Annotated in this window: 53 protein-coding genes and 1 pseudogene (2 of these 54 running past the window's edge); 31 read left to right on the top strand and 23 right to left on the bottom strand. The window is 70.2% G+C overall.

What is annotated here, in order from left to right:
• Positions 1-291, bottom strand: the 5' end (the start) of a protein-coding gene (locus HDA45_RS10765) for an amidase family protein (RefSeq protein ID WP_184894263.1). The gene continues 1,026 nt to the left of window position 1, outside the view; 291 of the gene's 1,317 nt are visible here — the first part of the coding sequence; it begins with the start codon at positions 289-291; its stop codon lies beyond the left edge, outside the window.
• A gap of 164 nt (positions 292-455) precedes the next feature.
• Between HDA45_RS10765 and HDA45_RS10760 the strand changes: the two genes are divergently transcribed.
• Genes HDA45_RS10760 through HDA45_RS10720 form a run of 9 tightly spaced genes read left to right on the top strand, consistent with a single transcriptional unit; the run spans position 456 to position 9,980 of the window.
• Positions 456-2,078: an ABC transporter substrate-binding protein gene (locus HDA45_RS10760; protein ID WP_221471073.1), complete on the top strand. Its 1,623-nt coding sequence runs from the start codon at positions 456-458 to the stop codon at positions 2,076-2,078.
• Positions 2,075-3,061, top strand: a complete 987-nt coding sequence (locus HDA45_RS10755) for an ABC transporter permease subunit (protein ID WP_221471072.1) — start codon at positions 2,075-2,077, stop codon at positions 3,059-3,061. The genes HDA45_RS10760 and HDA45_RS10755 overlap by 4 nt, the downstream gene beginning before the upstream one ends.
• Positions 3,054-3,860 carry an ABC transporter permease gene (locus HDA45_RS10750; protein ID WP_184894260.1) on the top strand — a complete coding sequence of 269 codons (807 nt, stop codon included), beginning with the start codon at positions 3,054-3,056 and terminating at the stop codon, positions 3,858-3,860. Before HDA45_RS10755 ends, HDA45_RS10750 begins: the two co-directional genes overlap by 8 nt.
• Entirely contained in the window at positions 3,857-4,600 is a 744-nt protein-coding gene (locus tag HDA45_RS10745) for an ATP-binding cassette domain-containing protein (RefSeq protein ID WP_184894259.1), read from the top strand. Before HDA45_RS10750 ends, HDA45_RS10745 begins: the two co-directional genes overlap by 4 nt.
• 2 nt (positions 4,601-4,602) lie before the next feature.
• Positions 4,603-5,232 (top strand): ABC transporter ATP-binding protein, encoded by a 630-nt coding sequence (locus HDA45_RS10740; protein WP_184894257.1) that lies wholly within the window; start codon positions 4,603-4,605, stop codon positions 5,230-5,232.
• Positions 5,229-6,206: an ornithine cyclodeaminase gene (locus HDA45_RS10735; protein ID WP_184894248.1), complete on the top strand. Its 978-nt coding sequence runs from the start codon at positions 5,229-5,231 to the stop codon at positions 6,204-6,206. Before HDA45_RS10740 ends, HDA45_RS10735 begins: the two co-directional genes overlap by 4 nt.
• The gene (locus HDA45_RS10730; protein ID WP_184894246.1) at positions 6,197-7,543 is read left to right on the top strand and encodes a type III PLP-dependent enzyme domain-containing protein; all 1,347 of its coding nucleotides are present in this window, start codon (positions 6,197-6,199) and stop codon (positions 7,541-7,543) included. The genes HDA45_RS10735 and HDA45_RS10730 overlap by 10 nt, the downstream gene beginning before the upstream one ends.
• The gene (locus tag HDA45_RS10725; protein WP_184894245.1) at positions 7,540-8,592 is read left to right on the top strand and encodes a PLP-dependent cysteine synthase family protein; all 1,053 of its coding nucleotides are present in this window, start codon (positions 7,540-7,542) and stop codon (positions 8,590-8,592) included. Before HDA45_RS10730 ends, HDA45_RS10725 begins: the two co-directional genes overlap by 4 nt.
• Complete coding sequence (locus HDA45_RS10720) at positions 8,589-9,980, top strand: MATE family efflux transporter (RefSeq protein WP_184894243.1); 1,392 nt, start codon at positions 8,589-8,591, stop codon at positions 9,978-9,980. Before HDA45_RS10725 ends, HDA45_RS10720 begins: the two co-directional genes overlap by 4 nt.
• Here the strand turns inward: HDA45_RS10720 and HDA45_RS10715 are convergent.
• Complete coding sequence (locus tag HDA45_RS10715; protein ID WP_184894241.1) at positions 9,956-10,918, bottom strand: NsdA family TPR-like regulatory protein; 963 nt, start codon at positions 10,916-10,918, stop codon at positions 9,956-9,958. The two genes, HDA45_RS10720 and HDA45_RS10715, sit on opposite strands and share 25 nt — an antisense overlap.
• A gap of 183 nt (positions 10,919-11,101) precedes the next feature.
• On the opposite strand from HDA45_RS10715, the gene HDA45_RS10710 reads away from it, so the two are divergent.
• Positions 11,102-11,527: a Fur family transcriptional regulator gene (locus HDA45_RS10710; protein ID WP_184894239.1), complete on the top strand. Its 426-nt coding sequence runs from the start codon at positions 11,102-11,104 to the stop codon at positions 11,525-11,527.
• A 23-nt stretch (positions 11,528-11,550) separates the two neighbouring features.
• Positions 11,551-13,785, top strand: coding sequence for a catalase/peroxidase HPI (katG, locus tag HDA45_RS10705; RefSeq protein ID WP_184894237.1), 2,235 nt, complete (start codon positions 11,551-11,553; stop codon positions 13,783-13,785).
• 53 nt (positions 13,786-13,838) lie between these two features.
• Here the strand turns inward: katG and HDA45_RS10700 are convergent, their stop codons facing one another.
• Together HDA45_RS10700 and HDA45_RS10695 are read right to left on the bottom strand one after the other, a co-directional pair.
• Positions 13,839-14,621, bottom strand: coding sequence for a GAF and ANTAR domain-containing protein (locus HDA45_RS10700; protein WP_184894235.1), 783 nt, complete (start codon positions 14,619-14,621; stop codon positions 13,839-13,841).
• A gap of 64 nt (positions 14,622-14,685) precedes the next feature.
• Positions 14,686-15,063 carry a VOC family protein gene (locus tag HDA45_RS10695; protein ID WP_184894233.1) on the bottom strand — a complete coding sequence of 126 codons (378 nt, stop codon included), beginning with the start codon at positions 15,061-15,063 and terminating at the stop codon, positions 14,686-14,688.
• Between the two features lie 97 nt (positions 15,064-15,160).
• On the opposite strand from HDA45_RS10695, the gene HDA45_RS10690 reads away from it, so the two are divergent.
• Positions 15,161-15,502, top strand: coding sequence for an STAS domain-containing protein (locus HDA45_RS10690; protein ID WP_184894231.1), 342 nt, complete (start codon positions 15,161-15,163; stop codon positions 15,500-15,502).
• A 12-nt stretch (positions 15,503-15,514) separates the two neighbouring features.
• On the opposite strand, the gene HDA45_RS10685 is transcribed toward HDA45_RS10690, so the two are convergent.
• A complete protein-coding gene (locus HDA45_RS10685; protein ID WP_184894229.1) occupies positions 15,515-15,736 on the bottom strand; it encodes a DUF6480 family protein in 222 nt (73 codons plus the stop codon).
• A 133-nt stretch (positions 15,737-15,869) separates the two neighbouring features.
• Between HDA45_RS10685 and HDA45_RS10680 the strand changes: the two genes are divergently transcribed.
• Positions 15,870-16,712 (top strand): SigB/SigF/SigG family RNA polymerase sigma factor, encoded by an 843-nt coding sequence (locus tag HDA45_RS10680; protein WP_184894227.1) that lies wholly within the window; start codon positions 15,870-15,872, stop codon positions 16,710-16,712.
• Here the strand turns inward: HDA45_RS10680 and HDA45_RS43025 are convergent.
• The 5 genes and pseudogenes from HDA45_RS43025 to HDA45_RS10665 all read right to left on the bottom strand — a co-directional run bounded on the left by HDA45_RS43025 (position 16,709) and on the right by HDA45_RS10665 (position 18,888).
• Positions 16,709-16,942 carry an aspartate racemase/maleate isomerase family protein gene (locus HDA45_RS43025; protein ID WP_343072045.1) on the bottom strand — a complete coding sequence of 78 codons (234 nt, stop codon included), beginning with the start codon at positions 16,940-16,942 and terminating at the stop codon, positions 16,709-16,711. The two genes, HDA45_RS10680 and HDA45_RS43025, sit on opposite strands and share 4 nt — an antisense overlap.
• Before the next feature lie 83 nt (positions 16,943-17,025).
• Positions 17,026-17,178 (bottom strand): annotated as a pseudogene (locus tag HDA45_RS43020) (maleate cis-trans isomerase family protein); the annotation flags it as partial.
• Positions 17,179-17,434: 256 nt separating this feature from the next.
• Positions 17,435-17,560 carry a hypothetical protein gene (locus HDA45_RS42780; protein WP_281400714.1) on the bottom strand — a complete coding sequence of 42 codons (126 nt, stop codon included), beginning with the start codon at positions 17,558-17,560 and terminating at the stop codon, positions 17,435-17,437.
• Positions 17,561-17,642: 82 nt separating this feature from the next.
• Positions 17,643-18,074 carry a pyridoxamine 5'-phosphate oxidase family protein gene (locus HDA45_RS10670; protein ID WP_184894225.1) on the bottom strand — a complete coding sequence of 144 codons (432 nt, stop codon included), beginning with the start codon at positions 18,072-18,074 and terminating at the stop codon, positions 17,643-17,645.
• Positions 18,075-18,138: 64 nt separating this feature from the next.
• Entirely contained in the window at positions 18,139-18,888 is a 750-nt protein-coding gene (locus HDA45_RS10665; protein WP_184894223.1) for a nucleotidyltransferase domain-containing protein, read from the bottom strand.
• Positions 18,889-18,966: 78 nt separating this feature from the next.
• Between HDA45_RS10665 and HDA45_RS10660 the strand changes: the two genes are divergently transcribed.
• The gene (locus HDA45_RS10660; RefSeq protein ID WP_184894221.1) at positions 18,967-19,443 is read left to right on the top strand and encodes a TspO/MBR family protein; all 477 of its coding nucleotides are present in this window, start codon (positions 18,967-18,969) and stop codon (positions 19,441-19,443) included.
• On the opposite strand, the gene HDA45_RS10655 is transcribed toward HDA45_RS10660, so the two are convergent.
• Complete coding sequence (locus tag HDA45_RS10655; protein ID WP_246480666.1) at positions 19,436-20,743, bottom strand: type VII secretion protein EccE; 1,308 nt, start codon at positions 20,741-20,743, stop codon at positions 19,436-19,438. The genes HDA45_RS10660 and HDA45_RS10655 overlap by 8 nt on opposite strands.
• A 128-nt stretch (positions 20,744-20,871) precedes the next feature.
• Between HDA45_RS10655 and HDA45_RS10650 the strand changes: the two genes are divergently transcribed.
• From HDA45_RS10650 to HDA45_RS10635, 4 genes are read left to right on the top strand one after another with little or no spacing between them, the layout of a single operon-like run.
• Complete coding sequence (locus tag HDA45_RS10650; protein WP_184894219.1) at positions 20,872-23,016, top strand: fibronectin type III domain-containing protein; 2,145 nt, start codon at positions 20,872-20,874, stop codon at positions 23,014-23,016.
• Positions 23,013-23,966 (top strand): AAA family ATPase, encoded by a 954-nt coding sequence (locus HDA45_RS10645; RefSeq protein WP_184894217.1) that lies wholly within the window; start codon positions 23,013-23,015, stop codon positions 23,964-23,966. The genes HDA45_RS10650 and HDA45_RS10645 overlap by 4 nt, the downstream gene beginning before the upstream one ends.
• 2 nt (positions 23,967-23,968) lie before the next feature.
• Positions 23,969-25,096, top strand: coding sequence for a DUF58 domain-containing protein (locus tag HDA45_RS10640; RefSeq protein ID WP_184894215.1), 1,128 nt, complete (start codon positions 23,969-23,971; stop codon positions 25,094-25,096).
• The gene (locus tag HDA45_RS10635; protein ID WP_184894213.1) at positions 25,093-27,258 is read left to right on the top strand and encodes a transglutaminase TgpA family protein; all 2,166 of its coding nucleotides are present in this window, start codon (positions 25,093-25,095) and stop codon (positions 27,256-27,258) included. Before HDA45_RS10640 ends, HDA45_RS10635 begins: the two co-directional genes overlap by 4 nt.
• Positions 27,259-27,558: 300 nt before the next feature.
• Here the strand turns inward: HDA45_RS10635 and HDA45_RS10630 are convergent, their stop codons facing one another.
• Entirely contained in the window at positions 27,559-28,965 is a 1,407-nt protein-coding gene (locus HDA45_RS10630) for a serine/threonine protein kinase (RefSeq protein WP_184894211.1), read from the bottom strand.
• A gap of 102 nt (positions 28,966-29,067) precedes the next feature.
• Between HDA45_RS10630 and eccD the strand changes: the two genes are divergently transcribed.
• Positions 29,068-30,450 (top strand): type VII secretion integral membrane protein EccD, encoded by a 1,383-nt coding sequence (gene eccD, locus HDA45_RS10625; protein WP_184894209.1) that lies wholly within the window; start codon positions 29,068-29,070, stop codon positions 30,448-30,450.
• Between the two features lie 4 nt (positions 30,451-30,454).
• On the top strand, positions 30,455-31,888 hold the full coding sequence (gene eccB, locus HDA45_RS10620; RefSeq protein ID WP_184894207.1) for a type VII secretion protein EccB: 1,434 nt from the start codon (positions 30,455-30,457) through the stop codon (positions 31,886-31,888).
• Positions 31,889-31,999: 111 nt separating this feature from the next.
• Here the strand turns inward: eccB and HDA45_RS10615 are convergent, their stop codons facing one another.
• From HDA45_RS10615 to eccCa, 5 genes are read right to left on the bottom strand one after another with little or no spacing between them, the layout of a single operon-like run.
• Complete coding sequence (locus HDA45_RS10615; protein WP_184894205.1) at positions 32,000-33,136, bottom strand: hypothetical protein; 1,137 nt, start codon at positions 33,134-33,136, stop codon at positions 32,000-32,002.
• A gap of 10 nt (positions 33,137-33,146) precedes the next feature.
• Positions 33,147-33,563: a hypothetical protein gene (locus HDA45_RS10610; RefSeq protein WP_184894203.1), complete on the bottom strand. Its 417-nt coding sequence runs from the start codon at positions 33,561-33,563 to the stop codon at positions 33,147-33,149.
• 10 nt (positions 33,564-33,573) lie between these two features.
• Positions 33,574-34,920: a hypothetical protein gene (locus tag HDA45_RS10605; RefSeq protein ID WP_184894201.1), complete on the bottom strand. Its 1,347-nt coding sequence runs from the start codon at positions 34,918-34,920 to the stop codon at positions 33,574-33,576.
• Between the two features lie 9 nt (positions 34,921-34,929).
• Positions 34,930-35,310, bottom strand: a complete 381-nt coding sequence (locus HDA45_RS10600; protein ID WP_184894199.1) for a hypothetical protein — start codon at positions 35,308-35,310, stop codon at positions 34,930-34,932.
• Between the two features lie 33 nt (positions 35,311-35,343).
• Positions 35,344-39,303, bottom strand: a complete 3,960-nt coding sequence (gene eccCa / locus HDA45_RS10595; protein WP_184894197.1) for a type VII secretion protein EccCa — start codon at positions 39,301-39,303, stop codon at positions 35,344-35,346.
• A gap of 134 nt (positions 39,304-39,437) precedes the next feature.
• On the opposite strand from eccCa, the gene HDA45_RS10590 reads away from it, so the two are divergent.
• Both HDA45_RS10590 and HDA45_RS10585 read left to right on the top strand, forming a co-directional pair.
• Positions 39,438-39,740 (top strand): WXG100 family type VII secretion target, encoded by a 303-nt coding sequence (locus tag HDA45_RS10590; protein ID WP_184894195.1) that lies wholly within the window; start codon positions 39,438-39,440, stop codon positions 39,738-39,740.
• A 25-nt stretch (positions 39,741-39,765) separates the two neighbouring features.
• Positions 39,766-40,059 carry a hypothetical protein gene (locus HDA45_RS10585; protein WP_184894193.1) on the top strand — a complete coding sequence of 98 codons (294 nt, stop codon included), beginning with the start codon at positions 39,766-39,768 and terminating at the stop codon, positions 40,057-40,059.
• Positions 40,060-40,258: 199 nt separating this feature from the next.
• Here HDA45_RS10585 and mycP read toward each other — a convergent pair whose 3' ends face one another.
• The 3 genes from mycP to HDA45_RS10570 are packed head-to-tail and all read right to left on the bottom strand — an operon-like array spanning position 40,259 to position 42,850.
• A complete protein-coding gene (mycP, locus tag HDA45_RS10580; protein WP_184905484.1) occupies positions 40,259-41,518 on the bottom strand; it encodes a type VII secretion-associated serine protease mycosin in 1,260 nt (419 codons plus the stop codon).
• Positions 41,519-41,546: 28 nt separating this feature from the next.
• Positions 41,547-42,521, bottom strand: a complete 975-nt coding sequence (locus HDA45_RS10575) for a DUF6177 family protein (RefSeq protein WP_184894191.1) — start codon at positions 42,519-42,521, stop codon at positions 41,547-41,549.
• On the bottom strand, positions 42,506-42,850 hold the full coding sequence (locus tag HDA45_RS10570) for a hypothetical protein (RefSeq protein WP_184894189.1): 345 nt from the start codon (positions 42,848-42,850) through the stop codon (positions 42,506-42,508). Before HDA45_RS10570 ends, HDA45_RS10575 begins: the two co-directional genes overlap by 16 nt.
• A gap of 116 nt (positions 42,851-42,966) precedes the next feature.
• On the opposite strand from HDA45_RS10570, the gene HDA45_RS10565 reads away from it, so the two are divergent.
• From HDA45_RS10565 to HDA45_RS10550, 4 genes are read left to right on the top strand one after another with little or no spacing between them, the layout of a single operon-like run.
• Positions 42,967-43,332, top strand: a complete 366-nt coding sequence (locus HDA45_RS10565; RefSeq protein WP_184894188.1) for a YbaB/EbfC family nucleoid-associated protein — start codon at positions 42,967-42,969, stop codon at positions 43,330-43,332.
• A complete protein-coding gene (locus HDA45_RS10560) occupies positions 43,329-43,631 on the top strand; it encodes a WXG100 family type VII secretion target (RefSeq protein ID WP_343072043.1) in 303 nt (100 codons plus the stop codon). Before HDA45_RS10565 ends, HDA45_RS10560 begins: the two co-directional genes overlap by 4 nt.
• Before the next feature lie 13 nt (positions 43,632-43,644).
• Entirely contained in the window at positions 43,645-48,051 is a 4,407-nt protein-coding gene (locus HDA45_RS10555) for a WXG100-like domain-containing protein (RefSeq protein ID WP_184894186.1), read from the top strand.
• Positions 48,008-48,937 carry a hypothetical protein gene (locus tag HDA45_RS10550; RefSeq protein WP_184894184.1) on the top strand — a complete coding sequence of 310 codons (930 nt, stop codon included), beginning with the start codon at positions 48,008-48,010 and terminating at the stop codon, positions 48,935-48,937. The genes HDA45_RS10555 and HDA45_RS10550 overlap by 44 nt, the downstream gene beginning before the upstream one ends.
• Before the next feature lie 20 nt (positions 48,938-48,957).
• On the opposite strand, the gene HDA45_RS10545 is transcribed toward HDA45_RS10550, so the two are convergent.
• Together HDA45_RS10545 and HDA45_RS10540 are read right to left on the bottom strand one after the other, a co-directional pair.
• Positions 48,958-50,211 carry an ATP-binding protein gene (locus HDA45_RS10545; RefSeq protein ID WP_184894182.1) on the bottom strand — a complete coding sequence of 418 codons (1,254 nt, stop codon included), beginning with the start codon at positions 50,209-50,211 and terminating at the stop codon, positions 48,958-48,960.
• Positions 50,208-50,873 (bottom strand): response regulator transcription factor, encoded by a 666-nt coding sequence (locus HDA45_RS10540; RefSeq protein WP_184894180.1) that lies wholly within the window; start codon positions 50,871-50,873, stop codon positions 50,208-50,210. The genes HDA45_RS10545 and HDA45_RS10540 overlap by 4 nt, the downstream gene beginning before the upstream one ends.
• A gap of 158 nt (positions 50,874-51,031) precedes the next feature.
• On the opposite strand from HDA45_RS10540, the gene HDA45_RS10535 reads away from it, so the two are divergent.
• The 4 genes from HDA45_RS10535 to HDA45_RS10520 all read left to right on the top strand — a co-directional run bounded on the left by HDA45_RS10535 (position 51,032) and on the right by HDA45_RS10520 (position 54,765).
• Positions 51,032-51,685 carry a helix-turn-helix transcriptional regulator gene (locus tag HDA45_RS10535; protein ID WP_184894178.1) on the top strand — a complete coding sequence of 218 codons (654 nt, stop codon included), beginning with the start codon at positions 51,032-51,034 and terminating at the stop codon, positions 51,683-51,685.
• Positions 51,685-53,334, top strand: coding sequence for a right-handed parallel beta-helix repeat-containing protein (locus HDA45_RS10530; RefSeq protein ID WP_184894176.1), 1,650 nt, complete (start codon positions 51,685-51,687; stop codon positions 53,332-53,334). The genes HDA45_RS10535 and HDA45_RS10530 overlap by 1 nt, the downstream gene beginning before the upstream one ends.
• 9 nt (positions 53,335-53,343) lie before the next feature.
• Entirely contained in the window at positions 53,344-54,006 is a 663-nt protein-coding gene (locus tag HDA45_RS10525) for a winged helix-turn-helix domain-containing protein (protein ID WP_184894174.1), read from the top strand.
• Positions 54,007-54,372: 366 nt separating this feature from the next.
• Positions 54,373-54,765, top strand: a complete 393-nt coding sequence (locus HDA45_RS10520) for a hypothetical protein (protein WP_184894172.1) — start codon at positions 54,373-54,375, stop codon at positions 54,763-54,765.
• A gap of 70 nt (positions 54,766-54,835) precedes the next feature.
• Here the strand turns inward: HDA45_RS10520 and HDA45_RS10515 are convergent, their stop codons facing one another.
• On the bottom strand, positions 54,836-55,537 hold the full coding sequence (locus HDA45_RS10515; RefSeq protein ID WP_005158149.1) for an IclR family transcriptional regulator: 702 nt from the start codon (positions 55,535-55,537) through the stop codon (positions 54,836-54,838).
• Between the two features lie 79 nt (positions 55,538-55,616).
• Here HDA45_RS10515 and leuC point away from each other — a divergent pair, with 79 nt between their 5' ends.
• Positions 55,617-56,440, top strand: partial view of a 3-isopropylmalate dehydratase large subunit gene (gene leuC, locus HDA45_RS10510; protein WP_184894170.1) — the 5' portion only. Its footprint extends 595 nt past the window's final position; 824 of the gene's 1,419 nt are visible here — the first part of the coding sequence; it begins with the start codon at positions 55,617-55,619; its stop codon lies beyond the right edge, outside the window.

Here is a 56,440-nt window from a genome sequence, read left to right as displayed (position 1 = left end):
GAACGCGAGTTCGTGCATGGTCGCCTTGCCGATGACGGTGGCCCCCGCCTCGACCAGGCGCCGGACCACGGTCGCGTGCTCGCGCGGAACGTGGTCCGCGAGCGCCGGGGTGCCCGCGGTGTTCGGCATGCCCGCGACGTGGATGTTGTCCTTGATCACCAACGGAACCCCGGCCAGCGGGCCCGTCGGCGCCGGGGCGCCGTCGGAGCGCGCGAGGTGGCTGATGGCGTGGAGATCCCGGACTTCTTCCGCCCGCGCGAGGCTTTCCGCGGCACTCCAAGGTCCCCTCATGACGGCCAGCTTAGGGGGCTGAAGGGAGCTTTCCCCGCATGTCATGCGACGAAAGCTCCCTTCACCGCGTGAGACGCGGGGAAAGTTCCCTTCAGCCCACGGCCGGGAAGGTGACAAGGCTCACAGTTAATGATAAAGACTATCATTTTCATTAAGCTGCGGCCGTGCTTTTCCATCGTCGGCCTTCGCGCCTGCTCGTCACGTCACTCGTCACTTTCTCCGCCGCCGCACTCGTCGGCTGCGGTGCGCCTGGGGCGTCAGGGGGTGCGCCCGACCGGTTCGTCGTGATCGACGCCGAGGAGCTCGGCAGGTTCAATCCCTTGACAGGGCACGGCGGCAACGGCGAATCGAAGATCTACGAGAGCCTGTACCGCGTCGCGGAAGGTCAGGACGACCGGATCCCGGACGCTGTCCCGGTTCTCGCGGAGGGAGCGCCCGAGCCGGTCGACGGCGACCTCGGTCATTGGCGCGTGAAGACCAGGAAGGGCGTCACGTTCTCCGACGGGACGCCGTTCGGTCCCGAGGACGTCGCCGCGACGTACAACGCCGTCGTCGATCCGAAGTTCGCTTCGCCGATCGCCGCGAACTTCGATTTCCTGCGGACCGCACAGGTCGCGGGTCCGGACACCGTCGACTTCCTGCTAAACGGCGCTTACGGTGACGTGCCGCACCGGTTGTTCCTCGCGATCGCGCCGTCGGAGTCGCTGGCGGCGCCCGGGCCCGCGGACAAGCTGCCGCTCGGCGACCACCCGGTCGGAACGGGGCCGTACGCGTTGACGGAGCTGCGTCCCGATCAGGTCGTCCTCACCGCTCGCGACGGATACTGGGGCACCAAACCGCAGGTGAAAACCTTTGTGGTGCGCCGGACCGACGACGAGAAGGCCCGCGCGGCGCAGCTCGCGGGCAGCGCGGACGGCACCCGGCTGTCCCCGGCGCTCGCCCGCGCCGTCGCGAAGGACGGCTACCGCACGGTGGTCAGCAAGGCCAACGATTGGCTCGGCGTCACACTTCCCAGCGGTAACCCGGTGGCGGGCGACGCCGCCGTCCGGCTCGCGCTGAACCTCGGTGTCGACCGCGGCGCGATGGTCCGCGACATCCTGCAGGGCGAAGGCACGCCGGTCTCGACGCTGGTCACCCCGCTGTTCGGCGACGCCTACGATCCCGCGCAGGACTTCACTTTCGACGCGGACCGCGCGCGGAAGGTCCTCGACGACGCGGGATGGCGCGTCGGCGCCGACGGTATCCGTCAACGTGACGGCCGCCGGGCGCAGTTCGACGTCGCCTACTACCCGACGGAGACCCTGCGCCGCGATCTCACGATGGCCACCGTCTCCGACGCCAAGAAGATCGGCGTCGAGATGAAGCCGGTGGCGGTGGAGAAGTCGACCATGACCCCGCAATACCTGGCGGGTACCGCGTTCCTCCTCGGCGGTGGCGGGCAACCGTACACAGTGGACACTCAGCTGTACCCGAAGTTCCACTCCCGGTACGCGGCCAAGGGCGTCGGTTCGAAGTGGGACAACGCCTCGGACTACGTGAACCCGGAAGTCGACAAAGCGCTGGAGGCGGCGCGCGTCGAGCGGGATCCGGCCAAGCGGGCCAAGCTGTACCGGGATTTCCAGGCCGCCTACCACGCCGCGCCGGGCATGCTCGCGCTCGTCTCGGAGAACCACGTGTACGTGCTGCGGGACAACGGCTGGCAGTTCGGGGCCACCGCGCTGGAACCGCACAGCCACGGGGTGGCCTGGGGGCCTTGGTACTCCCTGGCGCGCTGGACGCGGAAGTGACGCGGTCGCGCCGCGCCCGGATCGGTCGTCTCGCCGTTCGACGCCTGCTGTTCGGCGTCCCGTTGGTCCTCGTCGTCTCGCTGGCGGCTTTCGCGCTGGCCTCGGCCAGTCCGTTCGATCCGCTGGACGCCTATCTCGGCGGGTCCGGTGACGGCTACACGGAGGCCGAACGCGAGGTCCTCCGCCACACGCTGGGGCTCGACCAGAGCTGGATCTCGGCTTGGTGGCACTGGATCTCCGGCGCGGTGACCGGCGATTTCGGGTACTCGCGGGCGTATCACGAACCCGTCGCGCAGGTCCTCGCCGAACGGCTGGGGTGGACGGCGTTGCTGGGCTTCGCCGGCTCGGTCGTGGCGGTGGTGCTGGCTTGCGCGCTCGGGATCACGGCGGGCCTGCGGGCCGGCGGTTTCGCCGACAAGGTGATCAGCGCGATCGCCGTGGTACTGCAGGCCGTGCCGCCGTTCATCGTCGCACTGGGCGCCGTCCTGCTGTTCGCCGTCACGCTCCGGCTGTTCCCGACCTCGGGGCTCACCGATCCCGGCGAGCCGATCACGGCCGCGTCGGCCGCGCGCCATCTCGTCCTGCCCGCCCTGGTACTCGGGGTTTCGCAGGTGCCGTGGCTGGCGCTGGGGCTGCGGGAAGCCATCACCGGTGCCATGGGCAGCGACGCGGTCCGGGGCGCGCACGCCCGCGGCCTACCGACGCGGGTCGTCCACAGTGGACACGTGTTGCCGATGGCCTCGGCGCCCTTCTTCGCCCTCATCGGCGGAAGGCTGCCGGAGCTGCTCGTCGGCGCGACCGTGGTGGAGACCGTGTTCGCGTGGCCGGGCCTCGGCGACGCGACCGTGGATTCCGCGCGGGCGCTGGACTTCCCGCTGCTGGCGATCGTCACCGTGCTCACGGTGGGGCTGGTCGTGGCGGGCAACCTCGCCGCGGACGCCGCCGCGATCGCCGTCGACCCGAGGATCGAGGCCGATGGCTGACCACCGTGCCGCCAAGATCGCGGGCGTGGCCGTGGTGATCTTGGCCGCCTACGCGATCGTCACCCCGCTCGTGCACCCGATCGACGAAGCCGTCACGGATTTCGCCGCAAGCGACCAGGGACCCGGAGCCGGCAACTGGTTCGGCACCGACACTTCGGGACGCGACCTGTTCACCCTGGTCGCGATGGGCATGCGGGTCTCACTGGGGATTTCGCTGGCCACCGCCGTCCTGTCCACGATCGTCGGGCTCGTCGTCGGCATCGCGGCCGGGGCGTTCGGCGGCTGGTGGGACCGGATCGGGATGCGGGTGGCCGACGCGATGACGGCCATCCCCAGTCTCCTGCTGTCGCTGCTCATCGTCACGTTGTTCCGGGGTTCGCTCGTCGCGATCGTCGTGTCGCTCGTGCTCACGCACTGGACGGCGACCGCCCGAGTCGTGCGCGCCGAACTGCTTTCCGTGCGCAACGCCGAATACGTCGAGGTGGCCCGGCTCAGGGGACTGCCGATGACGAGGATCGCGCGGATCCACTTCCTGCCCGTCGCGGCGGGGCAGGCCGGGGTGGCCGCGGTACTCCTGGTCGCGCACGCCGTGTGGCACGAGTCGACGTTGTCGTTCCTCGGCGTCGGGCTGCCGCCGCACCAGGCCTCGCTCGGCACGCTGCTCGCCGAGTCCGGGGAAGCGCTGCTGCTCGGGCACTGGTGGCGGCTGGTGTTCCCGGCGGGCGCGATCGTCGCCGTCACCCTGGCGCTTTCGGCGCTGGGCCGTTCTTTGACCCGTCGTCCGGAGGTGCTCTCGTGACGCTGTCGCTCGAAGGCGTCGGCGTGCGGTATCCCGACGGCCAAGCGCTCACCGACGTCGATCTCGTCGCCGTTCCCGGCAGGCCGCATTTCGTGATCGGCGGTTCGGGTTCGGGGAAGTCCACCCTGTGCGCCGCCGTGACCGGACTTCTCCCCGGTTCCGCGACGCTGACCGGGAAGGTGTCGGTCGAGGGGCATCCGCGACCGCGCAGGGGAAGCGTCATCGGAGTGGTGCCGCAGTCCGCGATGACCTGTTTCACGCCCGTCCGACGGCTCGGCGGGCAGCTCGCCGAGACGGTTCGCCACCTTCGCGGCGAACGTGGACCGGAGGAGTTGCTCGCCCTCGTGGGCCTCGAAGCCAGTGCGCTGAAGAAGTACCCGCACGAGCTTTCGGGCGGGATGGTGCAGCGAGCGGCGATCGCGGCGGCGCTGGCGGGCGATCCCCCGGTGGTGGTCGCGGACGAACCGACCTCCGCGCTCGATCGGGACCGGGCAAGGGACATCGTCGCGCTGCTCACCGGGCTGGGACGGGACCGCGTCGTCCTGGTGACCACCCATGACCTCGGTGTGCTGCCGGACGACGCGGACCTGACGGTGATGCTCGCTTCGCGCGTCGTCGAGACCGGGCGCGCGGCCGAAGTCCTCACGGCGCCGGAGCACGCCTACACCCGCGACCTGCTGGCCGCGCTGCCCGAAAACGGGCTGAATCCCTTGCCCACCGACCGTCACTACGGGAGTTGATGATGCTTTCGGCCCGTTCCGTCGCGGTCGGCCACGGCCGCACCCCGCTGCTCTCCGGTGTCGACCTGGACGTCGGCCCTGGCGAGATCGTCGGCCTCGTCGGGCCGTCGGGCGGCGGCAAGACGTCGCTGGCCCGCGTGCTCGCCGGACTGGACAAGCCACTGGAAGGCGAGGTGCGCGTCGACGGGCGGGTGGCGATGCTCTTCCAGTCCCCGCGCCGGTCCGTCGATCCCCGCCTGACCCTGCGCCGGTCGATCGAGATCTGCGCGACGGAATCCGGCGTCGACTGGGAACGCTTGTGCACCAAGGCGGATCTCCCGCTCGGACTGCTCGACCGGTACCCGCGCCAGGTGTCGGACGGGCAGTTGCAACGGGCCGCGATCGCCCGCGCGCTGGCAGGCGAACCTCGGTACCTCCTGTGCGACGAGATGACCGCCGCGCTCGACCCGGTGACGACCGCGGCCGTCGTCACGACCGTGCGCCGCGCCGCGGACGAAGACGGCGCCGGCGTGCTCTTCATCAGCCATGACCTGCCCCTGGTCGGTGCTTGCTCCGATCGCGTCCTCGAAATCCAGGGTACGCGTGTCGCGCCGTCCACCGCCCTGTCCACGAGAAAGGCCACCCGTTCATGAACCCCTCGCTGCACATCCTCACCCGCACGGATCTGCACAATCTCGAACTCACGCCACACGAGGCGATCACGATGGTCGAAGACGGCTACCTCGCTTACGCGTCCGGATCGTCGCGCAACCCGGCGAAGCTGATGGTGCCGATGCCGGATCCCGCGCGGGACGCCGTCGCGTACTCGATGCTCGGCTACGACGGTTCCCTCGAGCAGGCCGCGTTCAAGACGAGCTACCGGCAGGGAAGCACGTCGGCCGAGAAGTACTACACGACGATCACCCTGTACGACGACACCACCGGTCTGCCGTTCGCGCTCATGGACTGCCACCGCGTCGGCGCCACCCGCACGCCCGCCAGCACCGCGCTGATCGCGCGCGCCTGTGCCCGGCCGGGGGCGCGCACCGCGCTCATGGTCGGCACCGGCGCGCAGGGGATCCGGACCCTGCCGTACCTGCTCACCGCGTTGCCGGGGCTCGAACGGCTCCAGCTGTTCGGCACGCATCCCGACGGTCTCCGCGACAGTGTCGCCGCGGTGAAGGACCGGTTCCCGGACCGCGAGGTCGAACTCGTCGACGACGTGGAGGCCGCGGCACGCCAGGCCGACATCGTGGTCGCCGCTTCGGGCCGGGCCGCGCATCCGAAGATCCGCCTGGGCTGGCTGCCGCCGGGCGGGCTGCTGATCTCCGTCGCCAGCAAGGGAGTCCAGGAGGGCACGCTCGCCGAGGCCGACTACACCGTCGCCACCAGCGGCGCGCAGGTCGAGGTGACCGGGCGGCGGATGGCGGGCCCGGACGGCGTGTTCCGCATCGACGCCGAACTGCCCGAGATCCTCGCCGGCCGCGCGCCGGGCCGCCGCGATGACGAAGACCGGGTGTTCGCCTTCAGCAGCGGCATGATCATCACCGACATCCCGGTGGCGCACGCGCTGGCCGCCCGCGCCATCGCGGCGGGCCGCGGCCGTGAGGTGGCGCTGTGGACCTGATCGACACCCTGTCCCCGCCCCTGCCCGCGCTCGAACGCGCCTGGGCCCACCGGTTGCGCGATTCGGAGATCCTGTGGGAGATCGCCCGCGGTATCGGCGGCGGCCCGTTCCACGTGGTCCATCCGGCTTCGTTCGCCGAAAACCTCGACGGGATGATCGCGGCGCTCGCGGCCGAGCGGGTGTCCGGCACCGTCTACTACGGGAAGAAGGCGAACAAGGCGGCGGCGTGGTTGCGGGAATGTGCCAGGCCCGGCGCCGGGGTCGACGTCGCGAGTGTGCCCGAACTGGTGCACGCCTTGGGCAACGGCCTGCGAGGTGAGGCGATCGGGGTGACCGGAGCCGCCAAACCCGACGGCCTCCTCTGGCTCGCCTTGCGGCATGGCTGCCTGATCGCGGTGGACGCGGCCGACGAACTGGAACGCGTCGCACGTCTGGCCACGGAGCTCGGCGTGACGGCGGAGGTGCTGCTGCGGGTGCGACCGCCGTCCGCGCCGCACAGCCGGTTCGGGTTCGCCCCGGACGCGCTGACAGTGGCCGTGCGGGAGTGCCCGGGCCCTGTCGTCTTGCGGGGGTTCTCGTTCCACCTGGACGGTTACGATCCCGTGCCGAGGGCGGAACTCGCCGCGTTCCTGATCGATCTCTGCCGCGACGCCCGCGCGCTGGGGCATCCCGCGTCGAAGATCAGCGTCGGCGGCGGCATCGCCGTGTCCTATGTGGACCAAGGTGATTGGGAGCGCTTCGAGTCCGGCAGGAACGACGGCTGGTTCCACAGTGGACGCAACCCGGCGAAGACGTACCCGTATCACCAGACGCCGACGGGTGCGGCGATGGTCACCGCGATCCTGCGGCACGAGATCGCCGGGAAACCGCTCGCGGATCGCCTGCGCGCGGCCGGAATCGAGCTGCTGCTCGAACCGGGCCGGGCGCTCGTCGACGGCGCCGGGTTCTCGGTGTTCCCGGTGCTGGGCTGCAAACCGGCCGAGGACCACTTGATCACCACGGTCGCGGGTTTGTCCATGAGCCTGTCCGAACAGTGGAAGGGCAGCGAGTTCCTGCCGGACCCGGTCCTCGTACGCCAGGACGGGCCGGGCGGCACGCCGGTGCGCACGATCGTCGCGGGTTCGAGCTGCATGGAGTACGACGTGCTGACCTGGCGCGCGGTGGAGCTGCCCGCGCGGCCGAAGACCGGCGACCTGCTCGTGTATCCCAACACGGCCGGTTACCAGATGGACAAGAACGAGAGCGGTTTCCACCAGCTCCCGTTGCCGCCGAAGGTGGTGCTCGACGGCGACCACTGGCACGTCGACACCGACTACCCGATCCAGGAGATCCGATGACGATCGTCCAGCGCGCGTCCGATCTGATCGGCGGCACGCCGCTGCTCGAGCTCGCGCGCACCGGTACCGGCACGCGGCTCCTGCTCAAACTCGACCACCTCAACCCGACGGGCTCGTGCAAGGTGCGCATGGCCCGGCAGATGATCGACGAGGCGGAACTCGACGGCCGCCTGTTGCCGGGCGGGCACATCGTCGAGCCCACTTCCGGCAACACCGGGAACGGGCTCGCGCTGATCGCGCTGGAGCGCGGTTACCGGTTCACCGCCATCGTCGACCACCACGCCGCCCGGGAAAAGCTCCGGATGCTGCGCGCGCTCGGCGCGGAACTGGTGTTCGTCGACGGCCCGCCGGACGGCGGGGTCAGCTCGGTCCGGCGGAGGCAGGTCGCGGCCCGGATCGCCGCCGAAACCGGCGCCTATCACCCCGATCAGCACAACCATCCCGGCAACGGCAACGGATACGCCGGGCTGGCGCGGGAACTGGTGCGTCAGCTCGGCGACATCGACGTGCTCGTCGCGGCGATCGGCACCGGCGGCTCCCTGTGCGGAACCGCCCGTGCCCTGCGCGAGGCGGGAGCGGGCACCCACGCGGTGGCGGTGGAGCCCGTCGGCTCGATCATCTTCGGCGGCGCGCCGGGGATCTATCACCAGACCGGCGCGGGCAGTCCGGCCGGGTTCCCGGTGGGGGACAACGTGGACCGGTCCGTGATCGACGAGGCGCACCGCGTCTCCGACAGCGACGCCTTCGCCGGGGCCCGCGTCGTCGCGCGGCGCACCGGAGTGCTGGTCGGCGGGACGACCGGCGGCGCGATCCACGTCGCGCTCCGGCGGCTCTACGCGTATCCGGCCGGAAGCGTCGTCGTGGTGTTGTGCAACGACGCGGGGGAGAAGTACCTCGACTCGGTCTACGACGACGAGTGGCTGCGCGCCAGGGGAGTGCTCGACGAACTGGCCCACCGCCGGATGGACCGCTGGTTCACCACCTACGCCGAGTCCGTGCGGGTGGCCACCCGCGATCGGCGGGCCCATGCGGTGGCGGTGAGCGCGTGAGCACGGCGGTGGCGGCGCGCGGCCACCGGGCGCTCGTCGCGCTGGCCGCGCCGATCGCGGGGATCCAGCTGGCGCAGGTGGCGCTCACCAGCGTCGACCTGGCCATGCTCGGGCTGCTCGGCGTGACCGCGGTGGCGGCGGGCGGGCTCGCGATCCTGCTCTACAACCAGATCCGCACCATGTGCGTCGGCATGGTCACCGGCGTCGGGAACCTGGTGGCGACGGCGGCCGGGGAAGGGGAGCTCCGCACCGGTACGGAGGAACTCGACGAGCGGGCGCGCGACGAGATCCGGTCGCTCCTGCGGTCGGCGCTGCTCGTCGCGACCCTGACCGCGGCGATCGGCGCCGCCGTCCTTTGTGGGCTGGCGGCGGCTCTGCCCTTGCTCGGCCAGAAACCGGAAGTCGTCTCGCTCGCCAGGGCGATGATGTTCGCGCTGGCCGGCGGGCTGTTCCCGATGGTGTGGCTGAACGTGCTGCGCCAGTTCGCGGTCGGGCTGCGGCGTCCCGGTTCGCTTCTCGCGGTGACGTGCGTTTCGATCGCGGTCAACGCCGCCCTCAACGCGGCCTTCATCTACGGCTGGGCGGGACTGCCCGAACTGGGTGTCACCGGGATCGGGCTGGCGACGACGCTGGTCCAGTTCTTCACCCTCGCCGTGTTCGCCTCGGCCGTCCGCCGGGATCCGCGGCTGCGCCCCATGGTGTCGCTCGCGCTCTGGCGCGCCGATCCGGTGGTGGTCCGGCATATCGTCCGGCACGGGACCCCGATCTGCTTCACCTATGGATCGGAAGCCGCGATCACGTCGATCGCGACGGTGCTGATGGGCGCTTTCGGACCGGCGATGCTCGCCGCGTCGAACGTCGCGAACCAGCTCGCCTACATCGTCTACCAGGCCAATATCGGCCTTTCGCAGGGATCGTCCATTTTGGTCAGTCGCGCGGTCGCGCACGGGGAACCGCGGCAAGCATCGGTGATCGCGCGTCAGGCGCTCACCCTTTCGTGGAGCTTCATGGCGGTGGTGAGCCTGGGATACCTCGCGGTGCCCGGGTTCCTGCTGTGGCCGTTTCTGCACGGCGAGGCCGACGCGGTGGTGCTCGGCACCGCGTCGACCCTGCTGGTGTTCGCCATCGCGCAGCAGTACAGCAAGGGAACCCAGAACATCCTCGTCGGCCTGCTGCGCGGACTCGGCGACACCGTCTCCGGCCTCCGCTGCACCCTGATCGGGTATTGGCTGGTCGGCGTGCCCGCCATGGTCTTGTGCGCCTACGGGTTCGGCTGGGGCGGCTGGGGCGGCTGGGGCGTTTGGACCGGTCTGTGCCTCGGTTTCGCGGCCACCGCCGTCCTGCTCGGACGGCGATTCACCGGCTACGGGATCGGTTCCGCGCGGTAGCGGTCGATCCGGTCGAGCAGATCGCGCGAGCCGGAATCGGTCGCGTGCCCGCGCAGCAGATCCGCCAGCGGGGCGAGCCTGTCCTTGGTCCGGGCGGAACCGAGGCCGCGTGCGAGGTCCACCGCCTCCGTCCCGATGCGGACCGCTTCGTCGAAATCGCCTTGGAGCGCGTGATTCTGCGCGAGCATGATCAACGTGAGCGCCAGGCTTCGTGACATTTCCGCGCCGTAGCGCGCGGTGGCGTCGCGAAGCCGGGTGATCGCCTCGTCGCTGTGCCGCGGGGTGACGACGTGGGCCAGTTCGGTCAGGACAGTGCCGCGCATCGCGGCCATGTCGGTCAGGCCGAAGAAGGCTTCCCAAGGGCTCGCGGCGGCCCAGTCGTCCGCGCCCTCGAACTGGTTCTCCGCCCGTGCCAGGCTCGCGAGAGCGGCGCCTTCGTCACCGGCCTTGGCCAGCGCCCACGCCTCGTTGACCGTGAGGATCGCTTGTGCCCGCCGGGAACCGGACCGGTGCGCGGCGGCCTGTCCCCGGCGGAGGTGGCTGAGCCCGCCTTTGATGTCGTCATGATGCAGGGCCAGCCTGCCGAGGCGATAACAGATGTTCGCCACGAGATTGTCGTTTCCCGCCTCGGCGGCGAGTCCGAGCGCGCGCTCGAACCGGATTCGCGCCGGAATCCGGCGGCCGACGTCGAATTCCGTCCAGCCCAGCAGATTGTGCAGATCGGCGAGTACGGTCAGCAGCCGTGAACGAAGAGCGGCGGGGACTGCGCCCCAATGGAGCAGCAGGCTCACCGTTTTCACCACGTGCACCGCGTCGCGGCACAAGGCGCCGCCCTGCCGGTAATCCAGCGCGCGCAGCACATCGACCGCGGTTTCCAGGCGCTCCACGTCGGGGACTTCGATACGGTCCGGCTGCTTGCCTTTTCCGGTCTTTGTCATGAACTCACCTCACGCAAGTCATGGCCTGACCACCGATTACCCGGAGTTGATCCTCGCGAAACCATCGACTGGCGGGCGACACTCAAGCCAAGCCCGAATCGGCACTCGCCCGATCACCCTGACCGGGCGAATTCTCCCGTCTTCATTTGACCGATTCCAGACAAGCTCTTATCGTCCTTGGTGATGTCGGATTTCGAGGCACAGCTGCGGGCGGTCTCGTTGCGCGTCACCCGGCCGAGGCTGGCCGTGCTCGCCGCGCTGCGCGATCATCCGCACGTCGACACCGAAACGGTGATAGCGCTGGTGCGGGCCGAACTCCCCACGGTCTCGCACCAAGCGGTCTACGACGTGCTGCGGGCGCTCACCGATTCCGGGTTGATCCGGCGCATCCAGCCCGCCGGCGCGCTCGCCAGGTACGAAACCCGGGTGGGGGACAACCACCACCATGTCGTCTGCCGTTCCTGCGGCGCGATCGCGGACGTCGACTGCACCGTCGGCCACGCCCCCTGTCTCACCGCCTCCGCCGACCACGGGTTCGTGATCGACGAGGCGGAGGTCGTCTTCTGGGGCGTCTGCCCCGGCTGCGCGGCCGAACCCATCCAGCGATGATTCGCCTGCTCGGAAGGAAAGAAATGAGTGACACCCCGGAGAAGGGCTGCCCGGTGGCCCACGACTCCGTGACCGCGCACGGAAGTGAGAGCGAGAACCCGGCGATCGACTCGCCGACCCCGAAGTCGGGCGGACGGCCGCGCACCAACAAGGACTGGTGGCCCAACCAGCTCGACCTCTCGGTGCTGCACGCCCATTCTTCGAAGGCCAATCCGCTCGGCGAGGACTTCAGCTACGCCACCGAGTTCACCAAACTCGACGTCGAAGCCCTCAAGAGTGACATCGCCGACGTGCTCACCACCTCGCAGGACTGGTGGCCCGCCGACTTCGGTCACTACGGCGGCCTCATGATCCGGATGAGCTGGCACGCGGCGGGTACCTACCGCATCCACGACGGCCGCGGCGGGGCCGGTGACGGCGGGCAGCGGTTCGCCCCGCTCAACAGCTGGCCGGACAACGCCAACCTCGACAAGGCACGGCGGCTGCTGTGGCCGGTCAAGGAGAAGTACGGCCAGCGGATCTCGTGGGCCGACTTGATCGTCCTCGCGGGCAACGTGGCACTGGAGTCGATGGGCTTCAAGACGTTCGGCTTCGGTTTCGGCCGCGTGGACACCTGGGAGCCCGAGGAGATCTTCTGGGGTCCGGAGGACACCTGGCTCGGTGACGAGCGTTATGCCGGCGACGCGGAGATGGTGCCCGACGTCGGCGCGACCGAGATGGGCCTCATCTACGTCAACCCCGAAGGGCCCCGCGGCAACGCGGATCCGGCCGCGGCGGCCCATTTCATCCGGGAGACCTTCGCCCGGATGGCGATGAACGACGAGGAGACCGTCGCGCTCATCGCCGGCGGCCACACCTTCGGCAAGACCCACGGCGCGGGTATCGCCGACGACCACGTGGGCCCGGAGCCCGAAGGCGCCCCGATCGAGGCGCAGGGCCTCGGCTGGCTGAGCGACCACGGCAGCGGCAAGGGCGCCGACGCGATCACCAGCGGTCTCGAAGTGACGTGGACCGACGTGCCGACGCAGTGGAGCAACCGCTTCTTCGAGATCCTCTTCGGCTACGAATGGGAGCTCACCGAGAGCCCCGGCGGCGCCAAGCAGTACGTCGCCAAGGACGCCGAGGCGATCATCCCGGACGCCCACGACCCGGCCAAGAAGCACAAGCCGACCATGCTCACGACGGACCTGTCGCTGCGTGTCGACCCGGCGTACGAGAAGATCTCGCGCCGCTTCCTGGAGCACCCGGACGAGTTCGCGCTGGCGTTCGCGAAGGCCTGGTACAAGCTGCTGCACCGCGACATGGGCCCGGTCAGCCGTTTCCTGGGACCGTGGGTCCCCGAAGCGCAGCTGTGGCAGGACCCGGTGCCCGACATCGACCACGATCTCGTGGGCGACGCCGACATCGCCGCGCTCAAGACGAAGGTGCTGGAGTCCGGTCTCACCGTCGCGCAGCTGGTCAGCACGGCGTGGGCGGCCGCGGCGAGCTTCCGGTCCACCGACAAACGCGGCGGGGCCAACGGCGCCCGGATCCGCCTCAGCCCCCAGCGCGACTGGGAGGTCAACGAGCCCGAGGCGCTCGCGAGTGTCCTGGAGACCCTGGAAGGCGTCCAGCGCGAGTTCAACGACGCCGGTGGCGCCAAGATCTCGCTGGCCGACCTGATCGTGCTGGCGGGCTCGGCCGCCGTCGAGAAGGCGGCGCGCGACGCGGGCACCGAGGTGACCGTGCCGTTCCATCCGGGGCGCACCGATGCCGCGCAGGAGGACACCGACGTCGAGTCTTTCGCGCTCCTCGAGCCGCGCGCCGACGGGTTCCGAAACTACCTGCGTTCCGGTGAGAAGCTGCAGCCGGAGGTCCTGCTCGTCGAGCGCGCCTACATGCTCGACCTGACAGCGCCCGAGATGACCGTCCTCGCCGGTGGTCTGCGCTCCCTCGGGATCAACGCGGGCGGCACGCGGCACGGCGTCCTCACCGACCGGCCCGGTGTGCTCACCAACGACTTCTTCACCAACCTGCTCTCGCCGGGCACCCGGTGGAAGGTTTCGGAGTCCGAGGAGAACGTGTACGAGATCCGCGACGTGGCCTCGGACAAGGTGAAGTGGACCGCCACCGCGGTAGACCTCGTCTTCGGCTCCAACTCCCAGCTGCGGGCGCTTTCCGAGGTCTACGCGGGCCAGGGCGCCCGCGAGCGGTTCGCCGCCGACTTCGCCGCGGCCTGGGCCAAGGTGATGGAGCTCGACCGGTTCGACCTCGACTGAGCACGGCACACGAACGGGCCCGGCTGATCCGTCAGCCGGGCCCGCCTTCGTCCTCAGGGTTTGTCGAGCTCCGAGTGCCGGGTGGCGAGGGTGGCGGCGAGCTCGGCGAGCTTGACGTTGAGGTCCTGAGAGGTGCGGCGAAGCAGGTCGAAGGCCTCGTCGGCGCTCAGGCCGCGTCGTTGCATCAGGATCCCCTTCGCCTGCCCGATGACGTCGCGGGACTCGACGGCCCGCCGGAGGTGGCTCGACTCCAGTTCCGCCCGGCTCACGGCGCTGGTGCCGGCCAGGGCGAGTGAGCCATGGGTGGCGAGCAGGAGCGCGATGTCTTGGGCGTCGGCATCGAAGGCGCCGGGACTCTTGCTGTAGATGTTGAGGGCCCCTGGCAGCCTCGGCGGCTTCGCCTCGGGCACCAGCACTGTGGACAGGATCGCGGTGAAGCCGTGGCGGACGGCTGCCTGGGAGAAGTCCGGCCACCTCTCCTCGTCCGACAAGTCGTCGCTGCGGACGTGACCGGGGCTTCCGTCGGCGGCGGCATCGACGCAAGGGCCGGTTCCGGCGCGGTACTGCACCTCGTCGAGCTCCAGGGCGACCTCACCGGTCGAAACGGGGGTGTGGAAGGTGCCGTCCGGGGCACGGAGAGTGATCGACACCAGATCAGCACCCGGTACGACCCGATACGCCGCGCCGATGACCTGTTCGAGGACCTGCGCGGGCGTCGAGGCGGCCAGCAGCAGGCGAGTCAGTTCGACGAACCGCTCCGACAGCGGTCCCGCCGAAGCGTCCGTGCCGGAGCCGAATTCGGCCTTGTCACGCTGCCACAATCGTTCGTCCGCCATCAAGGACCATTCAGTAGGTTTCGGTTGTCTTCCTTCGGATACCCCGGGGCGTTGATCCCCAACCTCAGGGGGCGACCCGCTTGCGAAGGAGGCAGAACACGTTGCCCTCGGGGTCGGCGAGCACATGCCACGACTCTTGCCCGGTCTGGCCGACGTCGGCGGGCCGCGCGCCGGCGGCGAGCAAACGCTCCAGCTCCGCGTCCTGATCGCGGTCGGTGGGATTCACGTCGAGATGCAGGGGAAGCTTGCCGGGCCTGGGGTCTTCGCTGCGGCTCAGGATCAGCGTGGGCTGCGGGCCGCCGAATCCGGTTCCGGGTGGGCCGATTTCGATGTCCCCGTCCTCCACGCCGATCTCGACGTACCCGAGCACTTCGCACCAGAACGCCGCCATGCGGACCGGGTCGGCGCAGTCGAGGATGAGTTCGGTGATACGGCAGGCCATCCGGCGAGGGTATCCCACCCGGTGAGCCTAAGACTGTCCTAAGAGGACGAAAGACTTGACGGTTGCGGCCCGAGCTGTGTGCTTCTACCGTCGAAGGATGGCGTTCAACACCGAAACCGGGCAGTCCGCTCCTCTCACCGTGGTCGAGGCGGCGCGCTCGGACGGCGCCATCACCGTCGAGGTGGCGGGCGATGTCGACATTTCGACCAGTCCCAGGCTCCTGGAGGAGACCCGCGCGTTGCTGGAGGGCGCTCCCCGCGTCGTGATGGTGGACATGACCGGCGTCGGCTTCTGCGATTCTTCGGGTTTGTCCGTGTTGGTCCAGCTGAACCGGTTCTGCGAGGAGTCGGGGATCGACCTGAGTTTCGCGCCGTCCAAGGTCTTGCGCAGGGCCATCGAGCTCACCGGGCTGCTGACGACGTTGAAGATCGCCGAGTAGGTCCTCGGCGGCTCAGAGCAGGTCGAGCGCGCGCAACACGAAGAATCCGGCCACGCCCAGTACCAGGACGCCGATCACGACGAACGTGACGATCGCCGGACCGCGTGAAGGGATCGGCTGCGGATGGGACAGGCCGGAGGTCTGCCCCGCGTCGGGCGGGACGTCACCGGGTGTCACGGAACCACCTGGTTCCAGACCGGGGACGTCTTCGGGTTCGGGTCCTGGTGCTGTCATGCCTTCAACGCTGACACACCGGCCACCACCCGGCAGTCCGGTCGCGTCGATGTTTGCCGCTCCGGCCCCTCGGGTATTTACGCCATGACGAAGTAGGCCGCACGTGAGTCCGGAAGGGACAGATGAGCCGTCGATGAACGCGTCGTCCCTCATGGAAGAGCTCGAGCAGTCCGCCTCGCGGGGTGAAGTGCTCCCGGCCCGCTCCGACCGCAAGACGCGACGGAGTGACGACTACTCGCATTGCCGCCCTCTTTTCGACCAGATGGCCGCTCTGCCCGATGGCCACCCGGAGCGGGCGAGGCTGCGCGAGCGGCTGATCCTCGAATTCCTGCCGATCGCCGAACACATCGCCCTCCGGTTCAGCGGCCGCGGCCAGCCGCGGGAAGATCTGGTCCAGGTGGCCCGGATCGGGCTGATGAAGGCCGTGGACCGGTTCGACGCCGCGCTGGGCGGGGACTTCCTGCCCTACGCGGTGCCGACGGTCATGGGCGAGGTCCGTCGTTTCTTCCGCGACACCGGCTGGGCGGTGCACGTCCCGCGAGGGATGCAGGAGCTGCGCACCCGGCTTTCGCGGGGAACCACCGAATTGACGCAAACCCTCGGCCGCGCGCCGACGCCGAGCGAACTCGCCGGCCATCTGGACGAAGACGTCGACACGGTGCGAGAGGGCCTGCTCGCCGCGAACAGCTACCAGACTTCGTCCCTGGACCGGCCCGTCGGCGACGGCGAGGGCTCGGCGCCGCTGGCCGAGGTGATGGGGGAACTGGATTCCCGCTTCGAGCTCATCGACGACCGCCATACGGTGGTCCCGTTGCTGAAGCGACTGCCGGAACGGGAACGCGCGATCGTCACGATGCGGTTCTTCGACGGCCTGACCCAGTCGCAGATCGCCGAACGCATCGGCATCTCCCAGATGCACGTTTCGCGCCTGCTCACGAAGATCCTGCACGATCTGCGAGGCAGGATCGACGCTTAGCGCGTCGCGGCGAACAGGCTGCCGAGCCCTGACCGGACGGGTGGCGCACCCAATTTGCGCAGGGCGTCCCAGAGGGTGACCGCCGTGGCCGTGAGCACGGGTTTACCGAGATCGTTTTCGAGGTCTTCGAGTAGCGGCGTCGTGTGCAGCGCGGTTTCCGGGACGAGTATCGCTTCGGCTCCGACGTGGTCGCCGCGGCCGTGAGTCCGGCGATGCGGCGGCTGTCCCACTCGGCGAGGGCCCGATCCGAGGGCGCGTCGGCGGAGACCGAACGAACGGTGGTGACGCGCGCCTCCGCGAGAAAATCGGCGAAGCTCGCGGTCGTGTCGCGGTGATAGACCGAGGCGAGTGCCACCCGCTCGACGTCCAGGTGAGCGAGCGCGGTCAGGAACGCCAAGGAGGTACTGCTCGCGGGAACGCCGAGCCTTTCGCCGAGGACGCGAGACTGTTCGTGTGCGCCGTCGATGCCGCGTGTGAAACTGCAACTGGAGCAGGCCCAGCTGACGACGTCCGGCTTCGTACCGAACCGTGCCGCGGCGGAGAGCCGGCTCGGCGCTCCGAGTTCGCGGACGGCTGCGTGCTTCTCGGCTGCGTCGAGGTCGTCGACGCGGCCGCGATCACACCGATGGGTGCCAAGCGGCGGTATCGAGGACGGCCCGACGATGAAGGAATTGGGACGCTGGACGTCCCAATTCCTTCATCGTCACCCTGGATGGCCGTACTTACTGGCAGGCTTCGCAGTCCGGGTCCTCGATGCGGCAGGCGGCACCGTCGGTGAGCGGGAAATCGAAGTCGTCGAGCGCGGGGACGGCCAGAGCGGTTTCTTCCGGCGTGGCGGTGGCGGACATGGCACTCCCTTGGGTGAGGACGGGTCTTACCTCTCTGTAGCGCTGAAGATCGCCGCTCATTCCGTGACCCGCGCCACAGGGCTCAGACGGCCGCGAGGTCCTTGCCCGGCAGCAGTCCGTTGGGGATGTCGGTGACGCGCCAGGACTCCACGGTCAGCTGGACGGTCTCGATGGGCGTGTCCAGGAACGGCGCGACGTAGGGCACCTTCGCCACGAGCAGGTCGCGGGCGGTCTGGGCCCGGTCGCCGTCCAGGATCTCGGCCCGGACCATCGCCTGGAGGAACGGGTCGGCGGGCGAGCCGGTGGAGACGATGACCGAGGCCACCGGGTTGAGCCGGAGCGAGGCGAGGGTGCGGCCTCGTTGCTCCAGTACGAGGACGAGGGTGAACAGATCGGCTTCGGCGAAGAACACACCGTTCACCCAGGGGCCGGATTCGCCGGCGGTGGCGAGGTAGAGCGACTGGTGGGTGGCCAAGGTGGTCCGCGCGAGGGCGGAGACGTCGGTCGTGGACATGGTGACAACTAGAACCCGGTGGCTCCGGTCGGCCAAATCCGACAATCCTATCGGGCGATTTTGGCTACTTAGTGGCGAAAAGCAGCGCTTCCGCCTCGTCCACCGGCTGGGCGAGAGCGCCGGGATCCGCTCGCAGACCGGTGACGATCTCGTCGATCTCGCGCAATCCCGCCCGCCGCAACAGCCGTTTCTCGTTGGTGACCCACTCGCCGCGGGCGGCCAGTACCGCGTGCGCCGTCTCCATGGCGGCGGTGGCCAGCGCGCCCGCGACCTCCGTGGCCGCTCCGCGCGGGACGAAGGCGCCCCGCGTGTAGCGCAGGGTCAGTTCCGCGCGGCTTCGCCACATCGGGGGAGCCGTTTCCCGCAGGGCTTGCGGGAAGTCCGGTCGCGGCAGGTCACCGCGCAGCACCCGGTTGACGGCGAGTTCGGCGACGACCAGATAGCTCGGGATGCCCGCGAGGTGGAACATCAGCGGCTCCCAGTGGAACCGGCCCCGCCGGGCTTCGGCGAGGTGGTGCTCGACGACGTCGAGATCGCGGTAGTGGACGTCGACCTGCCTGCCGTCGATCGTGAGCCAGGCGCCGCCGTTGAACACGCCGCCGCCCCAGGCGCCGATCTCGGACACTTCGCCGTCCCAGCCGACGGCGCGCAGATCCGCCGGGTCGAAGCCGCCGCGGTAGTGGACGGCGAAATCCCAGTCGCTGCCGGGATCGTGCGTGTGCTGGGCGCGCGACCCGCCGAGGGTGACGGCGCTCACGGACGGCAGTGCGGCCAGACCGTCGGCCACGTGGGCAAGGAAAGTCTCGTCGTTCATCGCGTCACCGATCTTACGGGCTCGCGCGACGGGTTTTTTGAGCGCGCGAGACCTTGTCCGCGGCCTTACGCTCGAAGGATGACCACGATACCGGGACGACTCCGCGCGCCACTCGCGTTCCTCCCGTTCCTGGCCGCGGTCGCGGTCGCGGCGGTCGTGGGCGGGCTGGCCGCGGCGAACGCCCGTTCTGTCTACAATGGACTCGAACTGCCGCCGTTCGCGCCGCCCGCCTGGCTGTTCGGTCCGGTGTGGACGGTCCTGTACCTCGGGATCGCCGTGGCGGGCTGGCTGTACTGGAAATCCGGCGGCGAACGCCGGGGACTCGGCTGGTACGCGGCACAATTGGTGCTGAACGCCGCTTGGACTCCGCTGTTCTTCGCGGCGGGTGCGTACGGCCTCGCACTGGCCGACATCGTGCTGCTCGACATCGCCATCGTCGTCACCGCGCTGTACTTCCGCCGGTCTTCCCGGGTTTCGGCCGTGTTGCTGCTGCCGTACCTCGCCTGGACGTTGTACGCGACAGCGCTCAACGTCGCGATCGTCGTCCTCAACTGACCCCGATCGGCAAGGTGGCCGCCACCCCCTTGGCGTGCCTGCCGTCGAGACGCTCCAGGATGAGCCCACCCCGGCGGACGGCGAGTTCCAGGTCCCGCACCGCGTGTTCGACGGCCTGAGGCCCCGCCGCGGCGATCCGGATCGCCGCGCTGACTCGCGCTTCGGTCTCGGTGGCGCTCCGGCGTGCGGTCACGGCGAGGGTCACCGCGGCCCGGGGCGCGGCGGCGAGCAGGCGGCGCGCAAGGTCCGTCTCGTGCGCCGGTGACAGCGCGGCCCAGCCGTCGAGGCGGAAGGTCGCCTGGCAGATCGGGCCGCTGTGCCAGAACCGCCATTCCTCCCGGATCCGCGCCCGGCCCGCCGTGACGTGCGCCAGCGACGCGAGTGCGCCGAGGACCTCGTTTTCGGCGAGTGCCCGCACCGGCAGGCCCTCGCGACGGAGTTGCCTGCGCACACGCCGGACTGTGTTCCCGAGCGCCTGCCGCACATCGGCGTCGTGGTGGACGTCGACAGTGCGCAACGCCTGCAGCGCGACCCAGCCCCGCGGCGGCCGTGAGCGGTCCGCGCCGACGTGCTGGATGACCTGCGCGGCGACGTCCAGCGCTTGTTCGCGCGACGGCGGCAGCAAGGCGAGCGGTGACGGCATCGGCCGCTCGCGCGCGGCCGATTTCGGTTGCAGGACAGCGGTGATGCCGTCGGCGCGGCTGACCATGAACACCGCCTCGTCGCCGATCTCGCCGGTGGTCCCGGCCGCTTCCGGCGACAGCAGGAGCAGCAGCGCCCGGCCCGCCTCGCCCGCGGTCCGGAGATCCCGGTCGCGGTCGCGGGTCAGGTATCCCGACGCCGAACCGAGCCATTCGTAGAGCCAGCGGCCCCGAATCCTTACCGCTGTCAGCGCGGTGGTCACCACAGCGACGGTGACCACCGCGGCCGCCAGCGGCCAAGGCCGCCCCGCCACCAGGACCAGCGCGACGACGACCAGCTGCCAGCAGACGATCTGCAGTACGCCGATCCGGTGGGGACGCCGTCCTGCGGCGGGTGGCGGCGGACTAGGCCGCGGACCGCTGAGCACCGGAGCGGGGGCGGGTGCCGTCGCGGACCACTGCGGCCGTCGTTCGGCCTGGCGAGCGGCGGTCAACGCGGCCAGCGCGGCCTCGCGTGCGGCGGCCCGCGCGGCGGGCGCCGCGTACGCGAGCGGGTCGGGCAGCGCCGCGGCCCGCGGTACGGCCGGTGCCGGCTGGGGAAGCCGCTGGGGCGGCGCTTGGTACCGCCCGTCCGTCCTGGCCGCGCCGAGATCGGTCATCGTCGTGCCTCCTCAAGCCGAGTCCGCTTCAGCGTGCCCGGCGAACATGAGGTTTCGATGACACGGGCCCGCAGGCCCGAGACAGGCTGTTTCATCGAAATTTCATGGTCGGTCTCTAGCTTGATCGCGTGAACACCGACGAGCGGAGCACGAAGCGGTTCAGCGTGGTGGCCAGGACCCGGATGGCCGTGGCGCTGGTGGTCGCGGGCTGCCTGGCGCTGGTCGGTTTGGCCGTGACCGGACAGGCGTCGACCCCGGCGGGGCTGGAGTTCGTCCAGGTCGGCCACTGGGTCTACAACGACGCCGCCCAGTCCGCGTTCCACGTCGACGGTTCGACGAACCGTGTCGACGCGCGCGCGAACGTACCCGGCGCCGAAAGCGGCAGCCAGGTCGTGCAGGGGGACGATTCGGGTTACGTCGTCGAGCGGAACCGCATCACGGAATTCGACAAGGCGACCTTGAGCGTGGAGGAGTCCACGCCGCCGCCCGCGCCGGAAACCCCGTTCGTGCTGGAGATCGCGGGCGGCCCGTACCTGGTCTACCGCAACGCGGGCCAGATCGTGCGTCTCGGCGACCCGACCGCGACAGTGCCCGCAGGGGGGCCACTGTCCCGGCCGGTCGCGACCCTCGACGGCACGGTGTGGGTGCACCGCGTCGACAACGGCTCGATCTGCGAGCTGCCCAAGGGCGCCGCCGTCCTGACCTGCACCGCGCATCTCCCGCCGTCGCACGGTGGCGGGCTCACGCTGGTCGGCGATCGGCCGGTCGTACTCGACACCACCGGCGACAGTCTCCACCGCGTCGGCCTCGACGGGCTCGGCGAAGCCCTCCCTCTCGGCATCAAGCTCTCGCCGTCGGCCCAGGTGGCCACCAGCGCCGTCGGTGACCGGCTGGCCATCGCCGACCCGGAGCGCAACCAGCTCCACCTCATCGACATCAGCGGGCTGGACCAGGATCGCCCGTCCGCGAAGCCCATCTCGGTCGAGCTGACCAAGGGCAGCCGGTTCAACGGCCCGGTCTCGTCGTCGAACGTCTTCGCCATGGTCGACGAGACCCGCGGGGAGGTCCTGACCTACGACATGGCGGGCAAGCTCAAATCCACGGTGAAGGTGCCCGGCCAGGCAGCGGCGGCGAGGCTTGCCAAGGGCGAGGACAACCGGATCTACGTCGACAGCTCCGACGGCTCGCATGTGCTGGTGGTCAACGGGGAAGACGGCACGGTGCTCGACGTCGACGTCGACAAGGCGGCCAACAGCCAGACCGCGGGCGCGCCGCCGGCCACCCCGCAACCGCCGTCCGGCGACGAACCCCCGCCGAGGCAACCGCAGCGAACGCAACAACAGCAGCCGTCGCCGAACACCCAGAAGGCGATTCCGCCGGTGGCGAGGGCGACTCCGCCCGGCGCACCGAAGAAGGTGAGCGCGACGGCGGGGGACGGCTCGATCAAGGTCTCGTGGAGCCCGGCCTCGGACAACGGCGCGCGGATCACCGCCTATCGGGTGACCTGGACCGGCGGATCCACGCGGGTCGCCGGATCAGCGCGGGGGACCACGGTTTCCGGGCTGACCAACGGAACCCCGTACGTGATCACCGTGATCGCCGAGAACTCGGCGGGTGTCGGGGTGGGCGCCAGCGCCAAGGCTGTCGTCCCCGCTCCCGCGAACCGGCCCGCCGCGGCACCCGCCGTCACCGCGAACGCCGGCGCCGACGGGAAGGTGTCGGTGAGCTGGACCCAGCCCGACCTCCGTGGCGGGACGCTGGTGCACTACCTGGTGAGCGCGACCGGCAAGGGCGAGCGCGAACTCTCGGCAAGGTCCACGGAATTCACCGGGGTCACCGGCACCGCGACCGTCACGGTCCGCGCGGTCACGAAGTTCGGTTCGGGGGCCGCGCTCACCGGGGCCGCCGGCAGCCGGAAGGTCACCGTGCCGGTGGCTTCGGGGCCACCGACGATCACGATCACCCAGGTGAAGGGCAAGGACGGCTCCCTCATCGTTTCCGTGATCGCCGACGGGAAGGGCGCCCCCGCGACCTGCCAGGCGGAGTTCTTCGCCAAGACCAAGCCGGTGGCCTGTTCCGGGGCCACGAACCTGATCATCTCGGAGGTCGCCTGGGCCGGGTCCATCACGATCACCGCCAGTATCAAGACCTCCGCGGGCACCGCGACGGACTCCTGGCGGGGCGTGCCGACGGTCGGTGGCGGCCCGCTGCTCTGGCTCGGCCCGATGGCGCTGGTGGGACTGCGCCGACGAAAGGACAAGGAAGTTCTGTGACGCTCACACCCAGGGTCGCCTTCGAGCAGATCGCCGAGAACGTGCAATCGGTGGTGCGCGGCAAACCGGAGGTCGTCCGGCTCACCGTGGCGGCGCTGTTCGCCGAAGGGCACCTGCTGATGGAGGACGTGCCCGGCGTCGGGAAGACGACGATCGCGCGCTGCCTCGCCGCCAGCATCGGCGGCCGGTGGAGCCGGATCCAGTTCACGCCCGACCTGCTGCCCGGCGACATCACCGGCGTGATGGTCTACCACCAGAACACCGAGCGGTTCCAATTCCACCCCGGCGGGATCTTCGCCAACGTGGTGCTGGCGGACGAGATCAACCGGGGGACGCCGAAGACACAGGCCGCGTTGCTGGAGGTGATGGCCGAGCGGCGGGTGACCGTCGATTCGGTCGGCCAGGCGGTGCCGCGGCCGTTCCTCGTGGTGGCCACGCAGAACCCGATCGAGCTCGAGGGCACCTACCGGCTGCCCGAGGCGCAGCTGGACCGGTTCCTCATGCGTATTTCGGTCGGCTACCCGGATCTGGAATCCGAGATGCGGGTGGTGATGGGGGACTGCGCCGGGGTGACCCCGGACGAACTGAAGCCGGTGCTGAGCATCGCCGACGTCCAGCAGGTGATCGACGAGGTCCGGAAGTCCCATCTGGCACCGGAGATCGTCAACTACGCGGTCCGGCTGGCCGCGGCGAGCCGTTCGCATCCGGACGTCCGTTACGGCGCGAGCCCACGGGGCAGCATCGCGCTGATCCGGGCGGCACAGGGGCTCGCCGCCACCTTCGGCCGCGACTTCGTCACCCCGGACGACGTCAAGGACGTCGCGCATCCGGTGCTGGACCACCGGCTCGTGCTGACGCCGGACGCGGAACTCAACCAGCGCCGGACCGCCGACATCGTCGACGAACTCCTGGGCGCGACGGCCGCTCCCATGGCCGCGATGGGGCGGTAGGCGTGCGGCTCACCCGCCGCGGCGTCATCGTGCTCACCTTCGCCGCCGGGTTCTACGCCCTCGGCGAGCTGGCCGGATACACGTTTTTCCGTGCCTTCGCCGGGATCTCGGCGGGCGCGGTGCTGATCGCCTTGGCCACCACCAGGTTCCGGCCGAAGGTGGAGATCGGCCGGACCGTCCAGCCGGACCGGGTCGAGCGGGGGAAACCAGCGCTGGCCTCTCTGGTCGTGCGCAACACCGCTTCGCGCCGTCACGGCGGTTTCGCCGCGGTGGACGGTGTCGGGAGCGAGACGCATCGCCTGCGCGTCCGTCCGCTCGCCCCCGGCGCGGAAGCGACGTACCACTACGAACTGCCGACGACCGTACGCGGGAAACTGCGGGTCGGTCCGCTCGTGGTGCACCGGCCGGATCTGTTCGACCTCGCCCGCGGCGAGCAGACCGTCGGCGGGACCGCGTGGCTGTGGGTGCATCCGCGGCGGCACGCGGTGCGCGCGGCGCAGGCGGGCCATCCGCGACATCACCACGAAGGCCCGATCACCGATCCGCCGCTGCGGGGTTCGGCGGATCTGCGCGCGGTGCGGGAGTACGTGCTCGGTGACGAAGTCCGGCATCTGCATTGGAAGGCGACGGCCCGGACCGGACGGCTCATGGTGCGCGAGTACGCCGATCCGGCCCAGCCGCGGTTCACCGCCGTGCTCGACACGCGGCGCGCGTCGATGAACGCGGCCGTTTTCGAGGAGGCCGTCGAGGTGGCGGCCTCGCTCTTCTACGCGTCGGCGTCTTCGGGGCAGCACTGCCGCTTGATCACCGCCACCGGCGCGGACACCCTGACCGACAGCGGGGTGCGCGCGGCGAGGACGTTGCTGGACGAACTCGCGCTCGTCACCCAGGACGCGGCGGACGGCGCGCCGCTGCTGCCCTCGGCCCTGGCCGCCGCGTCGCGGCCCGGCGGGGTACTGGTCGTGATCACCGGCCCGGACGCCGACCTCGGGCACACCGCTCGCTGGCAGCCCGACACCGTGATCCGGCTCGGCGACCTCAGGCCGTCGGCGGGCTCCGGCGGCCTGATCATCGCCGTCGACGCGGCCGGTGCCGCTGCCCAGTGGAACTCCTTGGCGGGTAAGGCATGAGCGCGGGATTCGACCGGATCGCGGTCGCCGGGCTGCTCGGCGCGACGGGGGTCGCCGGGCTGCTGTTCGTACCGGTGTTCGGCTGGGAGGCGTTGCTCGTCCCGGTGCTGGTGGTCGTCCTCGTCGGCTACGGCTGTGCCGAGCTGACAGCGAAGTTCCCCAAGCTGGTTCCGTACCGGCCCTTGCTCGTGGCGCTGCTCGGCCTGCTCGGTCTGATCGAAACGGTGCTGACTTCGACCACGCTCGCCTTCCTCCCCACCGCGGAATCACTGCGAGGGTTGGCACGCGGGTTCACCGAAGGCTGGCAACTCACCCTGCAGTCCACCTGGCCCGCGCGGCCGGTCCCCGAACAGCTGCTGTTCGTCCCGCTGTCGGTGCTGCTCGCCGTCGTGCTGGGGCTGGAGCTGGTGCTGCGGCTGAAGAAGCCGCTCGTGGCTCTCGTGCCGAGCCTGGCCGTCGCCGGACTCGCGCAGGCGTATCAGGCGTTGACGGGTATCGGCGCGGTGGGGGCGGCGCTGGGATACGCGCTGCCCGCCGGGCTCCTGCTGTGGTCGGGCCGTCGGCCGGTGGGCCGTGCGCCCGGCGGGCCGCGGTTCTCGTGGCGGGTGACGGGATCGGCGGTCTGGCCCGCACTGTCCACCGTGGTCGCGCTCGTCGCGGGCGCGGTCGCGCTCGCCGTACTCGATCCGGTCGGACGCGATCCCCTGACGCTCAAGGACACCCAGGCCGCGCCGCCGCCGCGGAGCAGGCTCGGCAATCCGCTGGACGAGATCGCCCAGCGGCTCATCCGGCCGGACGAAGAGGTGTTCCGCTACCGCGGCGACACCCCGGTCGATCAGTGGCGCCTGATCGTGTTGAACGGTTTCGACGGTGCGAACTGGCTGGCCGATTCCCGGCTCCGGCGGCTCGGCGCGGGGCTCGACGGCGCTCCCGACGGGGCGGGCGGCACCGCGGAACTGCGGGTGCGCGGACTCGCGGGACCGTGGCTGCCGAGTCATCCGGATCTCACCGGGGTGGACGGGTTGACGCCGCTGGTGGACCAGTCCGCGGGCACCCTGCTGATGGACGCGCCGTCCACCGGGCCCGAACGGAACTACCGGCTCAGCTGGTCCTCACCCGAGGTCGATCTCAGGTCCGGGGAGGTCGACGCCCGGGCGGGCGGGCTCGGTGGACTGGGCGCGGTGCCGCCCGAGGTCGAGCAGGTCGCCAAGGACGCCGTGCGCGGTCTGCGCCCGACGTTCCAGTCCGCGTTGCAGCTGGAACGCTTTCTCAGCAAGAACTATCAGGTCGCGGTGGGCAAGGACGATCTGCCGACCGGGCACGGCTGGCCGCAGTTGCGGCATTTCCTGCTCGAGAGCAAACGGGGCACGAGCGAGCAGTTCGCCGCCGCGTACGTGGTCTTGGCGCGGATGAGCGGTATCCCGGCGCGGCTGGTCGTCGGATTCCGCGGTTCGGCCGAGACCGACGGCGGGATGAACGTCGTCCGCAACCGCGATGTCCTGGCGTGGCCCGAAGTCGCCGTCGCCGGAGCGGGATGGGTGGCGCTCGACCCGACCGCCGCGGCGGGCCGGGCGGGACGGGATCAGGCCGGCCCCGGCAAGGCCGTCGCGCGGGCGAGGGCCCAGCTGCCCGCCGAACAGGAACTGCGGCCGCCCCAGCTTCCGCCGGGCACACCGCCGGACGCCCCCGAGGACCAGAGCGCCGACGCGGGAGCGGGCTGGTGGTGGCTGGCCGCCGCCGCTCTGATCGTCCTTTTCGGACTCTTGTGGCTCTTCGGGGTTCCGGCGGCGAAGGTTGTCCGCGCCCGGCGGCGGCGTCGCCGGTCGGGTGCGGAAGGGGTGCTCGGCGCGTGGGACGAGATCCGCGACCGGCTGCGCGCGCACGGCGTCCCGTTCCGGATCGGGATGACCCCGCGCGATCTCGCCGAGTCGGCGGGTTCGCTTGCGGGGGAAGGGATCCGGGAGCCTGTCGCCAGATTGGCCAAGGTGCTCGACGTGACGCTGTGGTCCGGTGTCCCGGTGGGTGACGGCGCCGTCCGGCGGGCGTGGCAGGAGGTCGGCGAGGTGCGCCGGGGCCTGGCCACCAGACCGTTCGCGGCTCGGGTGCTGGCGGCACTCGAGCCGCGGACCCTGGTGCCGATCAAGGCTTCGCGCCGGTCTTGAGTGGTGGTTCTTCGGGTGAGCTGAGGGTGCGTTGCGAAAGTGGCTTTCGCAACGTTCTGCCCGGGGTTTCGAGGGCCGGGTGAGGTGTCGGTACCCCACCCCACGCCTCACCGCCACCCCGATGTCGCGAAAGCCACTTTCGGGACATCAGACGTCCCGAAAGTGGCTTTCGCGACACCCGAAGCCGATCGCATGAGCGGTGACCCAAGGGGGCTGTGTGGAAATAGGGACATCCAACGTCCCTGTTTCCACACAGCCCTCGCGTCTCAGGCTGGGCCGGACACAAGGGCGGCGGCGGGCTCAGGGGTTGCAGCGCGCGCCGCGGATCGCGATCGGCTCGGTGGTGTAGACGTGGCGGCCGTCGGTCGCCCTGAGCTGGAAGCAGTACCGGCGCGCGGGGTCGACGGGGACCTCCAGGCTGCGCTGGCGGTGGGCGATGAGCTGTTTCGTCTCGATCCGCTCGCCCGCCATGATGACGACGAAGTCCAGTTCGCCTTCCGCGGTCCAGGTCAGTTGCACTCGATCGCTCTGGTCCTGCGGCGGGGCGAGGGCCAGCTTGACGTCCGGCGCGGGCGCGGAAGCCGGTGACGGCGGCGGGATCGCGGCCGCCACCGGGATCGCCTGCCCGCCGACCTCCGCCGGGCCGAGGACGAGCGGCAGCGCGGCCAGTCCGGCGACGAGCACCCCGGCCCCCGCCAGCGCGACGGGCCGCCACGGGATCCCGCGTTCGGTCTTGAGCGGTCCGCTGAACTCGCGGATCAGGGTGCGGCCACCGGCGGGCGGCGCTTGGACCACCTGGACCGGCGGGGCCCCGGCGGGCGGCCGGTGGACTTCGGCGAAGTCGTCGAACTCGACGTCGACGTCCTCTTCTTCGCCGGGTACGTCGTGGGATTCCCCCGTGACGACCTCGCCGCCGGGCAGGCGCAGCTTCGTGAACAGCCGGGCCAGTGACGCGACGTCGTGGGGCCGGTCGGCCGGTTCCTTGGCCAGCAATCGGAGGATCGTGCCGGAGAGTTCCCTCGGGACGGCCGGGTCCTGGATCGGCGTCACCGGTTCCCGCAGTACCTGGAGGATCCGCTCGCCGGGCTGCTGCCCGGTGTGGCAGGGGAAGGGCGGTGCGCCGGTCAAGGCGGCGTAGAGCACCGCGCCGAGTCCATAAAGGTCGGACGCGGGGGAAAGTGTGTCGTCGCGCAGGGTTTCCGGCGCGGTGTACTCGACCGCGTACATCGGATCGCGCGGGAATCGCCGCCGCAGGGCCACCCCGAAATCGGCGAGCACGAATTCGCCGGACGCGCGGTACAGCACGTTGTGCGGGCTCACGCCGCCGTGCAGCAAGTCCGCCCCGTGCGCCGCGGCGAGCGCGGACGCGATCGAGGCGCCGAGCGCGAGAACGTCGGAAACCCCCAGGCGGGCACCGGAATCCAGCAGTCCGGCGAGGGAACCCGGGCACAGTTCGCGGCGGACACCGGAGCGGCCGTCGGGGTGGGACAGGATTTCGTCGATCTGCAGGACCGACCGCGTCGACCGCACGGCGGCGAGCGCCTTCCGTTCGCGCTCGAGCCACGCCGAGGTCTCACGGTCGAAGGAAGCGGGGAACATCTTGACCGCAAAGTCGTTGCCCGTGACGGGATCCCGGCCCGCGTAGACGGTGGCGATGGGGCCCTGGGCCAGCAGCCTCGGTCCGCCGACGCCTGTCTCGATGCTCATGTCCCCATTGTCGCGCAAGAAGACCGGATCCGTCGCACTTTCCCGGCGGCAGGTTCCTGCCGCGGGGGCCCGGCGGCCCGGTCACCGGCCCACTCTTTTCCCATGCAGACTGCCGGCCTGGTCAGGGTCACCATCACCACTCCGCACCGGCGCATCGACATGGCGCTGCCGGAACACGCTTCCGTCGCCGAAATCCTCCCCGGCCTGCTCGCGCGGGCGGGTGAAGGGATGGCCGACGACGGGGTCGCCGGCGGCGGCTGGCAACTGCGCCGCGCCGACGGGACGGCCTTCGATCTGGACCGGACGCTGGGCGCGCACCGGGTCCGGGACGGGGAGATCCTCCATCTGACGCCGCGCCGCGCCGAATGGCCGGAGCCCGAGTACGACGACCTCGTGGACGCGATCGCGACCGGCTCCGGCCGCACCGGCAAGGCCTGGGGGCCGCGGCACACGCGGCAGGCGGGGCTGGCGGCCGGCGCGGTGGCGCTGTCGTTCGGTCTCGTCGCGGTGCTGCGCGCCGGACCCCCGTGGACGTCCCCGGCGTTCTGGGCGCTGGCCGTTTCGGCGCTGTTGCTGGCCGCGGGCGTCCTGCTCGCGCGGGCCCTGCGTGACGCCGGGGCCGGGGCGGTTCTCGCCGCCGTCGCGCTTCCGTTCGCCTTCACCGGCGGCGGCCTGCTGCTGGCGGACGACGATCCGATCGGCGCGTTGTCCGCTGGAAATCTGCTGCTGGCGAGTGCGGCGTTGCTGCTCGCGGCCGTCGTCGGGCATCTCGGGGTGACAGCCGCGCCGGAGCTGTTCGCGGGGGCGGCCACCGTCGGCCTGCTCGGGGTGCTCGGCGGCTGGCTGGCCACCTTCGACGATCTGGCGGGCTATCGGTCGGCGGCCGTGATAGGCGGCGGGGTGCTCGCGCTCTCGACCACGTTCGCGCCCTTGGCGCTGCGGCTCGGCCGGGTGCCGATGCCGGTGCTGCCGCGTTCGACGGCGGACCTCGTCCGCGACGATCCCCAGCCACCGCTCGCCCTCGTGCACGCCGCCGTGGCCAGAGCGGACGCGCTGCTCACCGGCATGCTGGGCGGCGCGGCGATCGTCGTCCTGTACTGCCAGCTTTCGCTGATCCGCAGCGACAGCGAGGCCGCTGTCGTCCTCGTCGCCCTGCTCGCGGCCGGTTTCCTGGTGCGGGCGAGGTTGTATCCGATCCTGCGGCAGCGGCTGCCGTTGCTGGTGACCGGGATCTTCGGCGCCGGATGCCTGCTCGCGGGTCCGCTCATGGCGGACCGCTCGCTGCTGCTCGTCCTGGCCGGACCGTTGTCCTTGGCGGTGGCCGCGGGCGTCATCGCCTCCGGTGTCGTACTGAGTACTCGCGCCGCCAACCCTTATCTCGGCAGGCTCGCCGAGTACTTCGAGATCCTGCTGATGATCGCCGTCGTCCCGGTGGCGTGTTCGGTGCTCGGCCTGTACGGCTACGTGCGCGGACTGGGGGGCTGAAACCATGGCGTCCAAACGAGATCAACTGCAGGCGTACCAATTCCTGGTGCAGCGCGCGATTTCCGCGCTCGTGACCAGGGAGACCGATCCGGAGCAGCCGCCGTTCCGGCGTCCCTCCGGCGCCGCTTTCGCCAGTGTCGCGCTGGCGATCGTGGCGCTGGCGTGCGTCGGGGTGTACGGGATGATCGTGCCCGGCGGGAACAACGCCTGGCGGAAGGATCCGGCGGTCATCCTGGAGAAGGAGACCGGAACCAGGTACGTCTTCCTGGACGGCAGGCTGCACCCCGTCGCGAACTACACGTCGGCGCTGCTCCTGCTCGGCGATCACCGCGCCACGGAACGGGTATCGCGCGACTCGCTCGCCGGCGTCCCGCGCGGACCGCGGATCGGTATCGCCGACGCGCCGGACGCCTTGCCCGGCAAGGAAAAACTGCTGACCGGTTCGTGGTCGCTGTGTTCGGCCCCCGCCAGTGACCTCGCGGGCAGCCGGATCGAGGAGTCGGTCCTGCTGGCGGGCGCTTCGCCGTCCGGCGGTGCGGAACTGGGCGATCAGGCGTTGCTGGTGGAATCGACGTCGACCGGCGAGCGGTTCCTGGTGTGGCGCGGCCATCGGCACAAGATCGACGACTACGGCGCCGTCGGCACCGGGCTCGCGCTCACCGCCGAGCCGTGGGCGAGGGTCGGCAGGGCCTGGCTCGACGTACTCCCGGAAGGCGCGCCGATCGGCCCGCTCCCGGTGGCCGCCGCGGGGGAGGTGTCCACCGCTGTCCCGGGCAGGACCGACATCCGGAACGGGATGCTGCTGATGGTGCAGGCCTCCGGCGGCGGAAAACAGCACTACCTCACCGAACGGGACGCCCTGCGGCCGATCACCGAACTGCAGTACGACGTCCAGCGCGCGAGCGCCCAGATGCTCGCCGCCTATCCAGGGGCCGAGCCCAAAACCGTGCCGCTGCCGCCTTCGCTGGCGACGATGTCGCGGCAACTGGACCCGATCCAGGCCGAAGCGGGCGCGGCGCCCGCGATCCGTCCGGCCGTCGCGCGTCTGCGTGATCAGGACGCCACCGTGTGCGCCACCTTCGCCGACGGCGCCGCGGCTCCTTCGCTGGCCGTCGATCCAGTGCTGCCGCCCGCCGATCCGATGTCCACCACGGCTCGCCGGACCGCCACCGGGACACCGCTCGCGGACCGCGTCCACGTGCCGCCGGGCAGCGCGATCGTCGTCGAGGCGATGCCGTCGGCGCAGGCTCCCGCCGGGACGCTGACCGTGGTGACCGACATGGGGCGCCGCTATCCGCTGGCTTCCCCCGACGTGCTCAAGATGCTCGGGTATCCATCGGTGAGTCCGATGCGGCTTCCCGCCGGCCTGGTGGCCCGTCTGCCCGAGGGCCCGAGCCTCGACCCCACCGCCGCCCGCCGTCAAACCCTGGGCGGCTGAGTTTCCCGCGTCCGGCACGACGAAGGGAGCTGTCCGTGAAGGCCTCCTTCCCTACCTTGAGCGTAGGGAAGGAGGCCTTCACGGACCCGCCCCGACAGGACAGGCCTTCAGTCACGCCCGGCGCAGGGTGAACTGACCGTCCGGGCTGCCTTTCGCGGCACGGCCGCGCAGCTTCTCCGGAACGCCGTCGCTCTTCCCTGACGACGCCCGCCGGGCCGCCCCGTTCCGTCCGGTCGGCTGGTCGCTCGAAGACGGGCGAAGCGTGCTCGCCGTGTTCTGCCCGCCGGCATGCGGCGGCGACATCGGGGACATCGGGCTGGTCGCCGCCTTCGCGCCGGACGGCGTCGCGGCCCCGGGCTGGATCTCGGAAGCCAGGCTGGGCGCCTTCTTCGTCCCGACAGGTTTGGCGGCCACCGGAAGACCGGCCATCCCGCCCGCCGCGCCGATACCGCCGAGGAGTCCCGTCGGCACCGGCGGCGCACCCGATCCTCCGGGCAGTCCGCCGAGCGACGGGACGGCGCCTGCCGCGGCCGGCAGCGGGGCCAGCCCGGCGAGCGAAACGCCGGACGATCCGTCGTAGCCGGGGATGTCCGGTATCGAGACATCCGGGAGGGAGCTCCCGCTCCCGCCGCCGACGCCGACCGATTCGGCGAGCCCCTGCACCTCCGACAGCGCGTTCATCCCCGCTTCGGCCGCCTTGATGAAGTCGGCGGGGGAGTTCCCTTCCGCGGACGCCTGCGGCATCTCGGGCATCAGATGGTCGGGCTGCTGGATTCCGGAGGCCGAGACGACCTTGAGCATCGACATGTCGAACTGCGCGCCGAGTGCGGTCATCCGCGCACCCGACGCCTGCTGGATCAAGGGAGCCGCCCAGGCGGTGAACGGGTTGGAGATCGCCGCCATGTACTGGCCGTGCAGCACCGCCACCTCCTGCATCGTCTCCTGGATCCCGCCCGCCAGCGTCGTCAGTGTCTCGGCGGGCTGGGCCAGATCGATGCGCTCACCCCAGAACCGGAGTTCGGCGAGGGAACGCTGCGCCTTTTCTTCGTGGGCGCGGCCGGCGTCGTCCTGCCAGGTCGGCGACAACTCGCCCACCCGGGTGTGCAGTTCGGTCGACGCGTTTTCGATCCACGCGCGGGATTCGGTCCACATCCGCGCCGCGTCGGTGAGGACGGCGACGTTGGCCTGCTCGGCGGAGATCATCGCCAAATGCATCTCGATCGGCAGCAGATTGTAAGGAACAGCCATGTTGAGCTCCTCAGACAAGGTCCTGCGAGGCGTCGCTCGCAGTCTGGTCGGCCGGTTTTTCGGCGGTGGACGGTTGCTGCTGCCCGGAACCGGCCGTCTTCTTCACCAGGTCGATGCCCTGTTTGAGCACCTTGGTGGCGGACGTGGCCAGTTCGAGGGCGCTGGTGACGTCCGCCGCGCTGTAGGTGAGCGCGGCGGTCTTGACCTTCGTCGAGTCGGTGACCATCTCTTCGGTCATCTTCGCCATGAACGCGGCCATACTCGCTGTCGCGGCCTTGTCCAGCACCGACATCGCGATGCCTTCGAAGAGACCGGTCAGATTCGGCGGCGTCCCCAGTCGCGCGAGTGACGGCGGCATCTCCGGGGCGGTGAGCTTGCTCGAGTAAGCGCTCATCGACTCGGTATCCGCTTTGATTTGATCGGGCATCTACCCCTCCTCACTGTCCGGCGCGGTAGCGCGGACCACTGTCTTCCTGTTCGACCTGCCACAACTCTTCGTCGAGCAGCTGGACCGTGTCGTTCTCCCGGTCCCAGCGCCGGGGCGCGGGAGCCGGTTCCGCCGTCCGGTCGGCCGGACGGCCACGTCCTGACCGCCCGAGTAGCGAAACTCCCGGGGTCACGCCGGATTTGCGCTCGCGAGGCCTTCCGGTGGCGGCGTGCTCGGCGGCGCCGGGCTTGATCCCGCCGCCCCTTTTCGCCCCGCCGTGCTGCGGTTGCTGTTGCGCCGGCGGCATCGTCCCCGGGCTGCCGGACGTGCTCGCGCCGCCGGAACCCGTGGCGGACAAGGAGGTCACCGGCGGGAAAGCGGCGCTGCCGACGCCACCGGGTGATGGGCTGACCGGCGCGACCGGCGAAAGCGATCCCCCGGCGGCGGAACCACCGACGGGGCTCACGCCGCCCCCGGCGAGACTGGGCAGACCCGAAGGATCCGAGGTGCCTTCGACGCGGGCGAGCCGTTGCGCGACTTCCAAGGGCGAGAGCGAGTCTCCCGGGCCGAGCGGATCGAGGGGATCGAGCGGCGTCGGGAGTGGTGAACCTGTTCCGCCGCCGAGCAGTTGCTGTGCCGACTGCATCGCCTGGCTCAACGCGTCCAAGGCCCCCGGCGCCGCCTCGAGAGCGGCCTTGAGCGGATCCGTGGTCTCCGGCGTCGTCGGTTCGGTGGGCGCGGGCTCCTGCGGTTGCGGTTCGGTGGGCGACGGCGCGGTACCGGGAGAAGCCGACGCGGGTCCGGGGTTCGTGGCCGGATTCTGCCTGCCCTGCCGGGAAGTGGCCGCCCGCGGCCCCTTCCATTCCACGCCGACGGCACCCCGCATGCCCGTCGCCGCGGCCGTGTACAGCGGCACGAGTTTGGTGATCTCCGCGGCGATCTTCCCATCGATGTCCTGCCGCTGCTTGCCCTTGTCCTCATCGGACAGTCCGTTGTAGTGGATGACCAGCCGCTCCGCGGCGCGCTGGGCCGCCCACAGCCCGCTGTCCAGTGCGTTGATGGTGTCGAACACGTTCGACGTGGTGACGTGGTTCCCGACGGTGACCCTCGAGCCCGGATCGGTCCAGGACCGCATGACGGCGAGGTCCTGGTTCACCCTGGCCAGGAACTGCCGTCCGGCCGCGTCCGGCCAATGGTCCTGGGTGACGAGCTGATTCGCCTGCTGGTGCAGGAGTTTCGCCTGATCGCCGATCCAGGTCCTGGCCTGTCTCCACAGCCACTGGGTGGCCGCCAGCTTGGGGATGTGACCCTGCACTTCGGCGTAGATCTGGTTGTACATCTCTTCGATGGACGCCATGGCTCCCCCTCAGCGCCGTCCGGCGTTCGGGTCGAGCAGCCGGGGATCGACTTCCGGCGTGTATCCCACGGGCCGGGTGACGAAAGCGGTCAAGATCTCCTGGCGGCCCGCTTCGTCGGCACGGAGGTAGTTCACGGCCGTCTGCTGGACGAAGTCGGCGTAAGCGGCGAATCCCTGCTCGACCTTCGTGATGAAGGTCTGGAGCTTGGGAATGGTTTCGTTCTCCACGTGCGTGAGGTGCTGGCAGTAGTCGAACAGCCCGCCGGGGCACGGTGTCATCTCGCCGATCCGGGCGATGGGGCTGACCGGGGTCGCCTCGATGCTGCTCATGAGCTTCGACGCGAACTCCCGCATGGCGTCCGTGTCGCCCTTGATGTGGTCACCGCTCATAGTCACTCCTCAGGTCGTTTCCGGTCGTCGCGCTCAGTCCTGTACGGGCAGCCAGGCGAGTTGCACCAGGTCCTTCTGACCCCGGCGGTCCACCAGCCAGCCGCGTCCCGGCGGCAGGACCTGCGCCCGCATCCCGCCCAGCAACGGACCTTCGTCCCGGTCGCCGGACATCATCAGACCGGGCGTGCCCACTTCCCGGAGCCTGCCGAGGAAAGGCTCGAACAGGCCTCGGCCCGCGCCACCGGTGCGGCGGGCCAGCACCACGTGCAGGCCGACGTCCGAACCCTGCGCGATCAGCGGAAGCAAGGCCATGAGCGGATGTTCCTTGTGCGTGGCGACCATGTCGTAGTCGTCGACGAGGACGAAGATCTCCGGCCCCTGCCACCAGTTCCTCTTCCGCAGCTGCTCGGGGGTGACGTCCTTGCCGGGTAGCCGTTTCTTCAGCGCCGTCGCGGTCTCGGCGAGCAGACGTCCGCTGTGCTCGTCGTTGGTGCCGTAGCCGAGGAGGTGGTCTTCGCCCACTTCGCCGAGCAGGCTCCGGCGATGGTCGACCAGGATGATGCGGGCCTCGTCGGGCCGGTACGTGGTCTGGATCCGCTTGGCGAGTACCCGGAGGAACGACGTCTTGCCGCTCTGGGTGTCCGCCAGCACGAAGAAATGCGGGTCGGTGGCGAAGTCGAGCCGCATCGGCGACAGATCGCGTTCGTGGATCCCGACAGCGAGTCCCGGCTCTTCGCCTTCCACCCCGTCGGCGGGAGGAAGTTCTTCGTAGGGAAGGATTCCGGGCAGCAGCCGGACCGACGGCGCGGGCTCGCCCGGCCAAGCCGACTTCACCGCTTCGACGAGCGCTCCGAGGCCGTCGGCGAGGTCGTCCGCATCCGTGACACCGTCGATCCGGGGCAGCGCCACCAGCATCTGGTGCCCGCTCATGGCGATCCCGTGGCCCGGCGCGTCGGCGGGCACGCTCATCGCGGCACGCCGGTCGATTACGGAGTCGATGGGATCGCCGATCTTCAGTTCCAGTCTGCTGGCGAACAGATCCCGCACGTTCATCCGCAGATCGAACGACCGGGAGCACCCCGCCACGACGTGCACGCCGTAGGACAGGCCGCGAGCGGCGATGTCGCCGACAGTCTCCTCGAGTTCGGGGAAGTCGTTGCGCAGCGTCTGCCAGCCGTCGACGACGAGGAAGACGTCGCCGTGTCGTTCCGCCGGGAACCGGTTTTCGGCCCGCAGCCTGCGATAGGTGGCGATCCCGTCGATCTGGTGCTCGGCGAACATCCGTTCCCGCTGGGCCAGGATCGTCGACACCTCGGCGACCGTCCGCCGGACGGCGCCGGTGTCGAGCCTGCCCGAAACGCCGGCGACCTGCGGCAGGCCGGCGATCGAGGCGAGTGTGCCACCGCCGAAATCGAGGCAGTAGAACTGGACTTCCCGAGGCGTGTGAGTGAGCGCGAGGCTGGTGATCAACGTGCGCAGGACCGTGCTCTTCCCGGTCTGCGGCGCGCCCAGCACCAGGACGTGCCCCGCCGCGCCGGTCAGGTCCAGCGTCAGCGGGTCTCGCCGCTGTTCGAACGGCCGGTCCACGATGCCCAGCACCGGGCGCAGCGCACCGCCCGCCCCGGCGGTGAGGCCGCGCAGGGGATCCGTGACCAGCGGGGGCAGCAGGGCGTCCAGCGTCGGTGAGTCCGAAAGCGGCGGCAGCCACACCTGGTGGGCCGGGGTGCCCCGCCCCTCCAAGCGGTCGACCAGGATGTCCAGCAAGGTCTCGCCGACGGCGGTGTCGTCATCCGGTTCGGTGCTCTCCTCCGGCTCGACGTCGAACTCCTCGGCGACGTAGGCGGTGGTGTACTCCCGCAGCACCAGGCGTTCCCCCGGGTTGGTGGTCACGCCGCCGCCGGCGGCCCGCTGGTACACCCCGGACACGTAGGCGGAGCGGAACCTGTCCATCGGCTCGGTCCCGACCTTGAGGAACCCGTGCCCGGGGGCACGCGGCAGTTTGAAGGCGTCGGTGACCCCGAGGACGGCCCGGCTCTCCATCTCGGAGAACGTGCGGAGCCCGACCCGGTAGGACAGGTGGGTCTCCAGACCGCGCAGTCTGCCTTCTTCGAGGCGCTGGGAGGCGAGCAGCAGATGCACGCCGAGCGAACGGCCGACCCGTCCTATTTGGACGAACATGTCGATGAAATCGGGTTTGGCGGAAAGCAGTTCGGAGAACTCGTCGCAGATCACCAGCAGGGTCGGCACCTCGGGCAGCGGGGCTCCCGCCGCCCGTGCCTTTTCGTAGTCGCGCAAGGAGGAGAAGTTGCCCGCGGCCCGCAGCAGTTCCTGACGGCGGATCAGCTCGCCGTTGATCGCGTCGGTCATCCGGTCGACCAGATGCAGTTCGTCGGCGAGGTTGGTGATCACCGCGCTGGTGTGCGGCAAGGCGTCGAGCCTGGCGAAAGTGGCGCCGCCCTTGAAGTCGACCAGCGCGAAGTTCAGCGAACTCGGCGGGTGCGTGACGGCCAGCGCGAGGACGAGCGTGCGCAGCAGTTCCGATTTGCCGGAGCCGGTGGCCCCGATCAGCAGGCCGTGCGGGCCCATACCGTCCTGCGCCGATTCCTTGAGGTCGAGTTCGATCGGGGCGCCGTCGGCCTGGATGCCGAACTGGACGCGGAGCCGGTCCCGGTTCGGCCTCGGTTCCCACGTGTCGGCCGGATCGAATTCGTACGGATCGCCCAGTTCCAGCAGTTCGGCGAGACCGAGTTCGGTGCTCATCGGGGCCTCTCCCCGCAGGCCCGCGGTCAGCCGCAGCGGCGCCAGCTGGCGCGCGAGCCCCTCGGCCGCGACAGCCCCCAGCCGATCCGCCCTGCCCAGCGGTGCCTCACCGTCGATCGTCTCGCTGAGCATGTCGCCACCCTCGTCGACGGCGAGCACGACGGTGGTGCGGTCCAGTGCCCTCGGCGGCATCGTGGTCAGATCCACGACGGTCACCCCTTCGACGCCGCCGCCCGCCATGAGGTGGGAGGAGCCCGCGACCGCTCCGCCGTCGAGCACCACCACCAGATGCGGCCCGGCCAGCCGGACGTCCGATTCGGGATCGAACCTCGGCCGCTTGGCCAGTTCCTCCTCCAGCATCGACTCCAGGGCCGGGATGCTCGGTGCCACCAGGCGAAGCGGGCCGAGCGCGTCCGAACGCTCGGGATGCAGCGCGTGCGGCAGCCATTTGGTCCATTCCCAGGCCGCGCGGCGTTCTTCACCGGCGCAGATCGCGATCCGCAGGTCGTCGGGGGAATGCAGGGTGGCCAGCTGGGCCAGCGTCGCGCGCAGCATGCCGAGGGCGGCGTCGGTGTCGCCGCGCAGGTACACCCGGCTGAAACCGCTGATCGCGATGGCGATCGGCAAGTCGTCCACAGTGGAATAGGTGGTGATGAACCGCCGCAGCGCCAGCGCGGACAGCGGCTCGAGCTCTTCGAGCGGTTTGGTGTCGGGGGCGACCACGGTGGTGCCGGGGTTCTGCGCGCTCATCCCGATGCGGGCGACACCGAAGTCCGGGTCTTCCTTGCGCCGCTCCCACAACCGGTAGCTTCCCGCCAGCGACCACAAGGTGTCCGGATCCGGGTGCAGATACGCCATCGCCTCGCGCTGTTTGCGGATCGACCGCCGCAGGCGCAACCGATGCTGGGCGAGATGCCGCAGGTACTTCCGGCGGGCGTGGCCCATTTCCCGTTTGCTCGGGCCGCCGCCCTGCAGGAAACCCATGACGACCATGCCGAGCATGCCGACGCCCATGATCCCGTAGATGGCGAACCGCATCGACCCGGTCATGCTGCCCGAATACATCAGCAGCATCCCGGCCGTCATCGCCACCATCGGCAGCACCATCAGCACTTGGGCCCACTGCCGGGCGGGCGGGGGCGGGATCTCCGGCGGTGGCTGGAGGATCAGCTCACCGGACGGCATCTCCGGGCCCGGCCTGCGGGTGGGGCGCTTCACCACGACTGTCGACACGAAACCGATCGTCCGCCACCGGACCGGCTCCGGGACGGGGCTGGCAGGAAGCTGCCGACCACCGGAAGGAGCCGTGCTCGCTCACTAACTTGGACGGGGTAAGGGATCACCGCTGTCGTGGAAGGGAGGAAGTCATGACCAACGACCAGATCTACGGCGCCACACCGGAAATGTCCTCGTTCGGCCTGAAGACCAGGTCCATCGGCGAGGACATCAACGCCCAGGTGCAGTCGAGTCTCAGCAACATCCAGGGGCTGAGCGGGAGCTGGAACGGGCAGGCGAACAGGGCGTTCGAGGGGGTCGAGATGAACCGGCAGGGAAGCTGGAGCGCGAACACCCAGAACATCGACACCATGGCCGATGGGATCGTCCAGACGGCCGGCCGCTACTCCGACGCGGACGACCAGGCGACCACCGCCATCTCCCAGGTCATCTAGCCGGATCGCTCGAAGGGGAAAAGAAATGTCCGACGGACTCATTTCGGCGAGGTTCAGCGACCTCCACTCCATCGCCGGTGGCCTGCAGACCGCCATGGGCCAGCACGAACAGTCGCTGGACGACCAGCGGCACGAAGCGTTGCGCTCGCAGGACTTCTGGGGCGGCCAGAACAACGAAGAGATGTACGCCGCGGTGATGCAGGATCGCAAGATCGCCGACGAGGACATCCAGCGCGGCCAGCACCAGGGGCGCGCCACGGGCTCGACGGCGGACGGCTACCAGGACTGCGTCACCCAGTGCAGCGCCCTTTTCGGCTAGCCGGACCCGCACACCGAAGAATCCCCGGAGCTTCGCGCTCCGGGGATTCTTTCGTGTGCGGGGCCTTCATGTACTTGCGAAGCGCGGCCGCTGTGACTGCTGGTGCTCCTGGGGCCACCGGGTGTCCGTGAAGGCCTCCTTCACTACCTTGAGGGTAGGGAAGGAGGCCTTCACGGACCTTCCCGACAGGCGCGCCCGCTCAAGGCTCGGAGATCAAAAAGACCTGTTCCGGTGGTTCGACGACGGCAGGCTGATCCGGAACGGCGGCCGCGCGTGCGGGCCGCCAGCGGCGGCGTCGTCCTCGGGGCGCGATCACCGCGATCAGCGCGGCCAGCACGATTCCGGTCACCACGGCGACGGTGAGCCCTTGCGCGATCTCCGCCGTCCGCTCGTCACCTGCCTCCCGGTCGAGCCGCGCCTGATCCGGCGGCGGCGGGACGAACGCGGGCAGGACGGCGGGTTTCTGCGGATCGAGGCCGTCGGTCACCGCCCGGTACGGGTCGACCAGCCCCGCCCCGTAGGCGGGACTGCCCTGGCCGCCGCGTGCCGGCGCCGCCGTCGCCACCAACCGCCGCGCGACTTCGGCGGCAGAGAGACCGGGCCAGGCGGAGCGCACCAGCGCGGCTGTCCCGGTGACGAACGGAGCGGCGAAACTCGTGCCGTCGACATAGGCGTGGCCCGCCACCCTCGTCGCCGTCAGCACCTTGGCGCCCGGCGCGACGAGGTCGACATACCGGCCGATCTGGGAACCCTGGATCCGCGCGCCGTCGATGTCCACCGCCCCCACCGCGAGCACGCCGGGGTAGGAAGCCGGATAGGACGGCAGTTCGGTGGACGTGTCCCGCTGCGCGTTGCCCGCCGCGGCCACCACCAGGACATCCCGCGCGACCGCGTAGGCGACGGCGTCGCGGATCACCGCGAAGTCCTCGTGCCCGGCCAGCGAAAGGTTCAGCACCCTGGCGCCCTGGTCCGCGGCGTACCGGATCCCGTTGGCCACGACCTGAGGGTCGATCCGCAAGGACTCGCCCTGATCGCCGACGTCGCGATCGCTGATCCGCACCGGCAGGATCCGCGCGTCCGGGGCGACTCCGTGGAAACCGATGCCGGAGGCCGGATCCGCGGCCACGATGGCGGCCACCCCGGTTCCGTGCGACACGCAGTCGAACGCGCCGGGATAGCTGCCGGCGAGATAGAAGTCCCGGCCGGGAAGGACTTTTCCCGGCTGTCGCAGCTGCGGGTGGTCGGCGTCGACACCCGAGTCGACCACTGCGACGAGCACCCCGCCGCCCCGGCTGTGCGGCCACGCCCGCCGCGGATCGAGGACCTGTTGCGCCCAGGGCTGCGCCGGTACGGCCGATCGCGCCGGTTCCGGGGTGTGACAGGCGCCGGGCGGAGGAGCCGCCAGTGCCGGGGGCGTGAATCCGAAGAACTGGGCCGTCATGGCGACCGCCGCGGCCATCGCGGCCACCTGGTTTCGCTTCACTGGTTCAGCTCCCGACGGGTTTGCCGTAGTGGTGGAGGATGTCGGTGAGTTGCTCGAACGGTGCCGAAGTGCCGCCGTCGAACCGGCACCAGACAGCCTTGCGCGGGCCCGTGCCCAGGAGTTTCACCCGCGCGGCCGGAGTCCGGCGCGCGTGTGCCACGCCGAAGGCGGAGACGAGCTCGTGTCCGAAAAGGACTCCGTAGGGCAGCGCGGGTGGCGCGGGAACCGGGGTCCGCACGCCGTGGATCCGTCCGGGATGCGCGGCGACGACCAGGCGTGTCACGGTGCCCGCGCAGTCGGCGGCCAGCTCTTCGATGCGGTGGGTGTCCACCGATCCCGCCGCCGGACCGCTGAGCCGGAGCTCCTCGACGACGTCGTCGTCCACTTGCGACACCTGGAGCCGCCCCGTCACGCCTTCCCCGACCACGACCAGAGAGACCGGTCTCGGCACCCGGAGGCGGCAATGGGCGGCGATGTCGGAGGTCGACCACGGTTCGGTGACCGGTTCCGCGACACCCCAGCCGACCGGTCCGGCGCCGGTGAGTGCCCGCGTCGCGATCTCGGTGCTCCTGCCGAGCCGGAGCGGTTCGCCCGCCGGATACGACGTGGTGATCCGGACTTCGAGATCCCCGCTGCCCGGCGAGTACTCCCGCGGCGTGGGGATCGTCGCACCCGCCTCCGGGACGAAACGGGTTCCGTCCCAGTCCAGTGCGAGTCCGAGGAAACCGTCGCGATACGCGCCGGAGTCTTCACGGACGACCCAGCCGGCGCGCGCGTCGGCGAGCAGCGATTCCAGCGGATAGGTGAGCCCGCTTCGCGTGCCGGTGACGAGTTGCATTGTCCGTCCGCTTTCGACGGCGTTCCTCGCCGCGTCGATCAGCCAGGTGGAGGCGGGAACCACCGCTCGGAACTGTTCGACGACGAGCGCTTCGGAGGTGGCGCGGTCGGCGCCGGGATGCCCGCTCATCGGCTCGCCCACGACTCTCCTCCGGTCGCGGCGACCAGGGCGGCGGTGAACCGCCGTGCCGCCGTCTCGGCTTCGGAGTCGCCTTCCGGGGCACGGCCTTCCACCCACCACACCGGTGGCGGCACGTCCACGCCGAGCAGCCGCCGCACTTCGCCCGGCGCCCGGACCAGTCGCGCGCTCTCGATGGCCAGCAGCAACCGCCCCTCGGGATGCCGCAGCAGGAACAGCAGACGGTCTTCGTCCGTGTCCACTTCGGACAGCGGGCTCGCGGCCCGGATCGCCGAGACCAGGGTTTCGGCATCGGGTTCCCGGCGGCACAGGCCGACCACGTCGAAGGTCATCGTCACATGGTCGTGGCCCCGGGAGCGCGATCGGTCCCCGTGACAGCAACCGGTCACGCGGCCCCGCGAAGCCCCTGGCGCCGACAAGCTGGCGGGGACGCGACAGGGGAGGTGCCATGGATTCGCCGTTCCAGCTGGACATGCGGGCCGAATACGGGCGGCTGGCCGAGGACATCCGTTCCACCCAAGGGCGGATGGCCCGGATCCGGGCCACCGCCGAATCCGACGACGGCCTGATCGGCGTGACCGTCGGCGGAGCGGGGGAACTCATCGAGCTGTGGCTGGACCCGCGGATCTACCGCGCGCCGGATTCGGCCGCGCTGGCACGGGACATCACCCGGACGTTCCACCGGGCCGTCGAACGCTCCCAAGAAGAGGTCATGGAGATCGTCGCGGGTTTCCTGCCCGCCGACGCCACCCCCGAGACGACGGATCTGCGGTTCGACCCGCTGCTGCACGAACTGGACAGGAGGCGCCGGTGAGCGGCATCGACATGTCCCCCGGCGAGACGACGGGACAGCTGAACAGGTTGCGCGCCGCCGGGGACGACCTCGAACCGGCTTGGCTGGCCCAGCGCGGCAAGATCGACGCCCCGGGGCAGATCGGCGGCGGCCCGCTGGGACGTGCTTTCACCGCCCTCTACTCGGCACCGAGGACAGCGGTGGCAGGCGCCATGGACCAGATTCCCGGGATCTACCGGCAATTGGCGGACAACGGCGGCCAGGCGGTGCAGGCCTACGAGGCCACCGACCGCGCCGCCGCCGGCCAGTACGACCGGTGAAACCACCGCGGCCATGACCGACATCGTCGAGCCGGACGGGGACCTCTGGAACTGGGTGGTCCGCAACGGCGGCCAGGCCAAGGAAGCCATCTGGCCGTCGGACAGCGAAACCGCCGCTGGGGAACTGGCGACGGCGTGGACCGACTCCGCGAAAGCGCTGCGCGGCGCCCTCGAGCTTTCCGACAGCGCCGCCGCGGAAGTGCGCAGGTTCTGGCGGGACGCCGCCGGGTTCGAGTTCTACTACGCCATTCATTCCTTGAACAACGGTTCGCCCGGCGAAACGGGGATCAAGGAGATGGCGGGCGTGATGGACGGTCTGTCCGCGGCCTGCCGCGAGTACGGAAACCTCATCGTCTCGGCGAAGCACGCCATCCGGAAGCACATCTCCGACAACAACGAGCTCTTCGGCCGGTGCACCGGCTGGGCGGCGCAGACGGTGTTCGCCATCAAGGTCGCCCAGCAGATCGCGACCCTGATGAACGATTTCGCCACCAAGGTCGGCAAACCGCCGGGCGAAGAGACCAAGAAGCCGAAAAAGCCGAAGGGTTTCTGGGGGAACGTCGGCGCATTCTTCGTCGGCATCGGCGAAGGCGCCGTCGAGATGTTCGTGGGCTTCGCCGCCCTGGCGGGCTACGGCGACGGGCACTTCTCCTGGTCGACCTTCGGCGAAGCGTGGAAGGGCCTCGGCAAGTTCGGCTTGGCCGTGGCGACCTACACGTCCCCGTCCCTGGCGCACCTCGACCAGACCGTCGGCCTCCCCGGTTTCGAACGCGGCGCCATGGGCGACACGCTGAAGGAAGCCGGCAAGGTGATGGTCGCGTGGGACACCTGGAGCGAGGACCCGTCCCGTGCGGCGGGTAAGACCACGTTCAACATCGCCAGCGCCGTGCTCGGCACGAAGGGCGCGGGCGCGGGGCTCCGCGGTGCCGGCGCGGCGGCGGCCGGGAGCAAGGTCAGCGCTGTCGCCGCCGTGGGCCGCGTCGCCGAAAAGGCGGGGACGGCGATCACGAAGATCCCCACCGGCACCGAACTGGCGGCGAAGGCCGCCCGCCGGATCCCGGGCGTCGACTCGCTGCTCTCGAAGGTGGGGCTCGGCCACACACCCGCCCTCGACAACCCCACTCCACCGCACACCCCGCGCACGCCGGACGACACGCCGCCGACGACTCCGCCGGGAACCCGGACACCGGACGGCCCACCGCCCGAGCGGCCGCCGAACCGGCCGCCTGGCGACCGGACCCCGGACCACGTTCCCGAGGAGCGACGCCCCGCCAGGACACCGGAAGAGCGGACTCCCGATCCCGCGACCCGGCCGGAGCCTGCGACCCGCCCCGATCCCGCGACCCGGCCGGAGCCCTCGACTCGGCCGGAGCCCTCGACCCGCCCCGATCCCGCGACGCGCCCGGAGCCCGCCACTCGACCCGAACCCGCGACGCGGCCCGGTTCCGTCGGCGAAGCCATGGAGCAGGGTTCTCCTCCTCCCAAAGCGCACGAGGAACCTCCCGCCGCCCCGGCACGGGAACACGAGGCCCCACCGGCGGCCCGTTCCGAGAACCCCTCCGAAGCCGCCTCCGAGGCGCCCGCTCATCGCGAGCGGACCAACACTTCGGAAGGAAACCCCGAAGCTGCGGGCCATCGGGCGAAGGACGCGGACGAACTGAAGGCCACCATCAACCCCGAGACCGGCGAAGTCCGGATGTCCGACCGGGTCGACCCGGCCGACACCCGCGAGTCGATGCCGCCCCGCGACGCCGAGGCCGTCCGGAAGGCACAGCAGGAATGGGCGACCGCCGCCCCTGTCCAGCCGAAGACGCCCACGCAGAAGGCGATCTACACGACGGCTCGCGTCCTCGGGCTGGTGCACGTCGGTGAGGACATGGCGCTGGGGCACCACATGATTCCCAGCAGTGATCCGCCGACGCCGCACCCCACCAAGGAACCGACGCCGAAGGACAAGGAGAAGACGCCGGAGAAGAAGTCCACTCCGGACTCCTTGCCGGAGGGCGACCCCGGCCTCCCGCCGAGAGGCGACACCACCTTCGTCGACGTGGACCTCGACGCGGGCAAACCGCGCCACGGCGAGCCCCCGGACGCGCCGCCCGCGCCCGAACCGCCGGACCCGACGCCCATCGGACCTCGCGACCCGAAACCGGATCCCACGCCGCGGCCGGCGGGCGGAGCAGCCGAACCGCCGTCCGCCGGCGGACCGCGCACCGCGAACCGCTGGGATCCGGTGGGAGAGCCGGTACCGCGCAGGCCCGGCTCCAGGTTCCCGTTGGGCGAATCGATTTTCGATCAGCTCCAGCGGCGGCCGGAACTCCCGACGCGGGGCGGCGTCCACCCGAACCATCCGGACCCGCCTCGCACGCCGGATCCGGACGTTCCTCCGCCACGGGACATCGAGTCCGCCATCAACCCGCAGGAATCGTCGCCGCCAGGGGGAGACCACCACCACGACGGCGGGGATTCGCCTCCGCCCCGTGAGGAAACGGGTGTCCCGGACCAGGATCCGCTGAACCCGCACCGCGCACCCGACCCCGATCTGGACCCGCAGATCCAGACGCGTTGGCACGAACCCGAGTTCGATCACGTGGAGCCGAAGCGTCTTGGCGAGAACGATTCGTTCTTCGCCTCGGACGAGAAGCTGAACCCTCGCACCCGGTACGACGTATCCGGTCCCGACGGCACCGTGCGCAGCCACGCCTACACCAATGACAAAGGTGTGGTGACCCATGTCGAAGCCGTGGCGCCGAACAACCGGCACCACATCAACCCGGAAGTCGCCTGGCCCGCCCGCAACGCCGACTACCGCGTCCAGGTCGGCCACCGGGTGGACTCGTTCGCGACCAAAGCCGACGGCACGACCGCGACCACCACGACGGCGAAGCGGGTCGATACCGTTCACGGCAAGCAGTTCGTGACCCGGAACGCGGATGTCACGACACCGGACCCTCCGTCGAAGACCGTGCGAGTACCGAACGAGGACATCCCGGCGCCCAAAGTGGACGAACAGTTCAGTCGCCGCACTGATCTGAAGCCGGACACCCGCTACCACGTGGTCGACGCCGAAGGCAATCCTCGCGGGACCTTCCAGACCGACGAAACGGGCAAGGTCAAGTGGATCGACACCGACCAGCATCCCGGTCGGCCGAACCCGGAACTGGCGGACCGCCTCGGCGACGCCAACTACCGGATCGATCGCGGGCCGATGCACCAGGAGTACCGCGTCGACGCCGACGGGATCCCCGAGCCCGGCGTGAAGTACGAACGGCCCCGCACGGAGGGGCCGCCCGTGCACCACGACCGCGAGGTCGGTCAGTCCGAGGCGTTCAACCGGAAGCACACGGACGCGCACGGGAACCCCAAGCTGGATGCCGACGGAAACCCGACTCTGACGCCCAAACGGGCGCATACGGTGACCGACGAATACGGGCAACCCCGCGCGACCCACTACACCGACGAGAACGGGAAGATCACCCGCGTCGAGGCGGAGACCGGCCAGCGCGGGCGGACGAACCCCGAAATCAAACACGGGACCAAGGCACGCGCGGACGTCACCCAAGACGGTTTCTACGGAACCAAGAGGGCGAAGAACCCCGAACAAACGTGGCCGAAGCCCGACAACGAGGTCACCTACAACGCGAAAGACGAGACCTTCCCCCACGGGAAGACCGACGACTGGACTCCTCAGCAGCACGAGCGGGTGACGAAGGACTTCAGCGGCAAGCAGGGCAAGCCGTTCGCGAACCGGGCCGATCTGCCGCCGAACACCCGATTCACCCTGATCGACCACAAGGGCGAGCCCTACGGCACTTTCCAGACCGGCCCCACCGGAGCGGTCACCCATCTGCACACCGGGAAGCCGTTCGACGCGGATCTGAACCAGCCGCCGAGGTCGGCGGTGATCAGCGTGGACAACGGGACCGCCTTCCACCGCACCGACGCACGGGGCAACACCGTGGCGACCTCGGGCGTGCCGGATCCGAACGGAGCCTCCCAGTTGCGGCGCGATGGCAAGGCGCAGAGCCAGGTCGGCGCACGGGGCGGTCCTGAGGTGGATGCCGACGGCAAGATCGGCAAGAACATCGACGACGGCGGTCATCACCGCGGTACCGCCAGGGGCGGCGGCGGTGAGTCGATCAACCAGGGCACCGAAGGGCGCCGTCAGAACCAGGGCAACAAGGACACCCCGCTCACCCCGAAGGACGACACTTTCTACGCGCTCGAGCGCAGCCAGGACGCCGCGGGCAATGTCGTTTGGGAAGATGTCTTCGAGGTTCGTGATCGCGGGGTGGACGACGCCCACTCACGCCACGTCCGGTGGCGAGAAGTCGACGAAAACGGCAGGACGACCATCCACGTGAGGAGTTTCCCCAATGACCACAACGTCGAACTCTGGCCCGCGAGCTTCCGGGCCTGACGACGACCCTGCCGAGCTGGAACAGCAGGTGGGGAACGCGCTCGTCGACCTCGTCGGTGAGCAGGGCTGGCGCCGTATCGACCTGATCAGCCGGATGACCGTTCCGGTGCAGGATCTGGCGCTGACAGTCCTTCGCGACGACGGTTCGACGGTCGAGATCGCCCCGCCGGTGGAACTCAACCGGCCGCTGGCCCGGTTGCGGGTCGCGCTGTACCGGCGTGAGCCGGAACGCGGAGCCTGGTTCTCCGCGCGGTTCACCCTCGAATCCTCGGGCTCGTTCTTCCGCAGCTACAACCGTGATTACGAACCGCATTGGGATCCGGCCATCGAGGATTCGAACTACGCGGAGGATCTCAAGCTGTTCGCGAGGGAACTCGAACACACCCCGGAGTGGCTGCTCGACAAGCTTCCCGAATGGAAGGACCGCCCGGCCCCGCCGGAAAAGGACATCACCGAACTGATCCCCTTGAACCAGGCACTGGTCGGCGAGGTGGTCACGGCGTTCCGCGACCATCTGATCCAGCGCGCGCCGGTCGACTGGCAGCAGGTCTTCGTCGATTTCCGTTCGGTCGGCGGCTATGTGGAGGTCCGCGCGCAGGTGCTGACCGTCTTCGGACAGGCGATCGAATGGGAGCCCCCGGGGGCCGTCGAGTTCTTCGTCGGTCTGCGCGGTGAGATGTACAAGCCGGGGGAGGGCACCTGGACCTCCGTCAAGTTCCAGCTCGTGGTCAACGGCAAGTTCAGCGCCGAGTACGGCTGGTACGACGAACCGGATTGGGACCACCGCCCCGGCGAGCGGTTCTTCCAGGAGGAACTGCGGATGTACCCGCGTGAGGACGAGCACGTTCCCGGCTGGCTGCGCGAAGGCGCGGAACCCCGGCGTTAGTGGCCTCCCGTGTTCCCGTCTCAGGAAGTGCTGACCGGGAACCGCAGTTCGAAGATCGCGCCGCCCTCGTCGGCGTTGTACACCGCGAGCGTGCCGCCGTGCGCCTGTGCGACCCACCGCACGATGGACAGCCCGAGCCCGGAAGACCCGCCGGTGCTGGCGAACCGGTCGAAGGCGTCGCCCGCCATCGTGGTGTCGATACCCGGGCCGTGGTCCGCGACGGTCACGGTGCCGCCGGCGACGGTCAGGTGCACGAACGCCTTCGCGCCGGGTTGGCGGCCGTAGCGCACGGCGTTGTCGAGGAGGTTGCCGATCGCCCGTTGCAGCAGCGCGGGATCGGCGTCGACCTTCGTGGGCGCGGCGGTGACGGTGACTTCGGCGCTCTCGGTCGCGGTGTCCTCGACCACGCCGACCACCAACTGGTCGAGCCAGATCGGCTGGATGCTCAGTTGTTCCACGCCCGCGGCGAGCCGGGCCCGCACGAGCAGGTCGTCGATGATCCCGCCCATCCTCGCGGCGAGGCGGACGGTCCTCGGCAGGAGTTCCGCCGACTGGGCGGGGTTCGCCATCGCGGTTTCGGCGAGCGCGCGCAGGGCGGCGACCGGGGTGCGGAGGTCGTGGGCGGTTTCGGCGAGCAGAACTTCCTGTTGCTGCAAGGCGGCGGCCGCGGGCCGGATCGAGCGGCCGGACAGCAGGTGACCGGCGAAGCCGAGTACCGCGATGAGCAGAACGGTGCCGCCGACCACCAGCAGCGTGAACCGGGTGTGCGCGTCGTCCTCGGTTTCGGTCGACTGCACCGCGACGACGGCCGCGAAAGTTTTGCCGTCGGTGTCGCGCAACGGCACGGCGCGGACCTTGACCACCGAGCCGTCGGTGCCCTTTTGCGGACCCTGGACCAGTTTGCCGGTCCGGACCGCTTCGGTGGCGAGGCCGTTCAACAACTGCGCGCTCATCGGGACGCAGGCCGCCCGTGAAAGGTGCGCCTGGAAGGCGGGCGCGCCGCCGGGCAGGATCGCGAACTGCGGGCAACGGTCGTTCAGCACGTCGGTGTTGACCAAACCGAAGTCGACGGTGCCGTCGAAGGCGACCAGCCTGCTGACCGAAGACGTGACCTGGACCAGCGAGGCGTCGATCCGCTGCTCGCCCTGTTCGCCGTCCTCGCTGATGAGCAGCCACGCGAACACGACCAGCCCGAGCGTGTTCATCACGGTGAACAACGCCGTCAGCATCCAGCGCAGCCTGCGCAGCCGATCGGCCGAGGAATGGGTGTTCACCGGGCGCCCAGCCGGTAGCCGAGGCCGCGGACGGCGTGGATCAGCTCGGGTTCCTTCAGCTTGCGGCGCAACCGCTTCACCACCACATCGACCACATTGGACATCGGGTCGGCCTGCGCGTCCCAGCAGTGCTCGATCAGATCGGCCCGCTGCACCGGGAGCCCCGCCCTGGTCAGCAGGTATTCGAGCACGGCGTACTCCTTGTTGGTCAAGGTGAGCAGCACCCCCGCCCGGCGCACTTCGCGCCGCGCGCAGTCCATCACCAGATCTTCGTGGTGCAGCACCGAGGGCCGGTCGAACGCGGACCGGCGGCACAGGTTGGTCACCCGCTCGGTCAGCTCGGCCATCACGAACGGTTTCACGAGGTAGTCGTCGCCGCCGTGCTCGAATCCGGCCACCCGGTCGGCGAGCGCGTCGCGGGCGGTGAGGAACAGCACCGGCGCCCGCCAGCCCAGCTGCCGTCGCATGTGGACGTAGTCGATGGCGTCGCCGTCGGGGAGCATCCGGTCCAGCACCACGCAGTCGTGGTGCGTCCCGCGCAGCAGCCGGTCCGCGGTCGCGATGTCGCCCGCGTCGTCGACGGCGAAGCCGGCCGCGCGCAGCTGCGTGACCAGCGCGAGCCGCAGATTCTCGTCGTCTTCGACGACCATCACCCGTGTCATCAAAACCTCATGTTCGGACAGCGAAAGTAGACGCGTGCAGTTCCACGGTGCCCCTGAACGCTAACGCGTCGGGTGGCCCGGCCGGCCCGGACGGCGGGAACTGGCATGAACAGGACGTCGTCGGCGGTACCGCGCCGGGGAAGAGGGAGGTACCTGCGATGACCGTGCAGACCGGACAGCTCAGCCTGGTCGTGGGGGCGGGCCCGGCCCGTGACCGGACGGGGCTCGGCGAACTGCTCGCGGAAGCGACCGGCGAAGTGCTCGTCATGAGCACGGGGACGGACTCCGCGTTCCAGCGGATCGCGCTCGCGAACGTGCGCCCCGGCGTACGCCACAAGGTGCTCTTCCCCGACTCCGCGCGGATGTCCGGCGCGCTCAACCGGCTTTCGCGCGCCGGTGCCGAGGTGCGGACCGACGCCGAGATCCCGATGGACGCGCTGGTGCTCGACCGGACCTCGGTGGTCCTGCCCGCGGACGGCAGGCAGGCCGGGTCCGCGGTGTTCCGGCTGCCCGGTGTGGTCACCGCGACGGTCGGCCTGTTCGAGCGGATCTGGCAGGCCGCCGCTCCGCTCGTCCCGCTGGACCTCGCGGAGCCCGAGGACGCTTCGATGCTGACCTGCCGCGAGCAGGAGTTGCTGACGCTGCTCTTCTCCGGCACGACCGACGAATCCGCCGCCGCGCGGCTCGGCGTCTCGGTGCGCACGGTGCGCCGGATGGTCGCCGACATCATGAACCGGCTCGGTGCCCGCAGCCGGTTCCAGGCCGGCGCCAAAGCCGTCGACCGCGGCTGGCTGATGGCCAAGGCGGGCTGATGACCACCTCGACTCCCGGCCGTGTCCTGCTGGTGGCGCGCAGGCCCGGCGCGTATCAGACCATCGGCGACGCCTTGGCGGAGGCGCCCGACGGCGCCGTCATCACCATCGCGGGCGGCGAATACGCGGAAACCGTCGAACTGACCCGCCTGCGAGTGACCCTCGCCGCGGTGGAAGGCGCCACCGTCGTCGTCGACGGCCGCGGCGCCGACCGGCCCGTGTTCCGCACCACCGGTGGAGCGCTCGTCCTGAAAGGGATCGAAATCCTGGCGGGCGGCGCGTCGGCGATCCAGGCCGACGACACGGAACTGGCCGTCCGGCGGTGCACCGTCTCCGGCGGGCGCGGACCGGCGGTCGCGATCCGCGGGACGACGGCGTTCACCCTGTCCGGTTGCGTGATCTCGGCGGCGGAACAGGGGATCCTCGTCGACGGCGCGCCCGGCAGGATCGAGGACACCACCGTCGAAGACGTGATGGGGGACGGGATCACGCTCGGACAGGGCGCCGATCCGGTCGTGACCGGCTGCACGGTGACCGGCTGCGGGCTGCGGGGCGTCTACGTCTACCAGTACGCCCGGCCGGTCATCGAAGACTGCGTGATCTCGCACACCGGGCACGAGGGCATCGCCGTGGCGCACCACGGATCGCCGGTACTCGAGCGGTGCTCGATCACCGACACACGAAGCTCGGGGATTTCGTTCGCTTCCGGCTGCGGTGGTGAGATCTCCGCTTGCCGGGTCGGCAACACCGCGGAACCCGCGATCGCGATCGCCGAGGGCGCGACGCCGACGATCGCCGAGGCCAAGGATCCGGGCGGGTCGGGGGACGCCGCGTTGGACGAGATGCTCGCCGAACTCGACGCGATGATCGGTCTTCCCGGGGTGAAGGAGGAGGTCCGCGCGCTGGTCGACGAGTTGCAGGTCAACGAATGGCGGCGCCGGGCCGGGTTGCCGATCGGCGCCGCGGGCCACCATCTGATCTTCGCGGGCGCGCCGGGTACCGGGAAGACGACGGTCGCGCGGATCTACGGGAAACTGCTGAAGGCGCTGGGAGTCCTGCCGATCGGCCAGTTCCGTGAGGTTTCCCGCCGGGATCTCGTCGGGCAGTACATCGGGCACACCGCGGAGAAGACCGCGACAGTGTTCGAGGAAGCCAAGGGCGGCGTCCTGTTCATCGACGAGGCGTACACGCTTTCGCGGCTCGCCGGTTCGGGCGGCGATTTCGGCCAGGAAGCGATCGACACCCTGGTCCCGTTGATGGAGGAGCATCGCGACGAGGTGGCGGTGATCGTGGCGGGCTACACCGGTGAGATGGTCGACTTCCTCAACGCCAACCCCGGTCTCGCCTCCCGGTTCGGCAAGACGATCGAGTTCGAGAACTACAGCCCCGGCGAGCTGCTCGCCATCTTCGGGCGGATGGCGTCGGCGGGGGACTACGAACTCGATCCCGGGGCCGCCCCGGTGCTGACCGAGCATTTCCGGCTCGTCGCGGGCGAGGTCAACTTCGGCAACGCGCGGGACGCGCGTCGGCTGTTCGAGAAGGTGCGCAAGGCGCAGTCGCAACGTTTGCGGCTGCTGGGCCGGATGCCCGCCGTCGAAGAACTGCGCGGGTTGCACGTGGCCGACGTGGAGGCCGCCATCGCACGATAACGTGCCGGTGTGCGGGTGCTGGTGACCGAAGACGACGAGAACTTGCGGGTGGCGCTGGAATTCGCCCTGCGCGGAGACGGGTTCGCGGTGGACACCGCCGCCGATCTGCCCGGCGCCGACGAGGCGCTGTCGGTGAACGCCTACGACTGCGCGGTGTTCGACAGGATGCTCCCCTCGGGTGACGCGCTGCTGTACGTGCGAAACCGGCGCGGCGCGGGATGGCCGCTTCCGGTGCTGTTCCTGACCGCGCGCGACAGCGTCGCCGACCGGATCGACGGATTGCGCGTCGGTGGTGGCGACTACCTGGTGAAACCGTTCGCGATGCCGGAACTGATCGCCAGGGTGCGCAGTCTGTGCCGTCGCGACATGGCCGGGCAGGCGGCGATCCTGCGCTGCGCCGACGTCGAACTCGACACCGGCAGGCACCAGCTTTCGCGGGCGGGGGTGCTGCTCACCGTGACCCGCAAGGAGTATCTCGTCATGGAACGGCTGATGGCCGCGTCCGGACGGCCGGTCTCCCGGCGGGAACTGATCCGGTACGCGTGGGACGAGATGGCGGATCCGTCGTCGAACGTGCTGGACGTTGTGATCGCGCGGCTGAGGCGGAAGCTGAAGGATCCGCCGCTGATCCACACCGTACGAGGCTCTGGCTATCGCATGGCGCCGCTTTAGCCCTCGTGGGGTGCATCAGGTGTCACTGGGGTCACGGGAGTCACAGCCTCTCCGCACCGAAGCCCTGCCGACACCCCTGCATACCGTGAAATACGTGAAGGTCGAGTTTCCTCGGCTGAGCCGAGGGAAGGGGTCCTTCACGCGGCCTCGCTGTGACTACTGATGCTTCCGGGCCAACCGGTGCGCCGGGGTGTCCGTGAAGGCCTCCTTCCCTACCTTGAGAGTAGGGAAGGAGGCCTTCACGGACATGCCACCTGGCAGGACACGGCCGCCGGCGATGGCAGGCCTCAATCCGGGCGGCCGAACCCGCCCCGGATGTGCCATGCTCGACAGCGCACGAGGCGGCGAAACCGAGAGGTGACGAGGGTGTCCATCTGGGCAGGCGTGATCAATTTCGTCCGGGCGCGATACGAGGTGCTCGAAGAGCGGGACGGCTGGCTCCGGTTCCGGGTCGACACCGGCGACGGCCGCGGCCAGCAGGTGTCCTTGCACCACTTGCCCGACCACGACGGCGCGGAGTGGGTGGAGATCTCGTCCCCGGTCGGCTGGGCGGACAAGATCGACCTGCGCCGCCTGCTCGAACTGGCCGGCGGTGATTCGGTCGGCGGCGCGGCAGTGGTGGACGGCGTCGCCCTGCTCAAGCACACGATCCCGCTGGTCGACCTGAACCTGCGGAACGAGTTCGAACATCCGCTGAAGTCCCTCGTCACGCGTGCCGACACCCTCGAACACGAGCTCACCCGAGCCGACGAGTTCTGATAGGACGGTCCGGTCCCACGCAAAGGCCCCCTTGCCGCGGCAAGGGGGCCTTCGTATGCGTCCGGACGGCTCAGAGGCGCTCCTGGAGCGCGTCCGCGGCGGCGAGGAGGTCCGCGGCCCAGCGCGCCCCCGGCTTACGCCCTATCCGTTCGATGGGCCCGGAAACCGACACCGCGGCGACGACGGTGCCCGTCGAATCCCGCACCGGCGCCGAGACACTCGCCACACCCGGCTCCCGTTCGGCCACACTCTGGGCCCAGCCGCGACGGCGGACTTCGAGCAGTGTGCGCTCCCCGTACACGGCTTCGGAAAGGATCGTCCGCTGCGTATGCGGATCCGACCAGGCGGCGAGGACCTTCGCGCCGGAACCCGCCGTCATCGGCAGCCGTGAACCGATCGGCACCGTGTCACGGAGCCCGCTGGGCGGCTCCGCCGTCGAAACACAGACGCGCTGGACGCCGTCGCGACGGTAGAGCTGAACGCTTTCCCCGGTGATGTCGCGCAATTTCGGCAGCACCGAACTCGCCGCGTCGAGCAGCGGGTCGGTCGAGCCGCCCGCCAGTTCCGCGAGCGCCGTCCCCGGCCGCCAGCGCCCGTCGGGGCCCCGGCGCAACAGGCGATGCACCTCGAGGCCGACCGCGAGCCGGTGCGCCGTCGCGCGCGGCAAACCCGTCCGCGTGCACAGTTCCGCCAGGCCACAAGGATCTTCGGCCACGGCCTGAAGCACGGCCACGGCCTTGTCGAGTACTCCGATACCGCTATGCTGTCCCACAAGCCGATACTATCTTCCCGAAGTTTGAGATGTCCAGATGGTGGGAAGTACCGATTTCACCGCATGTGAGGAGCCGGAAATGCCCCGGACACTGGCCGAGAAAGTGTGGGAGTCGCACCTGGTGCGGCGCGGCGAGGGGGCCGAGCCCGACCTGCTCTACATCGATCTGCACCTGCTGCACGAGGTCACCAGCCCGCAGGCGTTCGACGGACTCCGCCTGGCGGGCCGGAAACTGCGCCGCCCCGACCTCACCATCGCGACCGAGGACCACAACGTCCCGACGATCGACATCGAGCTGCCGATCGCGGATCCCGTGTCCCGCACCCAGGTCGACACCCTTCGCAACAACTGCAAGGAGTTCGGTGTCCGGCTGCATCCGATGGGCGACGCCGAACAGGGCATCGTGCACGTCATCGGCCCGCAGCTGGGCCTGACCCAGCCCGGGATGACCGTGGTGTGCGGCGACAGTCACACCTCGACGCACGGCGCCTTCGGCGCGATGGCCTTCGGGATCGGCACCTCCGAGGTCGAACACGTGATGGCCACCCAGACCCTGCCGCTCCGTCCATTCAAGACGATGGCGATCACCGTCGAGGGCACCCTGCGTCCCGGCGTCACGGCGAAGGACGTCATCCTCGCGGTGATCGCGAAGATCGGCACCGGCGGCGGGCAGGGCTACGTCCTCGAGTACCGCGGCGAAGCCATCGAAAACCTGTCGATGGAAGCCCGGATGACGGTGTGCAACATGTCCATCGAAGCCGGCGCGCGCGCCGGGCTCATCGCACCGGACGAGACGACGTTCGCGTATCTGAAGGGCCGTCCGCACGCTCCGGAGGGCGCCGATTGGGACGCCGCCGTCGAGAACTGGCGCGAACTCCGCACGGACGAGGACGCCGTCTTCGA

Source organism: Amycolatopsis umgeniensis, assembly GCF_014205155.1.
In the GTDB taxonomy this organism is placed as follows: Bacteria; Actinomycetota; Actinomycetes; order Mycobacteriales; family Pseudonocardiaceae; genus Amycolatopsis; species Amycolatopsis umgeniensis.
This window is presented reverse-complemented; position numbering and strand designations above follow the sequence as displayed.

Bases quoted from the DNA above. Each gene is read 5' to 3' on its own strand.
- HDA45_RS10750 (WP_184894260.1), top strand. From the start codon at position 3,054: ATGGCTGACCACCGTGCCGCCAAGATCGCGGGCGTGGCCGTGGTGATC.
- HDA45_RS10740 (WP_184894257.1), top strand. From the start codon at position 4,603: ATGCTTTCGGCCCGTTCCGTCGCGGTCGGCCACGGCCGCACCCCGCTG.
- HDA45_RS10735 (WP_184894248.1), top strand. From the start codon at position 5,229: ATGAACCCCTCGCTGCACATCCTCACCCGCACGGATCTGCACAATCTC.
- HDA45_RS10725 (WP_184894245.1), top strand. From the start codon at position 7,540: ATGACGATCGTCCAGCGCGCGTCCGATCTGATCGGCGGCACGCCGCTG.
- HDA45_RS10715 (WP_184894241.1), bottom strand. From the start codon at position 10,918: ATGACAAAGACCGGAAAAGGCAAGCAGCCGGACCGTATCGAAGTCCCC.
- HDA45_RS10710 (WP_184894239.1), top strand. From the start codon at position 11,102: ATGTCGGATTTCGAGGCACAGCTGCGGGCGGTCTCGTTGCGCGTCACC.
- katG (WP_184894237.1), top strand. From the start codon at position 11,551: ATGAGTGACACCCCGGAGAAGGGCTGCCCGGTGGCCCACGACTCCGTG.
- HDA45_RS10700 (WP_184894235.1), bottom strand. From the start codon at position 14,621: ATGGCGGACGAACGATTGTGGCAGCGTGACAAGGCCGAATTCGGCTCC.
- HDA45_RS10695 (WP_184894233.1), bottom strand. From the start codon at position 15,063: ATGGCCTGCCGTATCACCGAACTCATCCTCGACTGCGCCGACCCGGTC.
- HDA45_RS10690 (WP_184894231.1), top strand. From the start codon at position 15,161: ATGGCGTTCAACACCGAAACCGGGCAGTCCGCTCCTCTCACCGTGGTC.
- HDA45_RS10685 (WP_184894229.1), bottom strand. From the start codon at position 15,736: ATGACAGCACCAGGACCCGAACCCGAAGACGTCCCCGGTCTGGAACCA.
- HDA45_RS10680 (WP_184894227.1), top strand. From the start codon at position 15,870: ATGAACGCGTCGTCCCTCATGGAAGAGCTCGAGCAGTCCGCCTCGCGG.
- HDA45_RS42780 (WP_281400714.1), bottom strand. From the start codon at position 17,560: ATGTCCGCCACCGCCACGCCGGAAGAAACCGCTCTGGCCGTCCCCGCG.
- HDA45_RS10670 (WP_184894225.1), bottom strand. From the start codon at position 18,074: ATGTCCACGACCGACGTCTCCGCCCTCGCGCGGACCACCTTGGCCACC.
- HDA45_RS10665 (WP_184894223.1), bottom strand. From the start codon at position 18,888: ATGAACGACGAGACTTTCCTTGCCCACGTGGCCGACGGTCTGGCCGCA.
- HDA45_RS10660 (WP_184894221.1), top strand. From the start codon at position 18,967: ATGACCACGATACCGGGACGACTCCGCGCGCCACTCGCGTTCCTCCCG.
- HDA45_RS10655 (WP_246480666.1), bottom strand. From the start codon at position 20,743: ATGACCGATCTCGGCGCGGCCAGGACGGACGGGCGGTACCAAGCGCCG.
- HDA45_RS10635 (WP_184894213.1), top strand. From the start codon at position 25,093: ATGAGCGCGGGATTCGACCGGATCGCGGTCGCCGGGCTGCTCGGCGCG.
- HDA45_RS10630 (WP_184894211.1), bottom strand. From the start codon at position 28,965: ATGAGCATCGAGACAGGCGTCGGCGGACCGAGGCTGCTGGCCCAGGGC.
- eccD (WP_184894209.1), top strand. From the start codon at position 29,068: ATGCAGACTGCCGGCCTGGTCAGGGTCACCATCACCACTCCGCACCGG.
- eccB (WP_184894207.1), top strand. From the start codon at position 30,455: ATGGCGTCCAAACGAGATCAACTGCAGGCGTACCAATTCCTGGTGCAG.
- HDA45_RS10615 (WP_184894205.1), bottom strand. From the start codon at position 33,136: ATGGCTGTTCCTTACAATCTGCTGCCGATCGAGATGCATTTGGCGATG.
- HDA45_RS10610 (WP_184894203.1), bottom strand. From the start codon at position 33,563: ATGCCCGATCAAATCAAAGCGGATACCGAGTCGATGAGCGCTTACTCG.
- HDA45_RS10605 (WP_184894201.1), bottom strand. From the start codon at position 34,920: ATGGCGTCCATCGAAGAGATGTACAACCAGATCTACGCCGAAGTGCAG.
- HDA45_RS10600 (WP_184894199.1), bottom strand. From the start codon at position 35,310: ATGAGCGGTGACCACATCAAGGGCGACACGGACGCCATGCGGGAGTTC.
- HDA45_RS10590 (WP_184894195.1), top strand. From the start codon at position 39,438: ATGACCAACGACCAGATCTACGGCGCCACACCGGAAATGTCCTCGTTC.
- HDA45_RS10585 (WP_184894193.1), top strand. From the start codon at position 39,766: ATGTCCGACGGACTCATTTCGGCGAGGTTCAGCGACCTCCACTCCATC.
- mycP (WP_184905484.1), bottom strand. From the start codon at position 41,518: ATGGCCGCGGCGGTCGCCATGACGGCCCAGTTCTTCGGATTCACGCCC.
- HDA45_RS10570 (WP_184894189.1), bottom strand. From the start codon at position 42,850: ATGACCTTCGACGTGGTCGGCCTGTGCCGCCGGGAACCCGATGCCGAA.
- HDA45_RS10565 (WP_184894188.1), top strand. From the start codon at position 42,967: ATGGATTCGCCGTTCCAGCTGGACATGCGGGCCGAATACGGGCGGCTG.
- HDA45_RS10555 (WP_184894186.1), top strand. From the start codon at position 43,645: ATGACCGACATCGTCGAGCCGGACGGGGACCTCTGGAACTGGGTGGTC.
- HDA45_RS10550 (WP_184894184.1), top strand. From the start codon at position 48,008: ATGACCACAACGTCGAACTCTGGCCCGCGAGCTTCCGGGCCTGACGAC.
- HDA45_RS10540 (WP_184894180.1), bottom strand. From the start codon at position 50,873: ATGACACGGGTGATGGTCGTCGAAGACGACGAGAATCTGCGGCTCGCG.
- HDA45_RS10535 (WP_184894178.1), top strand. From the start codon at position 51,032: ATGACCGTGCAGACCGGACAGCTCAGCCTGGTCGTGGGGGCGGGCCCG.
- HDA45_RS10530 (WP_184894176.1), top strand. From the start codon at position 51,685: ATGACCACCTCGACTCCCGGCCGTGTCCTGCTGGTGGCGCGCAGGCCC.